The following is a 57,671-nucleotide window of genomic DNA, read 5'->3' as shown; positions in this document are numbered from 1 at the left end:
CCTGACCGGCGGTGCCGTGAGCGGCCTCACCGGTGGCCTGCTGGGAGGCCTCTCCTGAGCTGAGAACAAGAGGACCCCAGCCTCTTCGACCTTGACGTAGCAGGGTGGAGCGCCATTGGCGCTCCACCCTGTTTACGTTTTCCGGGGCTTTGTCAAGGTTCCATTCTTCTGTCCGTTGTTATCGGATCGTTACCTTGTCTACCGGTTTTTCCGATGCACCCCTTTTTCCTTCTATTCCCCATCCGGTAACGTCGTCGCGTCCCCGGGTCCCGGGCAGTTGTAGTCGACCAGCTGGAGCAGCTCTCATGAAGCACGCCGCCGTCAAGCCTTCGTCCGTCGCCAAGACCACGGCCTCCCGCGTCGTGGCGACGATCGCGCTCGCCACCGCGGCGACCGCCGTCGCCAGCCCGGCGATGGCGCACGACGGCGGTGGCCGCGACGGTCACCACGGCCACTCCGCGGACGACGGCCGTGGCTACGACGGGGGCCAGCACCGCGGCTACGACCGTGGCCACGGGCAGGACGCCGGAGCCCCGCGCTCGTACGAGCCCTCCACCTACTCGGAGCCGAACTACGACGTGCCGCAGTACGGCTCCCAGCGGGGCGACTGCGACCGCGGTGCCGAGACCACGAGCCAGACCGGGTCGCAGGACCAGGACGACTGGCAGGGCGGCTGGGACGAGCAGGACCGCGAGGAGGTGCGCGAGGCGATCCGGGAGCACCTGGAAGAGGCCGCGGAGGCCGCGCCGAAGCCCGTGGAGGCCGCACCGCGGCCCGCCGCCCCCGAGGCGGAGGCCGCACCCGTCGAGAAGGCGGAGCCGGTGGTGGCCAAGGCGGCCACCCCCGTGGCGGACGCCGCGCCCGACGTGTCCGCGAGCCTGGAGCCGGCGGCCGTCCAGGCCCCCGGACAGCAGTGGCAGGGCCGGCCGACGGCGGCGGACACCGCGGGGGCCCAGTTCACCGCCTACGTCCCGTCCGAGAGCACCGGCGGGCAGGAGGCGCCGACGCTCGCCGAGGTCACGCTGGACGCCCCGGCCCGGCTCTCCACCACGGGCGCGGAGGCGGCCGCGCTGACGGCCGCGGCCGGCGCCCTGGTGGTCGGTGGCGCGGGCTCGCTCCTGGTCGCGCGCCGCAGCCACGTGCGCGTCTGACCTGTTCTCTCGCCAGGGTTCTACCTCGCCAGGGTTCTACCTCGCCTGAGTTCTATCTCGGCGGCGTGGGGCGCCAGGTCGGGGCGTCGGTGCCCCACCGGTGTGCCGGGTGCGGGTAGTCGTCGTGCTCCGGGAGGGCCGGGCGCGCCGTGGTGACCCCGGCGTGGGTCACCGTCTCGCCGGCCGATGCCTTCACGGCGGCTGGGTGCAACGGATCTCGCCCCGGCAGGTCCAGCAGCCAGGCCGCGGTGCGTGCGAGCGACACCGAGACGTCGACGCCCGGTCCGTCGTCCGCGCCGGTGAGCGCGTCGACGATCCCCGCAGCGAGCAGGTAGCCGGAGGCGTGGTCGAGAGCCTGGGCGGGCAGCGCCCCCGGTACCCCGTCCCGGCCCTCCAGCAGGGCTATGCCGCACGCCGCCTGCACTATCGAGTCGAACCCCCGCCGGCCGGCCCACGGTCCGGTGTCGCCCCATGCGGAGACCCTGCCCGTCACGACGCCGCGCGGTGCCTCGAGCCCGAGCCCCTCGATCGCGCCCGGCCGATAGCCGGTGACCAGCACGTCGGCCGCGTCCAGCAGCTCCTGGGCGACACGGCGGTCGCTGCCGTCCCGGAGGTCCAGGACGGTGCTGCGCTTGCCCTGCCCCGAGTCGAGGTGCTGCCACTCGATCTCCGCGGGGGCCGGTGGGTCGACGCGCAGGACGTCGGCGCCGAGCAGGGCGAGCGTCCGCGTGGCGACGGGGCCCGCGACCACGCGGGTGAGGTCGAGCACCCGGACGCCGGCGAGGGGGTGCCGTGCCGGCCGGCGGGACCTCCGCCACGCGACGCCGTCGTGCACTTGTGGGTTCGGCCCGCTGCGCGGTCCGTACCAGGGGGGCCGGACGACGACGCGCATCCCGGCGCTGACGCCCGCCACTCCTGCTCGGTCCGCACGCGCGCCACGATCGCGCCGCCGCCCCGTTCCGAGCCCGCCACCGGCCCGGCCGCACGGTCCTCGAGCTCCTGCCCCGCGAGCTCGGTGAGCCGCTGGGCGAAGGCGGGGCGCCCGACGTCGTCGGGCAGGCCGACGAGGGCGGTCAGGCGCGACCGGTGGTGCGGATAGTTCGCGTGGGTGCGGACCCAGCCGTCCGAGGTGCGGAAGAAGCCGGAGAGCGGGGCGAACGCCTCCATGGGCCGCCCGTCGAGCGCGAAGACCCGGTCGGAGGCGAAGGCCGTGGCGACTCGTGCCGGATCGGGGTGGACAGGATCGGGGTGGGCGGCTCCGGGCGCGACCGGCCCGTCCGCCCGGCGTCCGGCCCGGGCGGACGCGCGCTGGACGGCTCGGACGGCGTCGAGCGCGAGATCGAGCACGGGCAGGTGCGCGGCGAGCCAGGGGTCCACCGCTCCATCATGAGCCGCGCCCGACCAGTTTCCGAAAACATCACCGGCCGGACAGAACTGGGAGCATGCGCGCGGATACACTCGCCGCATGGCCAAGAACCCCTCCTCCGACTTCGTGCTCCGGCCCTTCGAAGGTCTCCCCGGGGAGACCGACTGGGTGGCGATGCGTGAGATCGTCCCGTCAGCGACCGCGACGGCTCGCACCACCGCCGAGTACGGCTCGCGCGACGTCACGATCGTGACGCTGCTGCCGGGGGCGTGGACCGCTCTGCACCGTGCCGACGGCGCGATCCTGCTCGCCGTGCAGGGAATCCTGAGCACCGGCGACGTGAGCCGCGACCTCGCGGCGGCGCTCCTCGAGGCGCTGGAGCTGGAGCCGGGCACGGCGGTCGAGTCGGTCGAGCTGCCGGGTGAGGGCCCGCGCCTGCAGGACGTGCTCGACCTGAGCGTCCCGTTCGAGGTCACCGTGCACGAGACGTTCGACTTCTGGCTCGACCCGAGCGCCGAGATCACGCCGGAGCTCAAGGAGAGCCTGGAGGACGCCGCCGACGGCGCGATCCCCACCGTCAAGGTGTCCTCCGTCGAGTCGGCCTACTGGTGCAGCATGACGCGCGAGTTCCTGCGCTGGGCACGTCCCGAACCCGAGGACGACCTGATCGACGCGCTCTCCCGTCTGCACGCAAAGCGCGAGTCAGGGCTTGCGGGTGGGAATTTCGTGGGAGCGTTTCGGGCGTCGGGCCTGGTCGTACCCGTCTGGGAGCTGCCGAAGGGCACCGAGGCGGCCGATCTCGAGGGCCCCGCGACGGAGCTCGGCGAGAAGCTCGCGAAAGCACTTTCCATCAAGGAGCCACTTGATGCGAACGAGCGACGCGCCAGAGCAGGTATCGTCTCCCGGCAGGTCACCCTGCGTTAGTCCGGACCCCCTGGCCGGTCGTTCGCGAGCGGCCCGGAACGCGTCGGCAGTCACCGAGGATCGCCACGAGCGGTCCAGGTTTCGGCAACTAGCGGACCAAGGGAGTAGGATTCCAGGGGTAAACCTTTGCACTCACCAAGCAAAGGACTATCCGGTCACTCACCAAGGCAAATCGACGCTTCAGGCAGGACAGGTGTGAACGCTCTCCCGGTCGCGAAGACCACGCGTCCCGGCAATGCTCAGGCAGGCAAGAATGTCCAGCGGGTGGCGGCGGTCATCCCCGCCAAGGACGAGGCCGAGCGCATTGCCGCGACCGTGCGCTCTGCGCGCGCGATCCCTCATGTCGACCTCGTGCTCGTGGTCGACGACGGCTCCGAGGACGACACGCAGCACGTTGCGCGTGCCGCCGGTGCCGTCGTCGTGCGTCACTCGCACAATCGCGGCAAGGCCGCCGCGATGGAGACGGGTGCCGCGGTCGTCGCGATGCGCGACGCGGACGGTCGCCCGCCGCGCCTGCTCATGTTCATCGACGGCGACCTCGGCGACACCGCCGTGAACACGGCACCGCTCGTCCGTCCGGTCCGCGAGGGCGTGGCCGATCTCGCGATCGCCCTGCTGCCCAAGCAGGCCGGCGCGGGCGGACGCGGCATAGTCGTCGGCGCGGCCCGCCGGGCGATCGAGGCGATGACGGGCTGGAGCCCGTCGCAGCCGCTGTCCGGCATGCGCTGCCTCACCCGTGAGGCCTTCGAGGCGGCCACCCCGCTGGCGCGCGGCTGGGGTGTCGAGACGGGCATGACCATCGACCTGCTGCGCAAGGGGTACGTCGCCGTCGAGGTGCCCTGTGACCTCAAGCACCGCGCCTCGACGAACGACCTCAAGGGACAGATCCACCGGGCCGCGCAGTACCGCGACGTCCTGCTGGCCGTGAACGCGCGCAAGATGCGCGGCGCGGTGGACGCGGTGCGGCACGCGGGCTCGAACGTCCGCAGCTGATGCGCGGGCGCCCCCGCGCGTGCCCCGTACGCTGATCCCATGGGGTGGCAGGTCTGGCTAGGGATTGCCGCGATCAGCGTCGCCGTGCTGGCACTTGCCGTCGCCATCGGGGTCTGGACGCAGCAGGCACGGATGCGGCGCCGCGACCCGCACCGGGCGACGCCGCAGAGCGTGCAGGCCGCACCGCAGCTCGCGGTGATCGTGAACCCGTCCAAGCAGGGCGCGAGCGGCCTGGCACTCGAGGTCCGCGCCCACTGCAGGACCCACGGTCTCCCGGAACCGCTCTGGTACGAGACGACGGTGGAGGACCCGGGCAAGGGCCAGGCCCGGCAGGCGCTCGACGACGGCGCCGACATAGTCGTCGCCGCGGGCGGTGACGGGACGGTCCGGGCAGTCGCCGAGACCATGGTCGCCTCGGACAAGCCGATGGGCGTGCTGCCCGTGGGCACCGGCAACCTCCTGGCCCGGAACCTCGAGCTGCCGCTGACGAACGTGGACCACGCCCTCGACGTGATCGTGCACGGCCGCACGCGCCCCATCGACGTCGGCTGGCTGCGGGTGACCGAGTTCGCGGAGGCGCCGCGCAACGGGGACCATCCCAACCAGCCCGACCACGAGCCCGACACGGAGCGCGAGCACATCTTCCTGGTGATCGCCGGCCTGGGGTTCGACGCCGCGATGGTCGCCACCGCGGACGCGGACCTGAAGAAGCGGGTGGGCTGGGTCGCCTACTTCGTGGCCGGGCTCTCGCACCTGCAGGCCCGGCGGATGCGCGCCACCCTGCAGCTCGACGACAGCCCGCCGGTCGAGGCCCGCGCCCGGTCGATCATGGTCGGCAACTGCGGCCTGCTCCCCGGCGGCGTCACCCTGCTGCCGGACGCCGTGCTCGACGACGGGGTGCTCGACGTGGCTGCCGTCGACGTCCGTGGTGGGGTGTTCGGGTGGGCCCAGCTGACGTTCGAGATCGCCATGCAGGGCGTGGGGGTGCGCAACGACCTGCCGGAGAAGCTGGGCCGCATCGACCACACCAAGGCGCGCCGGGCGCGGATCCGGGTGCCGGCGGGCGAGGAGGCCCAGGTCGACGGCGACCCGCTCGGACGGGCGGTCGGGATCGACGTCCACGTCCAGCCGGGCGCCCTGCTGGTCCGGGCACCGTGACCGCTCGGGCCATCTACCCTGGGCGGGTGAATCCCAGTTCCACGCGAGCTCTGGCCGTGCCCGCAGTCCTGGTCATGCTCGTGGCGGTCCTGCTCGGCCTGCTGAGCCCGGCCACGGCCTCGGCCGCGTCGGGGACCGGCGTCCCTGGGACCGACGTCGCAGCGGAATCCGGGTCCGCCGCCGCCGCGGCCGGCACCCGGAAACCCGTCGCGCCGGTCGTGGTCGTCGGGGTGGCCGGCCTGCGCTGGACCGATGTGTCCCGCAGCACCACCCCGAACCTGTGGCACATGATCGGCGGCGGCTCGGTCGCCTCGATCAATGTCCGCACCGCGGACCCCGCGACGTGCCCGCTGGACGCGTGGCTCACCCTCTCCGCGGGCAGCCGCACGGTCTCGGCGGGCAGCGCGGAACGCGCGGAGGAGCCTCCCCGCGGGCAGGAGGACGGCCGGACGCCGGAGGCGCGCGGGGCGACGTCGTGCACCCCTGTACCGCAGGCCCGCGGCGGGGGCGGCGCCGAGCCGAGCGCCGCGACGGTCAACGGCTGGGACCGGCTTCCCGAGCAGGAGGAGGGCACCGACGAGGAGGAGGCCGCCGAGACCGCCGAGACGCCTGCGCCCGGCCTCCTCGGCGAGCTGCTCGCCGACGCGGACGCCTGCTCGACGGCGGTCGGACCGGGCGCCGCCGTGATGCTCGCCCGCGAGGACGGCCGGGTGAGCCGGTACGTCCCCTCGCTGGACGCGCTGTTCGCCGCGCCCTCGGATCCCGCCGCCGATACGGCGGAGCCGGGCACCGGGAACCCCGCCTGGAGCGACGTCCTCGCCGAGTGCCCGGTGACCGTCATCGACGCGGGCAGCCTGCCAGAGGGCCCCGAGCGGGCAGCCGCGCTCGACGAGCTGGACAACACGCTCAGCACGCTGCGGACCGGCCTGCCGACCGGTACGCGCGTGCTCGTGGCGGGTATCGCGGACACCCCGCTCACGCAGCAGGGGCTGCAGGTCGTCGTCGACTGGGTGGTCGACGTGCCCCGCGTGCGCTGGCTGACGTCGGACGCCTCGCGCAGCACCGGGTTCGTCCAGCTCACCGACCTGACGGCGACCGCGGCCGAGGCCGGCAACGCGCTCCCCGACCCCGAGGCGGAGCCCGCTCCGGGCCCGGCGGTCGAGGAGCCGGAGATCGACGGCATGCCCGTCGTGGTGGGGGAGCCGCGCCGCACCACCGTCGCCCGCACCGTGGAGAACCGGCAGTACATCAACGTGCTCGCGGACACGATCCCGGCGCAGGTGCCGGCGTTCGCGGGCGCGATAGTCCTGTTCCTGCTGATCGCCGTGCTGGTGCTGGTGCTGCCCCGCCGCACGGGACGGCCGCGCCGCGACCCCGGTCCCTACCGGCAGCGCCTCGCGCTCGGGGCCGTGCTGCTCGCCGTCTCCGCCCCGGCCGCCGCCGCGCTCGCGACCCTGACCCGCTGGTGGGTGTGGCCGGCGCCCGAGTTCGGCCTGGCCCTCTCGCTGACCGCGGCGACGGTCCTCGTGGCGCTCACGGTCCGCGGGGTGTCCCGCCTGCTCCCGCCCGCCCCGTGGCGGAACGCGGTCGCCGCGGCGGGGATCACCTGGCTGGTGCTCACCGTCGACGGCAGCACCGGCTTCACGCTGCTGCAGGGTTCGCTGCTCGGTTCGTCGCTCGCCACCGCCGACCGGTTCTACGGGTTCTCCGACGTGGCGTTCGTCGTCTACGCGGCGGCCGGCCTCGTGCTCGCCGCGGGCCTCGCGGCCTACGCCGTGCGCGGCCGCACGCGGCCGAGCGCCGAAGCGGTGCTGGGCGACGGCGTTCGTGGCCGCACCGGAGAACGGTCGTCCCGGCCGGCGTGGCGTGCGGTGGGCGCCGTGACCGTGGTCGCGCTCGTGACCGTCGGGGTCGACGCCGCCCCGTTCCTCGGCGACCGCCTGCGCGGGCTGCTCCTGTTCGTGCCGTTCGCGTTCGTCGCGCTGCTCGCCGTGCGGTCCGACCTGCTCACCCGGTTCCTCGACGCGCGCGGCTGGCTGCCCTCCGGCAGGCACACCGAGCCCGTGCGCGGCGTGCCGTCCGCGGTCCTCGGCCTGTCCGGCGCGCTGCTGCTCAGCCTGTTGTTCGCCGCGGCGGTGCTCCCGGTGCCCGGCGCCGACGCCGCGGGCGAGGAGTCCGGCTCGCTCAGCACCGCGGCGCCCGTCGTGCCGCCCGGCGGCAGCGTCGTCGTGATCGGCACGCAGGGCCTGCGCTGGACCGACGTCCAGCCGTCCCTGGACACCGGCCAGGCTCCCGCGCCCACCCTGTACGGCCTCCTGACCGACGGCGCGGACGCCGCGGGCCTCACCCTGCCCAACGGACGTGCGGCGCGCTGCCCGGACAGCGGCTGGCTCAGCCTCTCGGCGGGCCGGCTCGCCGAGGTCGCCGACGAGCGCGGCGCCGACAACCACTGGATCTGCGACGACGTCTCGGTGACCCCGGCGCAGGGCGACAGCCCGGCCGTCGTCGACCAGTGGGACCGGTTCCTGGAGCTGCAGCGCGGGTCCGGCTACGCCGCGCACCCCGGCACGCTCGGCGAGGCCCTGGCGGGCGAGTGCACGACGGCGGTCGGCACGGGTGCGGCGGTGGCGCTCGCCGAACGGGACGGCACCGTCGGCAGGTACTTCGACTTCGAGTCGGCGATGTCCGAGGGATCCGGTGCGTGGGACTGCCCGGTCACCTTCGTGGACGCCGGGTCCGCGCTGCTCGACGTCGAGCAGCGCGCGGAGCTGGAGCAGCAGCCGGACGGCCGCGAGCAGGTGGCGGCGCTCCGCGCCGGCCTCGTCTCCGACGTCGACCTCGCGGTGTGGCGCGTCCTCGACGCCGCTCCGGCGGACACGACGGTGCTGGTGATCGACGTCGCGACGGTGCCGGAGCACGCGCTGGAGCTCGGCCTGGCGATGATGCGCCCGTCCGCGTCGAACGAGGGCCTCCCGCGCTATCTGGCCAGCACGGCCACGCGTACGGAGGGCGTGGCGCGCCTGATGGACGTCCCGGCGGCGGTGCTCGGCGCCGTCGGTGTCGACCTGCCCGCCGACATCGACCCGACGCCGCTGCTGCGTGGGGGCGTGCGCCCCGCCTCGGCCTGGCTCACCGCCGACGAGCTGGCCGACATGACGGCCCGCGACCACGTGCGCCGCGACGCGTACATCTGGCTCGTGGACGTGCCGTTCTGGCTGGGCCTCGCGCTGGCCGGGGTGTGCTGGTGGGCGATGCGACGGCGTTCCGCTGCTCGGTCCGCGAAGGGGCTGCTGCGCGGGTCCGGCGCGGCCCCGGGCAGGGGGCAGCGTGCGGCCGAGGTCGCCGCGACCGCGCTGGCCGCCCTTCCGGCAGGTGGGTTCCTCGCCTCGCTGACGGGCTGGTGGCGGTTCGACCTGCCCGTGCTCGCGATAGTGGGCGCCACCGCGCTCGTGACGGCGGCAGTGGCCGGGCTCAGCCTGCTCGCCCCCCGCAGGCCGCTGTGGGCGGCCCCGGGGGTGGTCGCGGGCATCACCTTCCTCGCACTGACCGTGGACGCGCTGTTCGGCACGCCGCTGAACCGCGCGGCCCCGCTCGGCTCGGCCCCGACGTTCGGCGCGCGGTTCTACGGCTTCGGCAACCCCACGTTCTCCGTGTACGCCGTGGCGGCGATAGTGCTGGCGGCGGCGCTGGCCCAGCTGTTCGTCACCCGCGGACGGCGGGTCCTGGCCACCCTGGCCGTGACCGTCGTGGGAGTGATCGCGATGGCGGTCGACGTGTGGCCGACGCTCGGCGCGGACCTCGGCGGCGGGCTGGTGCTCGTCCCGGCGTTCGTGGTGATCGGCACCGCCGCCTCCGGGCTACGCCTCACCCTGTGGCGGTTCGTCTGGGTGGGCGCCGCGGGAGTCGGTGTGGTGGCGCTCGTCGGTCTGCTGGACTGGCTGCGGCCACCCGAGTCCCGTTCGCACCTCGGCAGGTTCGTGGGCCAGGTGCTCGACGGCGAGGCGGTCTCCACGGTGCTGCGCAAGGCTCTGTACGCGCTGGGCTCGGTCACCGGCGGGCCGGCGGTCTGGGTGACGGTGCTCGTGCTCGTGCTGGTCGGGCTCGCCCTGTACGGCCCGGCGGCATGGCGCAGACGGCTGACTCCCGCCTGGTTCGAGCACGCGCAGGAGCGCTGGGAGTTCCTGCGGCCCGCGCTCGTGGCGATGTGGGTGATGGCCGTGCTGGGCTCCCTGGTCAACGACTTCGGTCTCCGGATCGCGATGATCGCGCTCATCCCGGCCGTGCCGCTGCTCACGCTTGTCGCGCTGCGGACGAAATCGGCGGGACAGCCCCGATAGGCTCACCCCTGTGATCGATCTCCGACTTCTGCGCGACAACCCTGACGTAGTCCGCGCGAGCCAGGTGGCCCGCGGCGACGACCCCGACCTCGTGGACGTGGCGCTCGACGCCGACGCGCGCCGCCGCTCGTCCCTGTCGGAGTTCGAGAACCTGCGCGCCGAGCAGAAGTCCCTGGGCAAGCAGGTGGCCAAGGCGCAGGGCGACGAGAAGCAGGCCCTGCTGGCGCGCACCAAGCAGCTCGCCCAGGACGTCAAGCAGCACCAGGCGACGGCCACGGAGGCCGAGCAGGAGCTCGACCGCGTGCTGTACTCGATCGCCAACGTGATCGAGGGCGCGCCGGCCGGTGGCGAGGAGGACTACGTCGAGCTCAAGCAGGTGGGCCGGCGCCGCGACTTCGCGGCCGAGGGCTTCGAGCCCAAGGACCACCTGGAGCTGGGCGAGGGCCTGCGCGCGATCGACACCAAGCGCGGGGCCAAGGTGTCCGGTGCGCGGTTCTACTTCCTCACCGGCATCGGTGCGCGCCTGGAGCTGGCGCTGCTCAACATGGCGATGGACCAGGCGGTGCAGGAGGGCTTCACGCCCATGATCACGCCGACCCTCGTCAAGCCCGAGACCATGCAGGGCACGGGCTTCCTGGGCGCGCACGCCGACGAGATCTACCGCCTGGAGAAGGACGACCTGTACCTGGTCGGCACCTCGGAGGTGGCCCTCGCCGGCTACCACAGCGACGAGATCGTCGACCTGTCCGACGGGCCGATGCGGTACGCCGGCTGGAGCGCCTGCTACCGGCGCGAGGCGGGTTCTGCGGGCCGCGACACGCGCGGGATCATCCGCGTGCACCAGTTCCACAAGGTCGAGATGTTCAGCTACTGCGCCCCCGAGGACGCCGAGGCCGAGCACCAGCGCCTGCTGGGCTGGGAAGAGGCCATGATGGCCAAGGTCGAGCTGCCCTACCGCGTCATCGACACGGCGGCGGGCGACCTGGGCTCCTCGGCGGCCCGGAAGTTCGACTGCGAGGCGTGGCTGCCCACCCAGGAGCGCTGGCTGGAGCTCACCTCGACGTCCAACTGCACGACGTTCCAGGCCCGCCGCCTGGGCGTGCGCGAGCGCACCGAGGACGGCTCCACCCGGAACGTCGCGACGCTGAACGGCACGCTCGGCACCACGCGCTGGATAGTCGCCATCCTGGAGAACCACCAGCAGCCGGACGGCTCGGTCTACGTCCCGGAGGCCCTGCGTCCCTACCTGGGCGGCCTGGAGCTCCTGGAACCCACCAAGTAACCCACCGACCGACCAGAGAGGTCTTTCGTCTCTGGTCGGTTGGTGTTCACGTTCCGGTCGGTAGGCTGCGGGTGTGCCCAGCGACAGCGACCGAAAGCTCGTAGCCCTCGACATCGACGGCACGCTCGTCACCTATGACGAGGTGCTGTCCGACGCCGCGCGGGACGCCGTCGCGGCCGTGCGCGCGGCCGGGCACCACGTGGTGCTCGCCTCGGGACGGTCGCTCATCGCGATGACGCCCATCGCGGCGGAGCTGAAGATCGAGGAGTCCTGGATCGTCGCGTCGAACGGCGCCGTGACCGCGCGTCTCGACCCGTCCGCCGACATGGGCTACACCCTGGAACGGGTGGAGACGTTCGACCCGCAGCCGGTGCTCCGCATGCTCAAGGAGGAGCTCCCGCACGCCCGCTACGCGGTCGAGGACGTCGGCGTGGGCTTCCGGATGACCGAGCTCTTCCCCGACGGGGAGCTCAACGGTGAGCACCGCGTCGTCGACTTCGAGGAGCTCTGGGCCGGGCACGTCACCCGGGTGGTCGTGCGCAGTCCCGGAGAGACCAGTGCGGAGTTCCACGAGATCGCCGCGCGCCTCGGGTTCGACGACGTGACCTACGCCGTCGGCTGGTCCGCGTGGATGGACATCGCGCCCCAGGGGGTGACCAAGGCGTCCGCCCTGGAGCAGGTACGCAAGGAGCTCGGCGTGGCGGCCGAGAACACCGTCGCCGTCGGCGACGGGAGCAACGACATCGACATGCTGCGCTGGGCCGCTCGAGGCGTGGCCATGGGTCATGCGGCGGAAGCGGTCCGGGCAGCAGCGAACGAAGTGACGGCATCGATCGAGGACGACGGTGTTGTGAAAGTGCTCAGATCCCTACTTTGATGGTAAAAATAGCCAACTGCTCTTGCCACGGGTGAAAGGTATCCGTGCAAAGGTATGGATCACTGGCCGAAAGCCTGTACATTTGGGCGCGATCCGTCGATAGTGTGACGGCGCTCACGGTGCCATGGGGGTACGTGATGATCCTGGACGACCAGCCGGTGTCCATGCGAGTGCGCAACGACGCGCCTCACCTGGTCGCTCTCGACATCGACGGGACCCTGTTGGTCACCGGGCAGCGTGTTCCCGAGCCGACGGTTCTGGCCGTGCAGCTGGTGCGTGGCCGGAAGCATCACGTGGTCCTGGCGTCGGGCCGGTCGCTGACGGGGATCCTGCCCGTGGCCAAGCAGCTGGGGATCACCGACGGGTGGGTGGTCGCCTCCAACGGAGCCGTCACGGCACGCCTGTGCGGCACCTGCGCCGGTGGCTACATGCTCGAGGACGTCCTCACGTTCGACGTCGGACCGGTGGCGCAGATGGCGCTGAGCCGGTTCCCGGACGTGCAGATCGGCGTCGAGGAGATCGGCGTCGGCTACCGCGTCAACCGGACCTTCGAACCGCACGAGGTCAACGGCGCGCAGCGCGTGGTCCCGGTGGGCGAGCTGGGCGGGCTGCCCGCGTCACGCGCGATCCTGCGCGGCCCGGACGTGCTGGACCTGCTCGATCCGCTGCGCCGGCACGGCGTCACCGCCACGCAGGCCGGTCCGGACTGGATCGACGTGACACCTCGGCACCTGAGCAAGGCGACGTCGCTGGAGACCATCCGCGCCACGCTCGGCGTCCCGCAGCACAACACGTTCGCCGTCGGGGACGGCATCAACGACATCGAGATGCTGACCTGGGCCGCACGCGCCGTGGCGATGGGGCACGCGCCCGAAGCGGTGAAGGCGATCGCCCACGAGACGGTGGGCGACATCTCGCAGCACGGCGTGATCCAGGCCCTCAAGTCCCTGCTCTGACGCGCGTTCGGCGAAGTAGAGCGCCTGTCCGAGTCTCCCTGGTGACGCAGGGAGACTCGGACAGGCGCTCTACTTCGCCGAACGCGAGGTCAGTCGCGCGCGGTCAGGATCAGCGGGCCGTCCTCCGTGATCGCGATCGTGTGCTCCGAGTGCGCCCCGCGCGACCCGTCCTTCGACCGCAGCGTCCAGCCGTCCGGGTCGGTGAAGATCTCGTCGGTCGTCTCGAGGAACCACGGCTCGACGGCGATGACGAGGCCCGGCTTGAGCGGGAACCCCCGCCCGGCGCGTCCGTTGTTCGGCACGTGCGGGTCCCCGTGCATGGTGCGGCCCACGCCGTGCCCGCCGAAGTCGGTGTTGATCGAGTACCCGGCCGCGTGCGCGACCTCGGCGATCGCCGCGGAGATGTCGCCGATCTTCTTGCCCGGCTGCGCGGCGGCGATGCCAGCCTCCAGCGCGACCTCGGTGGTGCGGATCAGCTTCGAGTCGGCCTCGGCGCGGCCGGGGGCGGGCGTGCCCACGACGATCGACAGCGCGGAGTCGGAGACCCAGCCGTTCACGGACGCCGCGAAGTCGATGGACAGCAGGTCGCCGTCCTGGAGCCGGTAGTCGAACGGCAGGCCGTGCAGCACGGCGTCGTTCACGGAGGTGCAGATGGTCTTGCCGAACGGCATGGCGCCGAAGGACGGGTGGTAGTCGATGTAGCACGACTCCGCGCCCTGGTCGCGGATCATCTTGTGCGCGATCTCGTCCAGCTCGAGCAGGTTCACGCCCACTCCCGCGGCCTCGCGGACGGCGAGCAGCACGTCCGCGACGAAGCGTCCCGCCGGGCGCATCTCCTCGATCTCCCGCGGCGTCCTCAGCTCGATCATGTCCGTCCTTCCGTAGGTGCGCCAGGGATCTGGCGGCACAAGCCTACGTCCCGCCGGGAACGGCCGATCCGGCGAGCGGTTCGTCGCCTTGCGCGAAGGCGACCTCAGGTTTCACCCGCCTTGGGCCCAACGGGCGATTGCAACGGTTTCGTAATGCAAGGCGGTGCTGTATGGGCTTGCATTGGATCGTGAACCACGGTTGCGTGGAGGAAGGGCAACCTGGCAGTCTGCCTGGCCGTACCCGCACGTCAGAGGGTTCTCAGCCCACGAAGCAGTGGAGGAGCACGAGATGACCATCCGGATGGCTTCCAAGCGCCGAGCGGTCGCCCTAGCGGCGACCGGCGCGAGCCTGGCCCTGATCCTGTCGGCCTGTGCCGACACAGATGACGGTGGAGACGGTGGTGGCGGAGGCGAAGCGACGGCGGAGGCCATCGAGATCGACTGCGCCGCCTACGACGAGTTCGGCGACCTCGACGGCAAGACGGTCTCCGTCTACACCACGATCGTCGAGCCCGAGGCGGAGACCCAGACGGCGTCGTACGAGCCGTTCGAGGAGTGCACGGGCGTCACCATCGAGTACGAGGCGTCGCGCGAGATGGAGGCGCAGATCGCCACCCGCGTGCAGGCGGGCAACCCGCCGGACATCGCGATCCTGCCGCAGCCGGGTCTGCTCCAGACGCTGGTCAGGGACTACGACGCCGTCCTGCCGGCCCCCGAGCAGGTCGAGGCGAACGTCGACGAGGGCTGGGCCCCGGAGTGGAAGGAGTACGGCACCGTCGACGGCACGTTCTACGCCGCGCCGCTGGGCTCCAACGTGAAGTCGTTCGTCTGGTACTCGCCGTCCATGTTCGAGGAGGCCGGCTACGAGGTCCCCACGACCTGGGACGAGATGATGGACCTCACGGCCACTATCGCCGAGAACAACGAGGGCGCCACGCGCCCCTGGTGCGCCGGTGTCGAGTCCGGTGACGCCTCCGGCTGGCCGGGTACCGACTTCATCGAGGACGTCGTGCTCCGCTCGGCGGGCCCCGAGGTCTACGACCAGTGGTACACCCACGAGATCCCGTTCAACGACCCGCAGATCGTCGAGGCGTGGGACATCGCCGGGGACATCCTCAAGAACCCGGACTACGTGAACGGCGGCCTGGGCGGCGTCGACTCGATCGCGACGGCCACCTGGACGGACGCGGGCTACCCGATCCTGGACGGTAACTGCTGGATGCACCGCGCCGCGAACTTCTACGCGACGCAGTGGCCGGAGGGCACGGAGGTCGCGCCGGACGGCGACGTCTACGCGTTCTACCTCCCGGCGATCGAGGGCGACGAGAAGCCGACGCTGGTCGCCGGTGAGTTCATCGGCGCGTTCGCCGACCGTCCCGAGGTGCAGGCCTTCCAGACCTACCTGTCGAGCGCGGACTGGGCCAACGCCAAGGCTGCGGCCACGCCGGCCGGTGGCTGGGTGAGCGCCAACAACGGTCTCGACCCGGAGCTGCTGGCGACGGACTTCGACAAGCTGTCCGCCGAGATCCTGGCCGACCCGGCCACGGTCGCCCGGTTCGACGCGTCCGACCTGATGCCGTCCGCCGTCGGGACGGACTCGTTCTGGAACGGCATCATCGAGTGGTTCGCCAGCGACCAGAGCAGCGAGCAGGTCACCACCACCATCGAGAACTCCTGGCCGAGCAACTGACGTTCGGCCCTCGGGAATGACGCGCGGAGGCGTGGGACCCACAGTCCCACGCCTCCGCCGTCCTAGGCTGGGGGCCGGACCAGTCAAGGACGACCGGACCAGGACAGCGACAGGAGATAGCCATGGACTGGCTGCTGCATGCCGGGGACGACCCGGTGCACAAACTATTGCTGATGCTCATCGCAATCGTGCTGTTCGTCGCACTGATGGGCCTCATCCTCTTCGTGGTCGACCGGCCACGTAACCCGCCTCGCTGGTTCATCGCGGGCGGCTTCGTGGGCGCCGCACTGCTGCTGCTGACGCTGGGGCTGGTGTACCCGGCGATCCGTACCGTCATCAACTCGCTCATGAACCGCAACAGCACGACGTTCGTCGGGCTCGACAACTACGTACGCGCGTTCACCGAACCGCAGTTCCTCATCGTGCTGGGCAACACGGCGCTGTGGGTGCTGGTCGCTCCCCTCGTGGCCACGTTCGTCGGCCTCGCGTACGCCTACCTCGTCGACAAGAGCCGCTTCGAGGCCGTGGCCAAGGGGCTGGTGTTCCTCCCCATGGCCATCTCGATGGTGGGCGCCTCGATCATCTGGAAGTTCGTCTACGAGTTCAAGCCCGAGGGCGTGGAGCAGACCGGCCTGCTCAACCAGTTCATCGTCTGGCTGGGTGGCGAGCCGCAGCAGTTCCTGAGCAACCAGCCGCTGAACACGTTCCTGATCATGGTGGTGTTCATCTGGATCCAGGCGGGCTTCGCGATGACGCTGCTGTCGGCGTCGATCAAGGCGATCCCCGACGACATCATCGAGGCAGCACGGCTCGACGGCGTCTCCGGGTTCGGCATGTTCTGGCGCATCACGATCCCGAGCATCCGGCCCGCGCTGGTGGTGGTGCTCACCACGATCGCGATGACGACGCTCAAGACCTTCGACATCGTCCGGACGATGACGGCGGGCGACTTCAACACCTCGATCGTGGCCCTCGAGTTCTACAACCAGCGGTTCCGTCAGGGTGACGCCGGGTTGAGCGCCGCGCTGGCCGTGCTGCTGTTCGTCATCGTGATCCCGGTGATCGTCTACAACGTGCGCCAGCAGCGCCTTTCGGAGGATGTGCGATGAGCACCATAGAGGCAGCCACTCCGGCACCCGAGGTACCCCGGCCGCCGTCGACCATGAGCGACCGCGCACGGAAGGCGAAGAAGGCGCTGTCCAACCCGTGGGCGAGCACGCTCGCCGTGGTCATCGCCATCCTCTGGACGGTCCCGACGATCGGCCTGCTGGTCACCTCGTTCCGGCCGGAGCTGGACATCCGGCAGAGCGGCTGGTGGACGGTCTTCGGCGACGCGCTCGCCGGCGAGGGCGTGTTCTCGCTGCGCAACTACGAGACCGCGCTGTTCGACGGGTCCACCGACCTGGCGACCTACTTCGTCAACTCGTTCGTGGTGACGCTGCCCGCGGTGTTCATCCCGATCTGCATCGCGCTGCTGGCCGCCTACGGGTTCGCGTGGGTCGACTTCAAGGGGCGGGACTTCCTGTTCATCGCGGTGTTCGCGCTCCAGATCGTGCCGATCCAGATCACGCTGGTGCCGCTGCTGACGGCCTACGTGGACCTCGGCATCAACGGCACGTTCTGGACCATCTGGTTGTCGCACTCGGCGTTCGCCCTTCCGCTGGCGATCTTCCTGCTGCACAACTTCATGAAGGACATCCCGGCGTCCCTCGTCGAGGCGGCGCGCATGGACGGCGCCGGCCACGTGCAGGTCTTCTTCCGGGTGGTGCTCCCGCTGCTCACGCCGGCACTGGCGGCGTTCGCCATCTTCCAGTTCCTGTGGGTCTGGAACGACCTGCTGGTCGCCCTGATCATGGGCAACCTGAACACGTTCCCGCTCACCGTGCGCGTGGCCGAGCTCGCGGGCTCGCGTGGCGGTGACTGGCACGTCCTGTCGGCCGGTGCGTTCATCTCGATGATCGTGCCGCTGATCGTGTTCCTGTCGCTGCAGCGCTACTTCGTGCGCGGCCTGCTGGCAGGTTCGGTCAAGGGCTGACCCCGGGGTTCCGCGAAGTAGAGCGCCTGTCCGAAATTCCCTGGTGTCGCCAGGGGAGACCCGGACAGGCGCTCTACTTCGCGAATCTTTACTTCGCGGAACTGGTCTCGCGGGCCAGCAGGCTCTCCTTGATCGGGAGGCCGTAGCGGAACCCGCCGAGGGTGCCGTCGGTGCGCAGGATGCGGTGGCACGGCACGAAGAGGGCCGCCGCGTTCATCGCGCAGGCCCCGGCGGCCGCCCGCACCGCAGCGGGCCGACCCGCCCGGGCGGCGTACTCGGTGTAGGTCAGGCGTTCGCCCGCCTTCACCTCGCGCAGCACGTCCCACGCGTGCGTCCGGAACGGGCCGCTCGCCTGCCGCACGGGCACGCGGCCCGGTGCCCCGTGGTCGCCGTCGTAGTAGGCGCGGACGGAGTCCGCGGCCTCGGCGAGCACGCCGTCCGGCGACGACGGCCGGGCGAGCTGTCCTGGACCCGTGCCCAGCCGCAGGGTGGGGTGGACGAGGGCGAGCAGCGAGTCGACGTCGTCGGTCCAGCCGCCGGCGAGCACCGCCTCCTGAGCGGGGCCGGCTGCGGCGCCCGCCTCTCCGACGAGGATGCTGAACGGGCCGTCCGGCGTGGTCAGAGTGGTTGCGTACATGAGGTTCCTTCCGTGGGATGACATGTCAGGCGGAGCGCCAGAGGTGCATGGCGGCGTACGAGCGCCAGGGCGCCCACGCCGCGCCGCGCCGGGCGAGCTCCTTGAACTGGTGGGGCCGGGGCTCCTCCGCGGAGACCAGGCCGAGGTTGCGCGCCCCGGCGAGGAGCGCGACGTCGCCGTCCATGAGGACGTCCGGGTCGCCGAGCACCCGCAAGGCCACGTAGCCGGCCGTCCAGGGGCCGATACCGGGCCGGGCGACCAGGCGCCGGCGCAGGTCCTCGGGGTCGTCCCCGACGCTGAGGGCGAGCGTGCCATCCGCGAGGTCGCGGCCGGCGCCGACCACCGTCGCCAGGGTCCGGGCGGGCAGGCGGAGGTGCGCGGGGGCGCCGTCCGCCACCTGGGCGGGGCTAGGGAAGATGCGGGTGAGGCCCTCGAACGCGGAGGCGTACGGCGTGCCGACACCTCCCGCGAGGCGGGACAGGTGCGTGCGGGCCGCGGCGACACTGATCTGCTGGCCCACTATGGCGCGGACCAGCAGCTCGGCCGGGTCGAGGGTCCCGGGTACCCGGATGCCCGGGACCGCGGCGACGGACGGCGCGAGCACCGGGTCGGAGGCGAGCGCCAGGTCGACGGCGACCGGGTCGGCGTCGAGGTCCAGCAGGCGCCGCACGCGCGCGACGGCGACCGGTGCGTCGGCCAGGTCGGCGAGCTCGAGGTCCAGGTCTACCCGGCCGCTGCCGGGGCGCGGCACGCGCACCTCGAACGCACCGGGGCCGTGCGGCAGGGCGAAGGTCCTGGCGTACCGCAGGGCGCTGATGTCCGACGTCTCCACGCCCTCGATCGAGCGGACGGCGAGAAACTCCAGCACTCCCTGCGCGTCGAACGGTTCGCGGACGGGCAGGGTGAGCGAGATCCGTACGGGCTCGTCGGCGCTCTCCTGAGCTGAGTCCGCGAGGTCGGCACCGGGCACCGAGGTCGGCACAGGCCCGGACCGACCTCGGTGCGAGCTGCCGACCTCGGCGTCGGCCCGAGGGGAGCTGCTGACCTCGGCGCTACCCGGACGCGTGCGACCGGCGGTGCCCGCCGCGCCGCGCCCAGAGCGCCGGGCCCGCGCGCGCACCTCGGACGGCGTCGCGCCGAAGACCTCGGCGACCGTGTCGTTGAACTGCCGGATCGAGCCGAAGCCGGCGGCGAAGGCGACGTCGGCGAGCCGCAGGGACGTGCCGACCAGGAGCGCCCGCGCGGTCTGCGCGCGCTGGGCACGGGCCAGCGCCAGCGGCCCCGCCCCCAGCTCACCGACCAGGAGGCGGTGCAGCTGACGCTCGGAATACCCCAGCCGTGTCGCCAGTCCCGAGACTCCCTCGCGGTCCACGACGCCGTCGGCCACGAGGCGCATCGCGCGGCCCGTGAGGTCCCTGCGCAGGTCCCAGGCGGGTGTGCCGGGGGCGGCCTCCGGGAGGCAGCGCTTGCAGGCGCGGAACCCGGCCTCGTGCGCGGCGGCCGACGTCAGGTAGAACGCGACGTTCTCCGCCTTCGGCGTGCGCGCCGGGCAGGACGGCCGGCAGTAGATGCCCGTGGTGCGGACCGCCGTGTAGAACTGCCCGTCGAAGCGGGAGTCGCGCGCGGCGATGGCTCGGTAACGCTCGGTGAACGCTGGATCACGGAGCTCGACGTCGGTCATAGCCACCATCCTGCGTTGCGTCCGGACCTCCCGGCTAGCGGGTTTCGGACACCGCGGTGCTCGCACCCGAGCCCGCGCGGCCGTTGCCCCGGTCGACTCACCCTGTGGATAGATGGCGCGCTTGCGGACAACTCCGACAGGATGTCCGGCATGCCTCCGACCTGGGCCGGCGACGTCGTCGCCCGCCTCACCGACACCACGCGGTGTCCCTCCTGCGGGGAACACCTCGCATCCGTCGTCTGTGCTGCCTGCGGGCTGAACGTCTCGGGGAGGCAGGCGCAGGAGGTGTGGCGGCTGTCCGTCGCCGCGGCGGACAGCCTCCAGGACCGGGAGGCGGTGCTCGACGCGATGCGGCGGGCGCAGGGCATCACGACGGGCGGCGAGGTCGGCACTGACGCGCGGGCCGCGGACGGCGCGGCGCGTCAGGCGAACGTTGCCGGCACCGCTCCCGTCCCCGCGCCGACGGCGCCGACCGGGCCGTCAGCGATCCCGCCGTCGATGTTCGCACCCCCGGAGTCCGCGCCGCCGGCGCCCCGCGCGCCGGTGTCCGCCAAACCGCTGCCCGTGCCGCCCGCGCCGCCCGCACCGCCGGTGCAGTCCGTGCCGCCGGTGCACCAGGCGGAGGCAGCGCCTCCGGCGGCGACCAGCCCGCTACAGCCTGCAGCGACGCCCGTCGCCGCCGGCCGGGATGCGGCTCCGGCGCCGCGCCCGTCCGGCCCGGGCATCTCGCTGCAGCCGATCCTCGCCGGCGCGGGAGCGGCACTGCTCGCGGTCTCCGCGGTCGTCTTCGTGTTCTTCACGTTCGGCGACAACCTGCTGCTGCGGGCGGTCGTGACGGGGATCGTCACGGCCACCGCGGTCACGGTCGGCGCCCTGCTCCGCCGGGCCGGGCTGCGCACGACCAGTGAGGCGGTCGCCGCGCTCGCGGTGGTGCTCGCGTGGGTGGACGTCGAGCTGGGCATGCAGGCGGGCCTGCTCGGACAGGTCGATCCGGCGCTGGCCCGGGCCGCGGTGCTCGCGGTGCTGGCCCCTGGCTTCGTCGCGCTCGGCGCATGGCTGCGGGTGCGGTCGTGGGTGTCGGCCGGACTGGTCTCGGCTCCGGTGGTTCCGGTGCTGGTCGCCGTGGGACTGCCCTTCTCCCTGTGGTCGATGTGGTGGTGGGCGCTCGCGCTGCTGCTGGTCGGTGTCGTGGCGTGGGCGGCGATGCGCGTGGCGCCGCTGGCCGGCGAGCGGTCCGGCTCCCGGCTGGTCGCCGAGACGTGGGTGCTGCGGGTCGTCCGGGCGGCCGGTCCGCCGCTCGCCCTGCTGGCCGCCCTCGGGGCCCAGCTGGTGACGCCGGATGCCGTGACAGGTACGACGGCGATCCTGTGGTCCGGCGTCGTGCTGTTCTCCGTGGTGCTCGGTGCCTGGCTGCGGGTGCGCTCCTGGGCGTCGGTAGGTCTGCTGTCGGCGCCGCTCGTCCCGGTGCTGGTCCTGCTCGTCTTCCCCGGTCCGGAGGCGTCCGCGTGGGGTTGGGTGCTCGCGTTCGTCCTCGTCGCGGTGCTCGCCTGGTCGGCGATGCGGCAGCTCCCGAAGTTCGGCCGGCGGATCGGCGGTGCCGTCACGTTCGAGCTCGAGGAGGGCGTGCTGCGCATCCTCCGAGGTGCCGGTCCGCCGCTCGCCCTGCTTGCCGCGCGCGGGGCCGAGGCGTTGCCGCCGCTCACGGGGCCGGGCTCGACGGCCGTCCTGTGGTCCGCCGTGGTCGTCCTCTCCGCGGTGCTCGGGTACTGGCTGCGCGTCCGTTCCTGGACGACCACCGCACTGGTCGCCGCGCCGCTGGTGCCGGTGCTCGTGGCGCTGAGCCTGCCCGCCTCCGTGTGGTCGACGTGGTGGTGGGTGCTCGCCCTGGTGCTGGTCGGGCTCGTCGGCTGGGCGGCCGGCCGGGCGCTGCCGAGGCTCACGGCGCGCCATGGTGCGACCTTCGCCATCGAGGCGACGACGCTCCGGGTGATGCGCGCGGCGGCCTTCCCGCTCGCGCTGGCGGCGTCCTTCGCCGTGGAAGCCCTGCCGTCCCTGACGAGGCTGGGCGCGACCACCGTGTTGTGGTCCGGTGTGGTGCTGCTGGCGGTCGTGCTGGGCTACCGGCTCCGCGTCCGGTCCTGGCTGTCGACGGCGGTCCTCGCCGCGCCGGTGGTACCCGTGCTCGTGGTGCTGAGCCTGCCCGGTGATGCGGGGTCGGCGTGGTCGGTCTGGTGGTGGGTGCTCGCCCTGGTGCTGGTCGCCGTGGTCGCGTGGACGGCGATGCGCCTGCTTCCGGCGCTCGCCCGGCGCCTCGACGCCCGTGGCGGGTCGCTGTTCGCCGTGGAGACCGGGGTCCTGCGGGTGGTGCGCGCCGGCGGGCTGCCCGCCGCTCTCGTCGCGTCCCTCCTGGCAGTGTTCACGGTGCCGGTGGCGCCCCTGACAAGGCTCGGAACCACCGCGATCCTGTGGTCCGCGGTGGTCCTCACCGGAGCGGTGCTCGGCCATGCGCTCCGGGTCCGGGCATGGACGTCCGTCGGGGTCCTCGCGGCACCGGTCATCCCGCTGCTGCTGCTCGGCGCCGTCGACCCGGCCGACGGCTCGTGGCTGCCCGCGGTGGCCTTCCTCGCCGCCGTACTCATCACGCTCCTCGGGCGTGCCGCCCGCCGCGTCTCCGGGCCACGCATCGGGTCCCCGCTGCGGGCCGAGATCGTCGTGCTCGACGTCGGCGCGCTCGTGGCACTGCCGTTCGCCGTCCTGCTGTCGTTCTCCGTCGACCAGCCGGAGGCGCTGCCGGGCCTCGGCGGCACCGCGCTGCTCGTGGCCCTGGCGGCGGTGACCGTCGCGGTCATGCGGCGCGTCACCCACCACCGGCACTGGACGGTCCTCGGCGGGGTGCTCGCGGTCGCCGCGGGTGGCCTGCTGGGCGGGGTCGGCCAGTGGTCGGGAGCGGGCTGGGTCCCGTTCGGGGCGGCCTGCGTGTGGACGGCGCTCGCGCTCCTGACGGCACCGCGTCTGCTGAGGACGGCCGGTCTCGGCTCCGTCCGCGGGGCGCTGGCCCCGGCCACCCGGGACGACCTGCTGCTGAGCGGCTGGATCGTCACGGCGGCCGCTGCGGTTCCGGCCGTGGGGCTGGTCCTGGTCCGCGTGACGGACGCCTGGGTAGCGGCCTGGTCGGTGCGGGACACCAGCTGGTCGCTGCCCACCGGCGCACTGGTCCCCCCTGCATCGGCTGACCCGATCACCAGGGACGTCGAGACCCTCATGAGCCTGAACCTCCCGTGGGCCCACCTGGGGACCATCGCGCTCGCGGTCGTCACGCTGCTGGCCGCCAGGCTCGCGCCGCGTGGGCGGCGGGTCGAGGCAGTGGTCGCTCCGGTGGCCGTGCTGCTGGCCGCGTTCGGCCTCGCGCTCGACCCCCGGCTCGCCATCGCCTTCTCGCTCGGCGCCGTGGCGGTGCTCGCGTTCGCGCTCGTCGCGGCGACGGCCGACCGGTCGGCGGCCTGGCGCACGCTGCGCCCGGCCGTCGTCACGGTGCAGGGGGCGGTCCGGGCGCTGGTCCGCGCGTCGGGGCGGCTGCGTTCGATCGGCGGGACCGGCGTCACCGGCGCCGACCTGCGTCTCGCCCGGGCCACCGCACTCACCGGCGCGTTCGTCGCGACCGGCATGCTGCTCGCCTTCTCCTGGGCGTCGCGCCCGACGGCGGCCGCCGGCGCGCTCGTCGTCTGCGCGCTGCTGCTCTCCCTGCGCGCCGTGCTGCGGCCGACGACGCACCCGTGGCTGGTCGGTGCCGGATACGCGTACCCGCTGGCCGTGCTGGGCGTGGTGCTGAGCTGGCTCGAGCTGTCCACCGTCGCGGCGATCTGCACGGTCTCGGCGGTCGCCTCGCTGGTGACCATCGCGGTGACGCTCGGCGGACGCACCTCGCGCAACGAGTGGTACGTCGTGCTCGGCGTCACCGCCGGGCCGTTCGCGGCGGGCGTCGTCACGGTGGTGCTCGAACGCACCTGGTGGTCGGCCGGCGCGGCGGCGGCGATGCTGGCGCTCGAGTTCGTGCTGCTGCTCACCGCCCGTGTCGGGCTGGCGCACGTCGTGCGGGCCGGAGCCGCCTTCCTGCTGCTCCCCACGGCGTCCGTCATGGTCACCAGCGTCGGGGCGATGCTCCTGGAGGTCTCCGGGTCCCCGTACGTCCTGCCTGCCATCGCGCTGTTCGTGTCGGCGGTAGCGGGCGGGGCGGCTCGTATCGCGGAACGGATAGCCACCCGGGTGCCCGACGGCGGGCCGCTGCTCGCGGCCGCGGTACGCCGGAGCCTGGAGCGGTCGGTCCTTCTCACGGGCGCCATCACGATCTTCCTCGCCTATGCGCGGCCGGCGGCAGGGTCGGACGTCGCGGTCGCCGTGCTGCTGCTGCTCATGGCGGGCGCCGTGCTCGTGGCCCGTGAGCCGGGGCGGCGGCACGTCTGGCCGCTGGCCGGTGCGCTGGGGCTCGCCGCGCTCTGGACGGCGTTGGCCGGCGGCGAGGTGCGGCTGGTCGAGGCCTACACCCTCCCGCCGGCACTGGGTGCCGTGGCGGTCGGTGCGTTCGTCGCCTGGCGTACGGGGCGTTCCGAGCCTGGCGCCGAGCCCGATGCCGCGGGCACGGCGGCCGGCGCCGACGCCGTGGCCGGCACAGCGCCGGCCACTGCCGCGACGCATGCCTGGCGGCTCGCCGCCGTCGGAGCTGGGCTCGCCGTGGTGCCGAGCCTCGTGGTGCACCTGACCCGCACCGAGCCCGCCGACTGGCGGCCGTTCGCCCTGATGGGCGGCGCCGTGCTCGCCCTGGCGACGGCGTACGTCCTGGGCCTGCGGCCCGTACGCGAGCGGCTCGCCTTCCTGCGCGACTCGTGGACGCGTCCGGTGCGGCGCGGGCTGGTGGCCGTGGGCGCCCTGGCCGCGCTGAGCGGAGTGATCGAGTCGCTCCACGTCGCGGGCGAGCCGGTGTACTGGATCGGGTCCGCCGGGGGACCGCTGCTCGGTCTGCCACCGCTGACCTGGTACGACGGTTCCCCGTTCGGCACGCCGGTCGGGGCCGGCTGGGTGTTCGCCGCCGGTCTCGGGTGGGCGCTCCTGGCGGGCGCGCTCCTGGTCGCGGCGGCTGTCCTGGCTCGCCGGTCGGCACGCGACCGGACGGCGTCGTGGCTCGACCGCTGGGGCATGGCGCCGGGCCTGGTGCTCGGGACGCTCGGCGCGGTGGTGAACACCCGCCCGGTATGGGGCTCGATAGTGTCGCTGCTGGTGGTGGAGCTCGGGCTCCTCGCACTGCTCGTGCTGGTCACTCGGCGGGCGGGCCGACCGGGTGTCGGCGCTCCACCGTGGCTGGTCTGGCTGTGCGCCGTTGCGGTCGCGATCGCCGCCTGGGCGCCGCGCGAGCTGCGCGTCGAGGCGTTCTCGGTGATGCTGGGCGCCGGCCTGATCTGGTCGGGCGCGACGGCGCTGCGTCGCTGGGTGGCGGCGGGCGAACCGAGGGACATGTCGGTCAGCCTCATGAGCTGGCCGCTCGGTCACGGCGGTTCCTGGCGCACCATCGGCCTCGGCATCGCGGCCCTCGTCGGCCCGTCCGTGCTGTCCACCGCCACCGACCCGCTGACGATCCGGGCGTCCTGGGTGGTGCTGGCCGCCCTGGCCTCGGTCCTCGTCGGGTCGCGTCTGCGCCTGTCGGCACCGTTCTGGCTCGGCGTGTGGACGCTGGCCGTCGAGGTGGTCATCGTGTTCGCGAAGCTCGGCGTCGGCGTCTCACCGCTGCCGTGGATCCTCACCCTCGTCCCCGCCGCCGTCGTGCTGCTCATCATCGCGACGCTCGACGAGCGCAGGACGGCGGCCTCCGGAGGCACCGCGGCCTATCTGCGCGACTTGCGCTGACGCCGCCAGGTGTGGCCCCGCCGCCGTGCGCGGCGGCGGGGTCAGCGAGGCTCGGGCACCGCGGCGCCGGCCGTGAGTCGTGCCTCGAGGCGGTCGCAGACGTCCGGCCACTCCTCCGAGAGGATCGAGAAGTACAGCGTGTCGCCCACCGACCCGTCGGGCGCGATGCGGTGCGCGCGCAGCCTGCCCTCCTCCCGGGCGCCGAGCTTCAGGATCGCGGCCCGTGACCGGTCGTTCCGCGCGTCGCAGCGCAGGGCGACGCGGCGCAGCCCCAGCTCGTCGAAGGCGTGCCGCAGCAGCATCAGCTTGCACGCCGGGTTCGTCACCCCGGCCCACCAGACCCGGCCGTAGAACGTGGAGCCGATCTCGACCCGACGCTGCCCGGGGCTGAGCTCGTAGAACCGCGTCGAACCACGCACCTCGCCGTCGGGCCCGAGCACGGCGAAGGCGAGGTGGTCCTGCGCCGCGAGGGCGGCGTCGACGTACGCCTCCATCGCCGGGGTGGTGTCCGGGAGGGCGCTGGTCATACCTGCCCAGAGCTGCGCGTCGACGAGGCCGGCCAGGGCCGGGGCGTGGTCGTGGGACAGCGGTTCGAGGCGGACGCCGTACGCGGCGAGACGGAGATCGTGCTGCATGCGGTCATCCCACCACGAGCTCAGACCACCACGAGCTCAGACCGTCGCGTCGAGCCAGTCCAGGACGGTGGCCAGGTACTTCTCGCGGGCCGGCTTCGGAGACAGGACCAGGTCGTGGGCGCCGCCCTCGATGACGGCGACGTCCACCGTGGCCCCCAGCTTCGGGGCGCGAGCGTGCATGTGCGCGACGTCGAGGACCGCGTCGGTGCTGAGCAGCACGGCCGCCTCGCCGCCGTCGGGCCCGGTCGCGCCGCTGGTGCACACGAGCACCGGGCAGCGCACCGCCAGCCCCCGGCCGACCTGGCGGTGACCGCGCCGGATCGCGGCGCTCCAGCCCGCGTGGGCGGGAAACCCGCCGTGCGGCTTCCAGCGCAGGTCGTAGTCCCACTCGCCGTTCGTGGCCTGGTGCAGGGCCCGGCCGTAGTCCTCGCTCGGCTTCTTGTTCACGACGGTCCGGGGCGCGATCCGCCCGAGCACGTACACGGCCTGGGTGAGCAGCGTCCGGTCCGACCAGGTTCCCCGCAGGTCGAACCACGGGCTGTTCAGCACGAGGGCCGTCACCCGGTCGGGGCGCACGTCCGCGTACAGCGAGACGATCAGCCCGCCCGTCGAGTGCCCCAGGAGCACCAGCCCGGCGTGCCCGTCGGCGGCGATGACGTCCGCCGCCGCGTCCAGGTCCTGCTCGTAGAGCCGCAGGTCGTTCACCATGTTGGGGGCACCGCCCGCCGTCGTCCACGCGTCGATGGAGCGCCCGTGGGCGCGCAGGTCGATCGCGTAGAACGGGTAGCCCCGCCCGGCGACCGCCTCCGCGAGATTGCGCTGGAAGAAGTAGTCGGTGTAGCCGTGTACATACAGCACGGGCGCTCGCCCGACGCCCGGCCCGCCGTCCTCGGGCGTGTAGCGGACCAGCGTCGCCTCGGCGCCACCCGGCAGCCGTAGCGTGCGTGCCTCGAAGCCCTCGCCCAGCACGTCCTCTGTCCAGTCGTTCCCGCTGTCGTCCATGTCGCTCCTGTGCGTCATGCCTGCCTGGCCGGCTCACCGTGTGGTCCGCCGTGTGTGCTGCCGTCGGCTGACGATATAGGCAACCGAGCGGCGAGGGCCCGTTCCCGGCGCAGCGCGGGGAGGAAGCAGACCGCGCCGAGGGTACTGAACACGCCGCCGATCACCATGGCGGCCTGGACGGACAGGACTCCCGCCGCCCAGCCGAGCGCGGGGGCGCCCAGGGAGTAGGCCGCGAACGACACCATCGACGCCATTGAGAGCACCGTCGAACGGTTCCGGGACTCGGCCTCGCGGTGCAGCAGCGCCTGGTAGGCGGGCCCGTTCGCCCCGTGCAACCCGTAGGTCACGAGGTAGGCGGCGACCAGGCCGACCGGGCCGAGCGCAAGTCCCATCCAGACCGCCCCGAGCCCGTTGAGGACCCGCGCGATGATCGCCGTCCGCGTGACCCCGATGCGGGGCGTGGCGAGTCCGCTGAGCGCCGCCCCGCCGGCGAACACCGCCCATCCGGCCGCCGCGGCGGGGCCCGCCACCGCGGCGCCGGCGGCCGTTCCGCCGAGCAGCTCGGCCAGGCGGATGGGCTGGAACGTCTCGTACACCACCATCCCGACGCTCCAGAACACCTCGACCAGCAGCAGCCAGCGCAGCACCCGGTTGTCGCGCGCCAGTCGCAGGCCGTCGCGGATCACGCCGGGCGCCTGGCGCGCGGACGCCAGCACCCGGCCGGCCACACCAGCGGTCCGGCCGCCCGACGGCGTGACGGTGCGGGGCACCTCGCGGACCAGGATCGTGACGGCGACCAGGTGGACCGCCGAGAGCACCGCGTACACCGCATAGGGGAAGGCGAGCGCTGACCAGGCCTCGAACGGGTGCCACCAGACGAGCACGCCCGAGAGGAGGGCGCCTGCGGCGATCGAGGCACCCAGCACGGTGCTGTGCGCGGCCAGCGGCCGGTCGACGTCGGCCCCGGGCTCGGTGGCGTGCACCGTGTCGACGAACCACGCCTCCAGCGGACCGGAGTCGAGCGCCCGGAAGACGCCGGTGGCCGCCGCGGCCAGCGCGAACGCCCAGAACGTCTCCGCGGTGAGGAACAGGACGGCCGAGACGACCTGCAGCACCGCCGCCGCGATGAGCATCGGCCGGCGGCCGAGGGAGTCGGCGAGGCCGCTGGTCGGCAGCTCCAGCAGGAACACCGTGAACCCGGTGAGGGACAGCGCCGTGAGCGCCTCGGGCACGGAGAGGCCGCGTTCGAGGGGCAGCAGGGTGGTCACCGTGACGATCAGCCCGACGGGGAACCACCGGGTGAGGGTCAGCAGCAGGAACACCTGCCGCGCCCGGGCCGGCGTCAGCGGCGTCATGACGGCTCCGTCTCGTCGTCTTCGGTGGCGTCCCGCGCGCCGTCGGGAAGCTCGTCCGGATCCAGGGGGTAGGCCGCCTGCCAGAAGGTCACCCGGCGCGCGCCGGGGGCGGGCTCGGCTTCGCGGTACCGCTCGAAGACCGCGTCCAGCTCCCGCCGCAGCTTCCGGAGCTGTTCCGGGTTCACCGTGACCCACGTGTCGCCCATACCCGCCGCGTCCTGCCACTCGCCGGGCCACGCCTCGGCGACGTCGAGCCAGTGGCCGAAGTCGTTGCTGAACAGACGCAGGTAGTCCCGTTCCAGCCAGCCGAGCGCGGTGGCGGCGTCCTCGTCCTGGGCGAGCTCTGTGCGCTCCCAGCTGTGGGAGCTCGTGGCGGCACGCCAGAGGCGCTGCTTGCCCGCGCCCTCGCCCGTGTCCGCGACCAGGCCCACCGACTCGAGCTTGCGCAGGTGATAGCTGGTGGCGCCCGAGTTGGTGCTCAGCGTCGTCGCGAGCGTGGTCGCCGTCGCCGGACCGCCGCGCCGCAGGGTGCCGAGCAGGCGGGAGCGGAGCGGGTGGGCGAGCACCTTGACGGCCTCGGGGGTGAGGCGGAAGTCGTCCTGGTAAGCGGGCATGCGTGCACAATACCCATGCACAAACTCTGTGCACAAGACTCGTGCACAAAAATTGTGCACGGGCACGCCGAAGAGTCAGAAGCTCAGGTCACCGGGGTGACCTGAGCTTCTGACAAGTGTCGAGGGTGGTCAGAGCAGCATGACGACGGCGGTGACCACGCCCGCGATGACCACCAGGACGCGGAACACCATCGGCGGCATCTTGCGGCCGATGCGGGCACCGACGTACCCGCCCACCACGGAACCGGCGGCGAGCAGGCCGATCGCGAGCCAGTCGACGTCGGCGACGAACACGAAGATGAGGGTCGCCACGACGTTCGCAGCCAGCAGTGACACGGTCCGCAGTGCGTTCACGACGTGCACCGGCAGATCGGTGCCGAGACCGAGCACCGCGGCCATCATGACCCCGGCCCCCGCCCCGAAGTAGCCGCCGTACGCGCCCGTCAGCACCGAGAAGACGACGGTCGCCGGGGACATGTGGTGGCGCAGCCGGGTCGGCTCGTCCCGGGTGCGGCGCAGCCACCTGCTGATCCACGGCTGCGCGCCGACCAGCAGGCAGGAGATCAGGATCAGCCAGGGCACCACTGCCTCGAACACGCCCGGCGGGAGCGCGAGCAGCAGGACGGCCCCGCCCACCGAGCCGACCGCGCACGTCACGAGGACGGCGAGCGTGACGGCGGGATGCGCGCGCAGCTCCTGGCGGTAGCCGAACGAGCCGCTCACCCCCGCGGCCACCAGGCCCGCCGTGTTCGACGCGTTCGCGACGACGGGCGGGAGCCCGACGGCGAGCAGCACCGGGAAGCTCAGCAGCGAGGCCACGCCGACCGTCGAGGAGAGGATTCCCGCGCCGAGCCCGGCGCCGAGGACGGCGAGCTGTTCCCAGCCGGTCATCGGTCCCGGCTCTCGTCCCGCAGCAGGGCCACGTCGCTCACCATCTCGACGTGCGCGTGCATGGCGGCTGAGGCGGCCTCCGGGTCCTGGCCCCGGATGGCGTCCGCGATGGCCCGGTGCCCGTTGAGGGAGTTGCGCGGCCGGCCCGGCTGCGAGAGCGACTCGATGCGGCTCTCCCGGATCAGGCTCGCGATCTCCCGCATGGTCTGGGCGAGGAGGTCGGAGTGCGCGGCGGCGGTCACCGCCGCGTGGAAGTGCTCGTCGGCCTCGACGCCGCGGTCGCCGTGCGTGATGGCGTCCTCCATCATGTCCAGCGCCGCGTCGATCGCCACGAGGTCGTCCTCCGTGCGGCGCTGCGCGGCCAGCGCGGCGATCTTGGTCTCCAGCGCGTCCCGGATGTCGATGATCTCGGGCATCCGGTCGGCGTGCGCGCGGATGGCCTCGACGATGCGGCTCTCGGTGTGCTTGCCCGTCAGCACCGTCCCGTCCCCGTGCCGCACCACGACGACGCCGACCACCTCCATCGCGACCAGCGCCTGGCTGAGGGTCGCGCGGCTGACGCCGAGGCGCGCCGCGAGCTCCCGCTCGGGCGGCAGCCGGTCGCCGGCCTGCAGGCCGTTCTGTCGGATCCAGGCGGTGATCTGCTCCGCGACCTGCTCGTAGAGGCGGGTGCGGGCCAGCGGTGTCGGCAGTTCGGCGGAAGCCTTGGGGGTCACCAGCCGAGAATACTTGACAGAAGTCGCATTGGACTATTGGCTAGGCCACTGATCCATCGTGTCTCGTCGGTCAAAGGTGTCCGCCGCGATGGGAAGAGGAGTTGTCATGGGTCCTGAGTGGATCGCGATCATCGCGCTCGTCGCGTTGTTCGTCGCCGGGACGGTGCTGCCGATCAACATGGGCGCGCTGGCCTACGTCGCCGCCTGGTTCGTCGGCGTCTTCGCGCTGAACATGGACGAGAAGGAGGTGCTGGGCGGCATCAGCGCCGACCTCGTGCTCACCCTGATCGGCGTCACCTATCTGTTCTCCATCGCCAAGAACAACGGCACCGTCGACCTCATCGTCTCCAAGGCCGTCCAGGCGGTCGGGGGCCGGGTGGCGCTCATCCCGTGGGTCATGTTCGCCGTGACCGCCCTGCTCACGGCCATGGGCGCGGCCAGTCCCGCGGCCTGCGCCATCATCGGCCCGGTGGCCCTCGGCTTCGCCCGTCGCTACAAGATCAACCCGCTGATGATGGGCATGTTCGTGGTCCACGGCGCCCAGGGCGGCGGATTCTCGCCGATCAGCATCTACGGCACGATCACCAACTCGGTGATGACCGACGTCGGCTACGAGGGCACCGAGATCGCCGTCTTCGTCGCGTCGCTCGCCATCAACACGGCGATGGCCGTGATCCTGTTCCTCGCGCTCGGCGGCCGCCAGCTCATGCGCGAGCGGGTCGACCCGGCCGAGGCCGCGGGCCACATCGCCGACGACCTGCACGCCGGCGGCAAGTCCGTGACCGTCAGCGGCCAGGGCGCCGGCGTCTCGACCACGACCCAGGCGCTGGGCGTGCGCCGTGACCACGTGCTGACGCTCATCGCCTTCGCCGCGGTCGCCACGACCGCCCTCGCGTTCGACCAGAACATCGGCTTCGTCTCGATCACCGCCGCCGTCGTCCTCGCGATGCTGTCCCCGCAGCAGCACAAGGACGCCGTCAAGCAGATCGCCTGGCCCACCGTGCTGCTGGTGGCGGGCGTGAGCACCTACGCGACGATCCTCAACGAGGCCGGGTCGCCCGAGTACATCGGCACCTGGGCCGCGGGCCTGGGCATCGCCGCGATCGGCGCGCTCGTCCTCTGCTACGTCGGCGGCATCGTCTCGGCCTTCGCGTCGTCGACGGCGCTCCTGCCGGTCATCATCCCGATCGCCGTGCCCCTCATCGCGGCCGGCGGCGTGAGCCCGTGGGCGATGGCGGCGGCCCTCGCGGTCTCCTCGACCATCGTCGATGTCAGCCCCTTCTCCACGAACGGAGCCCTGATGCTCGCCAACCGTCCGGACACGATCTCGGAGCAGGCGTACTACAAGCAGATCCTCAACTACGCCATCATCGTCACCCTCGCGGGGCCGCTGCTCGTCTGGGCCATCCTCGTGCTGCCGGGCTGGTGAGCACCATGACCGGACCGCTGGACGACGTCGTCGTCGTCGACCTCTCCCGGGCCCTCGCCGGGCCGCACGCCACGATGATGCTCGGCGACCTGGGCGCCCGCGTCGTCAAGGTCGAGGTCCCCGAGCGGGGCGACGACACGCGCGGCTGGGGCCCGCCGTTCGTCGGCGAGGAGGGCGCGCGCGAGTCGACGTACTTCCTGTCCGCGAACCGCAACAAGGAGTCGATAGCGCTCGACCTCAAGGCCGACGAGGGCCGGGCCACCCTCCTCGCGCTCGTCGACCGGGCGGACGTGCTCGTGGAGAACTTCCGGCCCGGCGTGCTGGACCGGCTCGGGATCGGCGTCGACACGCTGCTCGAGCGCAACCCGCGCCTGGTGGTGCTCTCGATCACCGGCTTCGGGCACGATGGCCCCGAGGGCGGCCGCGCCGGGTACGACCAGATCGCGCAGGGCGAGGCCGGCCTGATGTCGCTGACGGGCTCGGGCCCGGACGACCCGCAGCGCGTCGGCGTCCCGATCGGTGACCTGCTCGCCGGGATCTACGGTGCGTACGGCGTGCTCGCTGCGCTGCACGAGCGGCACACCACCGGCGTCGGACAGGTGGTCCGGACGTCCCTGCTCGCGGCGGTCACGGGCGTGCACGCGTTCCAGGGCACGCGGTGGACCGTCGCCGGCGAGGTGGGGCACGCGCAGGGCAACCACCACCCTTCCATAGCGCCGTACGGCCTGTTCCGCTGCCGTGACGGCGCCGTCCAGATCGCGGTCGGGTCCGAGGTGCTGTGGCAGAAGTTCTGCCTGGCCTTCGGGCTCGACGCCGACGCCGAGGGCATGCGGAGCAACCCCGAGCGGGTCGCCCGCCGCGACGAGGTGATCGAGCTGGTCGAGACGGTGTTCGCCGACCTCGAGGCGGACCGGCTGCTGACCCGCCTGGCCGACGCCGGGATCCCGGCGGGCCGGGTGCGTACCCTCGACGAGGTGTACGCATGGGAGCAGACGGCGAGCCAGGGCCTGCTCGTCGACGTCGAGCACACGAGCCTCGGCACGGTGACGCTGCCCGGCCCGCCGCTGCGGTTCTTCGACCCCGACGGCGCCGAGGTGACCCGGCGGGACCACCAGGCGCCGCCGGTGCTCGACGAGCACGCCGCCGGGATCCGGGCCTGGCTCGACACGCCCGGGCCTGGGTCCGAGGCGGGCCGGTGACCCGCCGCTGGACGGCGCGCGAGCTGCTCGACCTGGTCCTCGACCCGGGCAGCTTCGAGTCCTGGGACGAGCCCGTCGACACGTCGGGGCACGCTGCCGAGTATCGCGCCGTCCTGGCGGCGGCCGCCGAGAAGGCGGGCACCGACGAGTCGGTCCTCACCGGCCGGGGCCAGGTCCGGGGGCGGCCGGTGGTCGTGGTGGTCAACGAGTTCCGGTTCCTGGGCGGTTCCATCGGCCGGGCCGCGGCCCAGCGGATCACCGCCGCGATCCGGCGCGCGACGGCGGAGCGGCTGCCCCTCCTGGCGACGACGGCGTCGGGCGGCACCCGGATGCAGGAGGGCACCCCCGCTTTCCTCCGGATGGTCGAGATCTCCCGCGCCGTCATGGACCACCGCGACGCCGGACTGCCGTACCTCGTGTACCTGCGGCACCCCACGACCGGCGGCGTCTACGCGTCATGGGGTTCGCTCGCGCACCTCACGGTCGCCGAGCCCGGTGCGCTCATCGGGTTCCTCGGGCCGCGTGTGGTCGAGGCCCTGACGGGCACGGCACTGCCTGACGGTGTCCAGTCCGCCGAGAACCTCGCCGCCAAGGGAGTGCTCGACGGCGTCGTCGCCCCCGAGAACCTGCCCGCGCTCGTGGAGCGGACGCTCGCGGTGCTGGTGGACCCGCCGTCGGCGCCGTCCCTGCCACGCCGTTCCGGGGAGCCTGCGGCGGACAGGTCCGCCTGGGACTCCGTGCTCCGGACCCGGGCCGACGACCGTGTAGGTGTGCGGGACCTGCTGCGCTACGGGGCCTCGGGGACCGTGCGGCTCTCCGGCACGGAGGAGGGCGAGCGCGACGAGTCGATGCTGGTGGCGCTGACCCGGCTGGACGGCCGGCCGTGCCTGGTCGTCGGCCAGGACCGGACCCGGCAGGCCGAGAGCACCCCGATGGGGCCCGCCGCGCTGCGCGTGGCGCGGCGCGCGATGGGGCTGGCCGAGGAGCTGCGGCTGCCGCTCGTCGCGGTGATCGACACCCCGGGCGCCGAGCTCTCGCAGGCCGCCGAGGAGGGGGCGCTCGCCGGCGAGATCGCGCGCTGCATGGCGGCGCTCACCCGGATGACGGTGCCGACGCTGTCGGTGATCCTCGGCCAGGGCTGCGGCGGCGGGGCGCTCGCGCTGCTGCCCGCGCAGGTGGTGATCGCCGCGGAGCACGCCTGGCTGTCGCCGCTGCCGCCCGAGGGGGCGAGCGTCATCGTGCACGGGGACACCACGCACGCGGAGCAGATGGCGGAGGCTCAGCACATCCGGGCCGTCGACCTGCTCACCGAGGGCGCCGTGCAGCGCGTGGTCCCGGAGCGGGAGGCGGACACCGCCCGCGACGTAGCGGTAGCGGTCGCCGCGGAGTGCGCAGCGGTGCTGCGGGAGCTGGACACCGACTCGGTGATCGGCAATCCGTCACGTGATCGGCAGTCCGAGTTGCCGATTACCTGACGGACTACCGATCACCCAGGCATCGGCCTCGCTGCTCAGTGCCGTGGCTTCTGGAGGGCCTTGCGGATCTGCTGGACCAAGGCGAAGACGAGGAGCGCGGCGAACGCGATCGACGCGACGTCGTCGGGCATGACCACCGACAGGCTCGCGCCGCCGAACGAGAAGCCCGATGCCACGAGGCCGATGAGCGCGGCCATCTTCAGGTGGACCAGCCGGTTGCGGGCATTGACCCAGGTGCCGGAGATCGCGGTCGGGATCATCGCGACCAGCGACGTGCCCTTGGCCAGCGCGGGTGCGAAGTCGAACAGTGCGGACAGGCCGGGGACGGCGAGCTGACCGCCGCCGATGCCGAGCAGGCCGGACGCGACGCCCATGACCAGGCCGAGCCCGATCATTCCCGCCCCGTCGAGCACGCTGGGCAGCCCCTCGGCGGTGTCGACGGACGGCGGTTCCCCGAACGCGTCCATCACGGACCGCACGATCCCCGCGACCAGCACCCCGACGAAGAGCCAGCGCAGCAGGGTTTCCGGCACGCGGGCGAGCAGCCGCGCGCCGACGACGGCGCCGATCACCGCGCCCACGACGAGCAGTCCGGCGGCGATCAGGTCGACGGCGTCGTGGGTCAGGTACGGGATGGACCCGACGATCGCCGCGGGCAGGATCGCCGCGAGCGAGTAGGCGCTGGCCCGGCGCTGCGTGAGGCCGCCGAGCGACGTCAGGAGCGGCACCATGACGATGCCGCCACCCAGACCGAACAGCCCGGAGAAGGTGCCGCCGACGACCCCGACGAGGACGGCGCGGGGAGGTGTCAGGGACTCGTCAGTCTGTTCGCTCACCCCGCGATGATCTCAGGTGTGCCGCGATGGTCCGTGCGCAGTCCATCGAGCTGGTGTGCGTGGTGTCGACCTCTAGGTCGTAGGTGACCCCCTCGTGGACGACGTCTGCCTGCTTCGCGGCCATGCCCGCGACGCGGTCGCCGCGGGCGGCCTCGCGCGCCTCCGCGACCGCCGCGTCGCAGCGCACGCCGACCCACAGGGTCGGGACGTCGCCCAGGGCATCGAGCCAGCGCCGCTGGGACGCGGCGCGCCCGAGGAACACGTCGTCGACCACGATGTGCGCCCCGGCGCGTGCCATGGCGACCAGCCCGGCGATCCAGGCGTCCTGCAGCGCCATGAACTCCTGCCCGACGTCGACGCCGCCGTCGTCCGCGAAACCGATCCCGTCGCCCCCGGTGGTCAGGCGGGCGGGCATCGCGTCGACGAGGGTGTCGATGCTGAGGGACAGCCAGGCATCGGGCAGGACGGTCTGCAGGCCGCGCGCTAGGCCGGACTTCCCGGAGCTCGAACCGCCGTTGAGGACGATCACCTGGGTGTTCATGCCGCAACGGTACGAGTGTGGGTGGCGCACGCTACAGTGAATTCCAGGGTTGAGCGGAGTAGACTCAACTTTGAACGCGGTCCTGCCGCGCAAGACTTCAGCACCATCCTGGGAGGCCTCATGGACACCAAGTTCACGACCATGTCGCAGCAGGCGATCGGCGACGCGATCCAGTCGGCGTCGGCTGCCGGCAACCCGCAGCTCGAGCCGGTCCACCTGCTGGCGTCGCTGCTCCAGCAGGAGCGCGGCGTCGCCGTCGGCCTGCTCGATGCGGTCGGGGCCAGTGCCCAGACCATCGGTCAGCGCGTGCGCGCGGCTCTGGTGGCGCTGCCCCAGGCCAGTGGCACGACCACCGCCCAGCCGAGCGCGAGCAGGGCCATGGCCACCGTCCTGGACCTGGCGTCCAAGGAAGCACAGGGGCTGGGTGACGAGTACGTCTCCACCGAGCACCTGCTCATCGCCGTCGCGGCAGGGCAGTCGCCCGCGGCCCAGATCCTGTCCGACGCCGGAGCCACTGCCGACGCCCTGCGCGCCGCGCTGCCCGCCGTCCGTGGGGCCGGCCGGGTCACGAGCCCCAATCCCGAGGGCACGTACAAGGCGCTCGAGCAGTACGGCACCGACCTGACGCAGCGCGCCCGCGACGGCAAGCTCGACCCGGTGATCGGCCGGGACTCGGAGATCCGTCGCGTGATCCAGGTGCTGAGCCGCCGCACCAAGAACAACCCGGTACTCATCGGTGAGCCGGGCGTCGGCAAGACGGCGGTCGTCGAAGGGCTGGCCCAGCGGGTCGTGGCCGGTGACGTGCCCGAGTCCCTCAAGGGCAAGCGCCTCGTCGCGCTCGACCTGGCCTCGATGGTGGCCGGGGCGAAGTACCGCGGCGAGTTCGAGGAGCGCCTCAAGGCGGTTCTGGAGGAGATCACGGCGTCCGACGGCGAGGTGGTCACCTTCATCGACGAGCTGCACACCGTGGTCGGCGCGGGCGCCGGAGGCGAGGGCGCGATGGACGCGGGCAACATGCTCAAGCCGATGCTCGCCCGCGGTGAGCTGCGCATGGTGGGCGCCACCACGCTCGACGAGTACCGCGAGCACATCGAGAAGGACCCGGCCCTGGAGCGGCGGTTCCAGCAGGTCTTCGTGGGTGAGCCCTCGGTGGAGGACACCGTGGCGATCCTGCGCGGGCTCAAGGAGCGCTACGAGGCGCACCACAAGGTGACGATCGCGGACTCCGCCCTCGTGGCCGCCGCATCGCTCTCCGACCGCTACATCTCCGGTCGGCAGCTGCCCGACAAGGCGATCGACCTGGTCGACGAGGCCGCGTCGCGGCTGCGCATGGAGCTCGACTCCTCCCCGGTGGAGGTCGACGAGCTGCAGCGTGCCGTCACGCGCCTCGAGATGGAGGAGGTGGTGCTGTCCGAGTCGGAGGACGCGGCCTCCAAGGAGCGCCTGCAGCGACTCCGCGCCGACCTGGCGGACCGTCGTGAGGCCCTCGCCGCGCTCACCGCGCGCTGGGAGTCGGAGAAGGCGGGCCACAACCGCGTCGGTGACCTGCGTGCCCGGCTCGACGAGCTGCGCACCGACGCGGAACGCAAGCTCCGTGAAGGTGACCTGGAGGGCGCCGCACGTATCCAGTACGGCGAGATCCCCGTGGTCGAGAGGGAGCTCGTCGCGGCCGAGGAGGCGGAGGCGACGAGCCAGGTCTCGACCACCGATGCGTCGCTGGCACCCGTCGAGGCCCCGATGATCGCCGACAAGGTGGGCGCCGACGAGATCGCCGAGGTGGTCGCGGCGTGGACCGGCATCCCCGCCGGGCGGCTGCTGCAGGGCGAGTCCGAGAAGCTCCTGCACATGGAGGACGTCCTCGGGAAGCGCCTCATCGGCCAGAAGGCTGCTGTGGCCGCGGTGTCCGACGCGGTGCGGCGGACCAGGGCGGGTGTCTCCGACCCCGACCGGCCGACCGGTTCCTTCCTGTTCCTCGGGCCCACGGGTGTCGGCAAGACCGAGCTCGCCAAGGCGTTGGCGGACTTCCTGTTCGACGACGAGCGCGCGATGGTGCGGATCGACATGTCCGAGTACGGCGAGAAGCACTCCGTGGCCCGGCTCGTCGGCGCGCCTCCGGGCTACGTCGGGTACGAGGAGGGCGGTCAGCTGACCGAGGCGGTCCGGCGGCGGCCCTATTCGGTGGTGCTGCTGGACGAGGTGGAGAAGGCGCACCCCGAGGTCTTCGACGTCCTGCTCCAGGTGCTCGACGACGGCCGGCTCACCGACGGCCAGGGTCGCACCGTCGACTTCCGCAACACGATCCTGGTGCTGACCTCGAACCTCGGCTCGCAGTTCCTCGTGGAACCGATGCTGTCGGACGAGGAGCGGCGCGAGTCCGTGATGACTGCCGTGCGTGCCTCGTTCAAGCCGGAGTTCCTCAACCGCCTGGACGACGTGGTGATCTTCGACGCGCTGACGCTGGCCGAGCTCGGCAGCATCGTGGAGCTGCAGGTAGGGGCCTTCGCGAAGCGGCTGGAGGACCGCAGGATCACGCTCGACGTGACCGAGGCGGCACGCGAGTGGCTCGCGCTGGAGGGGTTCGACCCGGCGTACGGCGCCCGGCCGTTGCGCCGCCTCGTGCAGCGAGAGATCGGCGACCGCTTGGCACGGCTGCTGCTCGCGGGCGAGGTGTCCGACGGCGACACGGTGGTCGTGGACCGCGCGGACGGCGAGGGCCTGACTCTCGACCGCAGGGTGCTGACTGCCTGACAGGACACCGTCTGACAGAACCAAGGGACCCCGTGTACGCCGATCTGCGTACATCGGACTACGACTATTTGTCGATGTGCGGGCAGCGCCCGCCTGCCATCCTGGTGCCAGGAGGAACGGCCGCGCGGTCTGTGCGGGCGGGCGGTGGGCGAGCGGTGTCCGAGCAGCGCCTTGTGTTGATGTTGTGAAGGTGGGTGCCCGCTCGCCCAGAACTTGGGTACTCGGACGTCCCTCTCTGCGCGGGGGTGAAAGACGTGCGCGGATCGCGACACATAGTCCCGCACGGTCAGGGCACGCGGGGGCGAGTCGGCGGGGGCCACGGGAGAGGGCAGACGGTCAGGGAGGCCTGGTGCTGCGGTTCCACTTCACTTCGGATGATCTAGCCCGGGTTCGGATCGCTCCGGGCCCGGACCCTATGTGGGAGGTGCTGCTCAGCGCACATGTGGTGAACCAGCCTTCGGGCACCGTGCTGTTCGGACGCTGGCGGCAGCGGGCACTTTCCGGCCTGCCGCCGGCAGCTCGCATGCTGTTGCGGCTGGCGCCGCCGCGGGGCTACTCGCCGGACTTCCTCACGCCGGTCACCGGCTCCGACAGCTTCGAGAGCGGGCTGGACGCGATGCTGTCCACTCCCAAGGTCCGGCTGCGCAACGACATCGAGCTGCTGGCGGGCGCGCACAGGCCGCACCTCTGGATGCGTGATCTCGCCGCCGGCTCCGCACCCGCCATGCGCGGGCTCGGCGTCGCCGTGCGCTCCTACTACGAGCATGCGGTGGGCCCCTACTGGAGCGGGATCCGGGCCGCCGTGGACGTCGACCGGGCCGCGCGCACCCGCGCCTGGGTGGAGGGCGGGACCGAGAACGCACTGCGGACGCTGCACCCGTCCGTGCGTTGGGAGCATCCGGTCCTGTCGGTGTCGACAGCAGCCGAACGGGACATCTACCTGGCCGGTCGTGGGCTGTTGATCGTTCCCTCGTACTTCTGCGTCCGGGCCCCGATCACGCTCGCGGACGCCGACCTGCCGCCGGTGCTGCTCTACCCGATCGTGCACGAGCCTGCCGGGCCGGACCGCGGCTTCGAGGTCCGGTCCGACAGCGGACGGCAGCTCACCGCGCTTCTCGGCCGGACCCGGGCGGCGGTGCTCCGAGTGCTCGGCACCGGGGCGACGACCAGCGAGATCGCGAATCGGCTCGCGATCTCCCCGGCGTCGGCGTCGGAGCATGCGACGGTGCTGCGCAATGCCGGCCTGATCGCCAGCGGGCGGGAGCGCAACACCGTGATCCACGCGCTGACCCCGCTGGGCCAGACCCTGCTCGACGGCTGCGCCGGACAGGGCCCGGCGGCGATACAGCCCGCTACTGCAGGAGATCCTGTGTGATCGGCTCGGCGGTGGTGGCGAGGCACAGGCCGACCCGGTCGCCGTCGCTCCACGACTCCTCGCTGGGGCCCCAGACCACATAGCGCACGGAGTTCGCGAGCTGGCTGGTCCGGGCGACCGGACCGAGCTGCTTGGTGCCGCACACGAGGGCCACGCGCTTGTCCACCTCGTCACGGCCCGGCCAGACGGCGGCGTCGGCGAAGTCCGTGCGACCCACGACCTGCGCGGTGTGCGAGGCGGTGCACGGAACGGCGAGCACCTCGGAGACCTCGCCGTCCTCGGGGACGGTCTCCACGCACGAACCGAGCACCAGCTGCAGCGGATGCACCTCACGCGGCTCCGCGATCATCGCCTCGATCGGCTCCCACTGCTGCTTGCTGACCATGTTCACGACGAGGACGATCACCGTCACCAGGGCGACGACTGCGACGGCGGCCCCACCGATCATCGCGAACCGGCGTCGCTTGGCGGCTTCGTCAGCCGCGGTCGGCGGCCGCCAGCCGGCATAGGAGGCCTCCGGCGCATACCCCTGTACGGCGGGGAACGGGTGTGCGGAACCGCCGCGCGGGGAGGGGAACGGCGACGGCGGCTGCTGCTGGCCGGCACCCTGGTCCTGGCGCGGGGCGCCTGGCTGGTGCTGCGGCGGAGCCGCGGGTGTCGGGAACGGGCTCGGCGGCGTGACGGCCGGCGGGATGCGCGTCGCGGGCGGTGCGAAGAGCTCCTCGGTCGGAGCGTCGTCCGCGGCAGCGGGCCGCTCGTCGGCGGGCGTCTCCGTCTCGCTGAGGGCCTCCTCCGGGTCCACGGCCGGCGCGTCGGCAGCGGCCTGGTCCGTGGTCTTCCGCTCCTCGGGTGCCCCGGCCTCCCCGGCGACGGTCCGCGGCCCGATCTCCTTCTTGTGCGCCGCGGCGATCGCGGCGAAGGAGAGCGCCTTGAAGTCGAAGGTCTCGTCCACGGTCGGCGCAGCCGCGCTGTCGGACGGCGTCCCGGGCTCGGCCTTGTCCGTACCGGCGGCCTTCGACGTGGTCGGCTTGTCGTCGTCCGCGGCGGGCGAGTCAGCGACAGCGGGCGAGTCGGCTGAGTCGGGAGCGCTCGCCGAGGCGGGCGCATCCGGCGCATCGGCCGAGTCGTCTGCGGCAGCATCCTCGCCAGACACGTCGGTGTCGACGCTCGTGCCGGTGTCGGTGTCAGCAGCGAGGCCGGTGCCTACGGCGGCACCAGCAGCGCTGTCACCCTCGGCATCGGCCGACTCCTCCGTCCGGGCAGCGGCCGCAGGATCCACGCTCTTGGAGGACGACGGCGTCGGCTCGACGGGGGGAGCCGCCGGTACCCGCTTCGGCAGGGCGTCGGCGGGCACGACGCTGATCTCCTCGGTGCGCGCCGCAGGCTTCGAACCGGTACCCGCCGCAGGCTTGACGTCCGCGACGGGCTCCTCCGGTGCGGCAGGCTCGGCCGCGTCGGCCGCGTCTCCGGCAGGCTCGACACTTCCGGCGGGCTCAGCGTCCGCAACGGGTTCACGATCCGCAACCTTCGCCGCAGGCTCGACATCCCCGACAGGTTCCACGTCCGCGACAGGCGCGGCCTCCGCGGCCGGCTCGACGTCGTCCGGTGTGCTCTCCGCACCGACCGGCGACTCCGCGTCCGGCGCGGCGACCGCCGTCGGCCCGTCGGTGGACTCCTCTGCGGTCTCAGCGCTCGCCGCGCTGGCCTCGGCACGCTCGGCATCCCCCGACTCGGCCGCTGCCACCCCGTCCTGGGCCCCGTCGCCCGCGGGCTCGCCGTTCGCGGTGGACGCACCAGCGGCGTCGGGACCGTCGTCGTCCGCCTGCTCGGGCGCCGCGTCGTCGTCCCCGGAACGGCTGTCGACGACCGTGCCGTTGCCCGCCGGATCCCGCTCCGCCTCGTCCGCGGAAGCCGTCCCGACAGGATCCGTGGCAGGCACCTTGGCGACTTCGGTGGCGGCCGGGAGGTGGTCGGGCGTCGACGTCATGCAGGTTAACTTACCGACATTCGACGAGGTCCTTGTCACCAGGACGATGCGCGCCTGGGGTGCACCCTCTTTATGGACAATTTCACCCGCTGATTTCCCCATCACCGGTGGAACCTCGGCGCCCCCTGCGCCGTGCGCGGGAGGGTCAGTCGGCCAGGTCGACGATCACCGGGACGTGGTCGGAGGCGCCCTTGCCCTTGCGCTCGTCCCGGTCGATGACGGCGCCCGACGCGCGGCCGGCGAGGGCGGGCGACGCCCAGCAGAAGTCGATCCGCAGCCCCTTGTTCCGCGGGAAGGCGAGCTGCTGATAGTCCCAGTAGGTGTACGCGTGCTCCTCGGGGATGAACTGCCGCGTCAGCTCCGTGTACCCGGCCTTGCCGAATGCCTCGAACGCCGCCCGCTCGGGCGGGGACACGTGGGTCTTCCCGGCGAAGTCCGCCACGTCGTACACGTCGGTGTCGAGCGGGATGACGTTCCAGTCGCCCATGAGCGCCACGGCGTCGCCGGCGTCGGCCCAGGCCTGCGCGGAGGTGTGCAGGGCCTCCAGCCACGCCAGCTTGTAGGTGTAGTGCGGGTCGCCGAGCGCGCGGCCGTGGGGCACGTACAGGCTCCACACGCGGACGCCGCCGCAGGTCGCCCCGATCGCTCGCGCCTCAAGGGGCGGGACGACGTCGAGCAGCGGGTCCGGGCCGTCCTCGATGATCGCCTTGGCGAAGCCCGGCTGCTCCGGGAACTGGGTGGCGACGTCGGTCAGGCCTACCCGCGACACGATCGCCACGCCGTTCCACTGCGACAGCCCGAAGTGCGCGACCTCGTAACCGGCGGCCTCGAACGCCGCGGTCGGGAACTGGTCGTCCCGGCACTTGGTCTCCTGGATGGCCAGGACGTCGGCCTGGGACCGGTCGAGGAAGGCGAGCACGCGGTCGACGCGCGTGCGGATGGAGTTGACGTTCCAGGTGACGAGGCGCACGGTCCCACCCTATGTTCACCCCACTACGCTGGTGACGTGCAGATCCTCACCAGGCGCCGCGCCGTCGGCTTCGTCGTCGCCCTGACCACCGCGACCCTGGTCGCGGCCTGCTCGGCCGGCTCCGGCGAGGGCACCGGGGGAGCACGCACGGACGTCGTCGTCGGCCTGACCGGGGAACCCACCAACCTCGACTTCACGACGACGTCGGGCTCGGCGATCCCGCAGCTGCTGATGAACAACGTGTACGAGGGCCTGGTGACGATCGACCAGGAGGGCGAGGTGCAGCCGCAGCTCGCCGAGTCGTGGGAGGTCAACGGGGACCGCACCGTCTACACGTTCACGCTGCACGAGGGCGTGCGGTTCTCCGACGGCTCGCCCTTCACCGCGGACGACGTCGTCTCCTCGATCGAGCGGGTCCAGGACGACTGGACGCTGAGCCTCAGGTCCAAGATGGACGTCGTGCGGAAGGCGGAGGCGACGAGCGACACCGAGGTCGCCGTCACCCTGAAGCACCCGAGCAACTCCTGGCTGTTCGACATGGGCACGTCGGTGGGCGCCATGTTCCCGGACGACCTGTCCGCCGACCTGGCGACGGAGACGGTCGGTACCGGCCCCTACACGGTCGAGGAGGTCGCCACCGGCGACCACATCACGCTCGCCGCGCGCGACGACTACTGGGGCGAGGCGCCGGCGATCCAGGACGTCATCGTCCGCTACTTCGCGGACGCGAACGCCCAGGCCAACGCCGTCCGCGCCGGTGACATCGACATGGCGTACAACATGCAGGCCCCTGACCTGCTGGCCGGCCTCGAGCGGGACGAGGACCTGCAGGTCATCGACGGCACGTCGACGGGCGAGGTCCTGCTCGCGCTGAACAACACCGAACCGCCCTTCGACGACCTGCGGGTACGCCGCGCGGTCATGTACGCGATCGACCGCAAGGCGGTGCTCGACACCGCGTGGGCGGGACACGGCGAGCTCATCGGCTCGATGGTGCCGCCCACCGACCCGTACTACCAGGACCTGACCGACGCCTACCCGTACGACCCGGAGCGCGCCAAGGAGCTCCTGGCCGAAGCCGGTGCCGAGGACCTGAGCATCACGTTCGACGTCCCGACCCGCCCCTACGCGGAGGCGGTCGCCCAGGTCGTGGTGTCACAGCTCAAGGACGTCGGCATCGACGCGAAGATCGTCCCCGCGGAGTTCCCCGCGGTCTGGCTGGACAAGGTGTTCACCGAGCACGACTACCAGATGTCCGTGATCCTCCACACCGAGGCCCGGGACATGCTGACGATCTTCGGCGACCCGGACTACTACATCGGCTACGACAACCCGCGGGTCACCGAGGTCGCGGAAGAGGCCGACCGGAGCAGCCCGGACCAGTACGTCGCGGGCATGCAGGAGGTCGCCCGGATGATCGTCGACGACGCCGCGAGCGACCCGCTGTTCCTCTTCCCCAACACCGTGGTGGCCGACGCCGGACTGGCGGGCATCGCCGCGAACGCGACCACCGAGTCGATGGACCTGACCGGCCTGCGCTGGTCCGACAGCTGACCCGGCCGACGCCGGACACCGCACGTGGCCAGACAACTCGCCTCGCACGTCACCCAGCTCCTCGCCACGCTCCTGGTGGCGACGGCAGCGATCTTCGTGCTGCTCCGGGTGCTGCCCGGTGACCCCGCCGTCGTCGCCCTCGGGATCGAGGCGTCCCCCGAGGCGCTCGCGGCCTGGCGGGCCGAGCACGGCACCGACGGGCCGCTCGTGTCCCAGTACCTGGAGTGGATGGGCGGCCTGCTCACGGGGAACCTCGGCACGAGCTACGTGACGTCGCAGGACCTCACGCCCCTGGTCGCGGACCGGGTGCAGGTGACGGGCATCCTCGTGCTGCTCGGCATGCTGATCGCCCTGGTGGTGGCGGTGCCGGTGGGCACGCTGGCCGCCGTCTGGCACCGGAACGCGGGCGGCGTGACGCTGTCCGCCGTGAGCCAGGTGGGCGTGGCGGTGCCGAACTTCCTGGTGGGCGTGCTGCTCGTGGCGCTGTTCGCGGTGCGGCTCGGCTGGCTGCCGTCGGGCGGGTGGACGGCGCCCGTGGACGGGTTCGGGGACTTCTGGCGGCACGTGCTGCTGCCCGCCGTCGCGCTGGGCTCCGTGCAGGCCGCGATCATCACGCGGTACGTACGCAGCGCCGTGCTGGAGATCATGCGCGAGGACTTCCTGCGGACCGCCCGTGCCAAGGGGCTCACCTTCACCGGCGCGCTGGTGCGGCACGGGCTGCGGAACGCCGGCGTGCCGATCGTGACCGTGGTGGGTGTGCAGATCGCGTCGATGCTGATCGGCGCCGTCGTGATTGAGCGGGTGTTCGCCGTACCCGGGCTCGGGAGCCTGCTGCTGGACTCGGTGGGCAACCGCGACCTGCTCGCCGTGCAGTCGATAGTGGCGGTGCTGGTCGTGCTGGTGGTGCTGCTGAACTTCCTGGTCGACCTCGCCTACACCCTGCTGGACCCCCGGCTCAGGAGGGCGACATGACCGGTCCGGCCCGCCGCGCACGCGTGCACCCCCAGCTCGTGATCGGCGCGGTGCTGGTCGGGCTGGTCGTCGTCACGGCCCTCGTCTCGCTCGTCTGGACGCCGTACGACCCTGAGCACGCGGGCGCCGAACGCCTCCTGCCACCCGGGGCCGAGCACTGGCTCGGTACCGACCGGTTCGGCCGCGACGTGCTCTCGCAGGTCATGGCCGGCGCGCAGATCACCCTGCTGGTCGGCCTGGTGGCGGTGGGCATAGCGGCGGTGGTCGGTGTGCCCCTCGGCGTGCTCGCGGGGATGCGCGGCGGACGGCTCGGCGCCCTCCTGATGCGGGGCAGCGACATCCTCCTCGCCTTCCCCGGGCTGCTGCTCGCGATAGTCCTCGGCGCCGTCTACGGCGCGGGCACGGTGACGGCGATGGTCGCGCTCGGCATCGGCTCGATCCCCGCCTTCGCCCGCGTCGCCCGCGGCGGGACGCTGCAGGTCGTGCGGTCCGACTACGTGCTCGCCGCCCGGGCCGCGAACCGTGGCGAGCTCGCGATCGCCGCACGGCACGTGCTGCCCAACATCGGCGGCATGGTGCTGGTGCAGTGCTCCGTGAACTTCGCGATCGCCGTCCTCGCCGAGGCCGGACTGTCCTTCCTCGGCCTGGGCACACCCCCGCCGACGCCGTCGTGGGGCCGCATGCTGCAGGAGTCGCAGCAGTTCCTCGGCGTCGCCGACCACCTCGCCATCGTGCCCGGCGTCGCGATAGCGGTGGCGGTGCTCGGGTTCAACCTGCTGGGCGACGGCCTGCGCGACGTCTTCGACCCCCGCCTCTCCGCCGTCGACCCCGGAACGTCGGTCGAGCCTGTCCGTCCGGCGGTCGAGCCCGGAACGCCGGTCGAGCCCGTCCGTCCGGTGGTCGAGCCTGTCGAGACCCACCAACCCACCGCCCTCGACATCCGCGACCTCACGGTCCGCACCAGCAGCGGCCGCCAGCTCCTGTCCGACGTCTCCCTCCGGATCGCCCCCGGCGAGCGCGTCGGCCTGATCGGCGAGTCGGGCTCGGGCAAGACGATGACGGCGCTCGCGGCCCTCGGCCTGCTGCCCGACGGCGTCGTGGCCACCGGCCAGGTGCGGCTCGCCGACGTGTCCGGGAACCTCCTGGACCGGGGCGAGCGAGCCATGGCCCGGCTGCGCGGCGAGGCGATGTCGATGGTCTTCCAGGAGCCGATGACAGCGCTGAACCCGTTGATGCGCGTGGGCCGCCAGGTCGCGGAGGCGATGACCCTGCACGGCACGACGGGCCGGACGGCGGCGCGGCGCGCCGCCGAGCTCCTGGCCGAGGTGGGCCTGCCGAGCGGCGCCGCCCGGCGCTACCCGCACGAGCTGTCCGGCGGGCAGCGCCAGCGGGTGGGGCTGGCGATGGCGCTGGCCAACGACCCGGCCGTGCTCGTGGCGGACGAGCCGACGACGGCCCTCGACGTCACCGTGCAGCGCCAGGTGCTGGACCTGATGGTGCGGCTCGTCGAGGACCGGGGTGCGGGGCTGCTGTTCATCACCCACGACCTGGCGGTGGTGTCCCAGGTGTGCGAGCGGGTGGTGGTGCTGCTCGAGGGTGTCGTGGTCGAGGAAGGCCCCGTCGCCGAGGTGTTCGCGCACCCCCGGCACGAGTACACGAAGCGGCTGCTGGCGGCGTCGACCCTGGAGCCGCGGCTGCCGGCCGCGCCTCGGGAGGTTCGGGAACCGCTGATCCAGGTCGCGGACCTGACCCGCACCTACCCGAGCCGCGGCGAGGTGGTGCACGCGCTGCGGGGCGTCTCGCTGGAGGTCCAGGAAGGGCAGCGGTTCGGGATAGTGGGCGAGTCCGGGTCGGGCAAGTCGACCCTGCTGCGGATCGTGGCGGGGCTGGACCGGCCGACGTCGGGGCACGTGACGAGCGCCGGGGTGCGGATCGGCGCGGACGGGGTCTCGACAGGCTCGACCAGCGGCGCAGGCTCGACCAGCGGTGCAGGCTCGACCAGCGGCGCGGGTGCGGCGGCCGGGCTCGGCGACCTGCGCTCGGCCCTGCAGGTCGTGTTCCAGGACCCGTACAGCTCGCTCGACCCCCGCATGACGGTGGGCGACATCGTGGCGGAGCCGCTCCTCAACCCCGCGAACGTCCGGGCCGGCGGCCCGCGGACGGCGACTGCCCGCCGGGACACGGTGCGGGAGATGCTGGACGCCGTCGGCCTGCCGCTCGACGCGACCGAGCGGTACCCGCACCAGTTCTCGGGCGGGCAGCGGCAGCGCATCGCCATCGCACGGGCTCTCGTGTGCAGGCCGCGCATCCTCGTGGCGGACGAGCCGGTCAGCGCGCTCGACGTCTCCGTCCGGCGGCAGGTGCTGGACCTGCTCGGGCGGCTCGCGGACGAACAGGCCCTGACGCTGCTGCTCGTGTCGCACGACCTGGGCGTGGTGCGGCACGTCTGCGACCACGTCGCGGTGATGCGCGACGGCCTGATCGTGGAGCAGGGCCCCACCGCCGACGTCTACGACACCCCGCAGCACGAGTACACGCGGCGCCTCCGCGACGCGACGCCGCTCCTCCTCCGCTGACCTGTCAGAAACCACCGGACCTGTCAGACCCACAGGTCACCCGAGTGACCTGTGGGTCTGACACGTCGGTGGTTTCTGACAGCTGGGCAGCCCCAACTGCTTGAGCTCTTCGTTCGTCTGCCCTCGTGCGGGCGGCACATGCCGCCCATTCCTCACGAAGGAGACAGTAGATGCGCGTCAGAGCAGGTGCAGCGGCGATGCTCGCCGCGGTCCTGGTGGGCGGGGGAACGGTGGCCTCGGCCGCTGGGCCCGGCGATCCGCCCGCCGCCACGACGTCCAGCACGACGTTCGGCACGGCCGCTGCCCAGTCCGGTGGCCCAGCAACCCCGACCTCGACCGTCACGCTGATCACGGGTGACCGGGTCACGGTCACGCAGTCGGACGGCCACCCCCGGATCCTCGGGATCGAGCCCGGCGAAGGACGCGACGGGGTCGGCTTCCTCCAGCAGATCGAGAACGACCGCCTGTACGTCATCCCGACGGACGTCGCCGGCCTGGTCCCCGACCGCCTCGACCGAGCCCTGTTCGACGTCGCAGGCCTCGCCGACGCCGGGTACGCCGAATCTCGCAAGAGCACCGTCCCCGTCATCGTGCAGGCGACCGCCGCCTCGGGTGGGAAGGCGACGAAGGGCGCGCGAGCGGCGTCGGCCGAGCCGGACTGGGCGAGCCTGGGCATCGAGCCCGAGCGGAGACTGGAGTCCGTCGACGCAGTCTCCGCGGACCTTGACCGTGCCGCGGCGTCCGACCTGCTGGCTGCCCTCCAGAGGCCGGCGACGAGGGCCCGGACGGCAACCGCCGCGCCGTCCGACCTCAAGGTCTGGCTCGACGCCCCGGTCGAGGCGCTCGACGTCGACTCGTCGCCGCAGATCGGCGCGCCCGCAGCCTGGGAGGCGGGATACACGGGTGAGGGCGTCACCGTCGCGGTCCTCGACACCGGCGTGGACACCACCCATCCCGACCTGGACGACGTGCTGGTGGGGTCGCGGGACTTCACCGGCATGGGTAGCACCACCGACCATCACGGGCACGGCACGCACGTCGCCTCCATCGCGCTCGGCTCGGGCGACGCGTCCGACGGCGTGAACCGCGGCGTCGCCCCCGGCGCGGACCTGCTGGTCGGCAAGGTCCTGGGCGAGGACGGCGGCGCGACCTCCTGGGTGATCGAGGGGATGGAGTGGGCGGCGTCGGAGGGCGCCGACGTCGTGAACATGAGCCTCGGCGAGCGCGGCAACTACAGCGACGGCACCGATCCGGGCTCCTTGGCCGTGAACGCACTGAGCGCGCAGTACGGCACCCTCTTCGTCATCTCGGCGGGCAACGAGGGGGGAGAACGGCAACGGGACGGTGGCCGCCCCCCGGGGCGGCCGACGCCGCTCTGACCGTTGGCGCGGTGAACGACGCCGACGAGGTCACCTGGTTCTCCAGCCGTGGCCCACGCGGCGGAGACAACGCCCTCAAGCCCGACGTGACGGCCCCCGGCGACGAGATAGTCGCGGCCCGCGGGGCCGGGACTGCGATGGGCACGGTGGTGGACGACCTCCACGTCGCCGCCTCCGGCACCTCGATGGCTGCCCCGCACGTCGCGGGCGCCGCTGCGGTGCTCAAGCAGGCCCGGCCGGAGCTCACCGGCCAGGAGCTCAAGGCGGTCCTCATGGGTTCCGCCCAGCACACCTCCGGGACGGTGTGGGACGAGGGCGCCGGGCGCATCTACCTGCCGGACGCTCTGAACCAGCAGATAGCGGCCACGCCGGCGTCGCTCTCGCTCGGCACCTTCCTGTTCCCGCAGACGGGCTCGGAGACCCGAACCCTCACCTACGAGAACCCGACGGACGCGGAGGTCACGCTCGACCTCGCGGTCGACGTGACCGGCCCGGACGGCGAACCGTTGCCGGCCGGTGCGGCCGCTCTCTCGGCGGCGTCGGTGACCGTGCCCGCACAGGGCAGCGCCACCGTGGACGTCACCGTGGCCCGCGCCACCGGTGACTTCGGGCGCTTCTCCGGAGCGGTGGTCGCCACCGCACCCGACGGCAGCGACCTCCGCACGACCCTCGGCTGGGCCAAGGAGTCCGAGCACTACGAGCTGACCGTCGAGGGCATCGGGCGGGACGGCGAGCGGCATGACGGCGGATCCCTCGTGCACGTGACGAACGTCGACGACGGGACCCGGTACAGCGAGTTCGTCGAGCTCGAGGACGGTACGTGGACCGGACGTGTCCCGGCCGGCACCTACTCGGTGAACGGCAAGCTGTGGGACGAGGACGCCGAGGGAGCGGTCACCGAGCTCACGGACGTCCTGGAACCGCAGATCGAGGTCACGGGGGAGACGACGGTGGTCCTCGACGCGACCGCGGGCGAGCCGGTCACGGTGACCACCGAGCGGCCGGCGGACCGGGAACGGGTCTTCCTCGACGTCCACCGGGTGGACGAGCCCCAGGAGTGGTTCAGCGGGTTCGGCGCTACCGTTTCCGGCGACGCCGACGTGTACGCGACGCCGACCGAGCCGGTCACCGAGGGCAGCTTCGGGCTCACCGCGGCGTTCAACCTGGCGGCGCCCACCAGCACCCCGGACGAGGCGCCCGAGTACACGTACGACCTCGCGTACCACCAGGACGAGGTAGTGGAGACGCTCGCGTTCGCTGCGACGCCCGAGAACACGACGGCGGTCGCCGTGGGCTACGCCGACCTCGGTCCCGGCGTCGACATGTCGAGCTCGCGGTGGGGCGTCCTGGTCGGCCAGGAGTGGATCCACCTGCGTGGATACTCCCGCCCGGTCGCTCCGGGTACCAGCCGCACCGAATATGTCACCGCGAACGACGTGACCTGGAGCAACACCGCGGTGCTCAGTGCGGGCGACGGCTCGGACGAGGTGTACATCAACGGCATCGACCAGGTCTATGCGCCGGGCGAAGCGGCGGACACGCTGGGCGGGGCGGTGATGACCACCAAGTTCTCGGAGTACAACCACCTCGGTACCTGGGGTGACCTGCTCCGCATGGGCCTCGATGCGTTCGTCGACTCGGACGGGCATCACATCAACTCGCTCGACAAGCCCGGAAAGCTCCGGGTGTGGCGGGACGGCACCGAGATCGAGGACGAGGAGGAGATCTTCTTCGGCGTCCCCATCCCCCCGGAGGGCGCCGACTACCGGGTGGTCCTCGACGCCGAACAGGCCGCGCCCTGGTGGAACCGGTCCACCAGGGAGAGCACGGAGTGGGCCTTCCACGCCGAACCCGGCGAGCCCGGCCCCGACGGCGAACCCCCGTTCGTCAGGCTGCCCGTGCTCGACGTCGCCTACGACGTCGCAGGCATGGACCTCGCCAACAAGGCGCCGCGGCGGACCACCGCCACGGTGACCGTGGGCCACCAGCCCGGCAGCACGGGCGGCACCGTCACCGGCGCCCGCCTCTCTTGGTCGCCCGACGACGGCGCCACCTGGCGCAAGGCCACGCTGCACAGGACCGGTGCTGGTGTCTACACCGCTGATCTCCGGGTGCCGAAGGGCACGGAGCACGTCTCGCTCCGCGTCGAGGCGAAGGACAAGGCGGGCACCACCGTCAAGCAGACGGTGATCCGGGCCTACGGGGTCCGCTGACACCTGACCCCCGGCAGGCGTGCCGCACGACCCCGGCGTCGTGCGGCATGCCTGCCGCCGTGGCCGCTCCCGTGACCCGTTGATGCGCTGAGCAGGCACGACGCCGAATCTTTCGCCCAACCATCTGCGCCCCTCGCGCGTTATCCCCCGTGAGGTGGCATTCATGCCGCCGGCTTCTCACGAAGGAGACAGCAGATGCGTGCCAGAAGAGGCGCGACAGCGGCGGCGTTCGCCGTAGCGATCGCGATGGGGGCGGGGGTGCCGGCGTGGACGCTCGGCGCCGTCGCGGCGGGAACGGACGGTGACGGCGCCGCCGTCGGGCCGGCGGCACTGACGGGACCGGGCACCCCGACGACCGCGTCCGTCACCCTGATCACCGGCGACCGGGTGACGCTCACCCGGCGTGCCGACGGGCGCAGCTCGGCGGCCGTCACGCCGGGCGCGGGACGCGAGGGCATGGCGTTCCAGCGGATCACGGAGGGCGACCGGCTGTACGTGATCCCCGCCGACGTCGCGGGCCTCGTGCCCGACCGGATGGACCGCGCGCTGTTCAACGTCTCGGGCCTGGTCGCGGCCGGGTACGACGACGCGCACCGGGACACCGTCCCGGTCATCGTGCAGGACGCCGCCGTGGCGCGCGAAGCAGTCGCGGGGCGCGACGCGTCCCTCGCGGGGGACCCGGAGTCGGGCGAGCGCAAGGCACAGGACCGGCCGCAGCCCGACTGGGCGGCTCTCGGCGTGGAGCCGGAGCGGACGCTCGAGTCGGCCGGGGCGATCTCGGCGGACCTGGACCGCGCGGCCGCGGCCGACCTGCTCGCCGGGCTGCGGCGCGACACGTCGGCGGCCCGCGCGGCCGCACCCGAGGTCAAGGTGTGGCTGGACGCACCCGTCCACGCGCTCGACGAGGACTCGATGCCCCAGATCGGCGCCCCCGCGGCCTGGGAGGCGGGCTACACCGGCGAGGGCGTGACGATGGCGGTGCTCGACTCGGGCCTCGACCGCACCCACCCGGACCTGGACGACGTGGTGGTCGGGTCCAAGGACTTCACCGGCTCCGGGAACACCGACGACCTCTACGGTCACGGCACGCACGTCGCGTCGATCGCGCTGGGCTCCGGAGACGCGTCCAACGGCACGAACCGCGGCGTCGCGCCGGGGGCCGACCTGCTCGTCGGCAAGGTGCTCGACGAGTTCGGCGGCGGCGAGATGTCGTCGGTCGTCGACGGCATGGAATGGGCCGCCGGCGAGGGCGCCGACGTCGTGAACATGAGCCTCGGCGAGTTCGAGAACTACACGGACGGCACCGACCCGACCTCGGTGGCCCTCGACACGCTGAGCGCCCGGCACGGGACCCTCTTCGTCGTCGCGGCGGGCAACGACGGCGAGTACGGGACGGTGGCCACCCCCGGGGCGGCGAGCTCCGCCCTGACGGTGGGCGCCGTGGACGACGCCGACGACGTCGCCACCTTCTCCAGCCGCGGCCCGCGAGCGCTCGACCAGGCGATCAAGCCGGACGTCACCGCGCCGGGGGTCGAGATCGTCGCGGCACGTGCCGTCGGCACGAAGCCGGAGTCGGGGACGGGCGAGTACGTCGCCTGGAGCGGCACCTCGATGGCCGCTCCGCACGTGGCGGGCGCGGCGGCGGTCCTCAAGCAGGCCCGCCCCGACCTGTCGGCGCAGCAGCTCAAGGCAGTGCTCATGGGCTCCGCCCAGCACACGAGCGGCGGCGTGTTCGACGAGGGCGCCGGGCGCATCTTCCTGCCCGCCGCGCTGGAGCTGCCGGTCATGGCGTCTCCCGCCTCGCTGTCGTTCGGCGGGCTGGAGTTTCCTCAGAAGGGCAGGGTGACGCGGACGCTCACCTACCAGAACGGCACGGACGCCGCGGTCACGCTCGACCTCGCGGTCACGGCGTCCCGCCAGGACGGCAAGCCTCTGCCGGCCCGGGCCGTGCGGCTCAGCGCGACCACGCTGACCGTCCCGGCGCAGGGCACCGCCACGGTCGACGTCCGGGTGGACACGACGGTCGGCGCCGTCGAGCGCCGCTACTCGGGCGCCGTCACCGCCACCGGACCGGACGGCCGGCAGATCCGTACCCCGCTCGGCTACTACAAGGAGCCCGACCTCGCCGATCTCAACATCGACGCGGTCGGGCGTGACGGCAAGCCGCACGCCGGCTCGTCCACCGTCCGGATCGTGAACGTCGACGACCCCGCCCTGTTCAGCGAGCACCTGGAGATCGGCGCGGAGGGCGTCGACCTGCGGGTCCCGCCGGGCAAGTACTCGGTCACGGGCTTCCTGTGGACGGCGGACGAGGAGTTCGTGGTGTCCGAGGCCACTGCCGTGCTGTACCCCGAGATCGAGGTGGCCGACGACACGGCGCTGGTCCTCGACGCGCGGAAGGCACGGGAGCTGACGGCGACCACCGAGCGGCCCGCGGACCTCACCTGGCTCGCGCTGGACGACAACCGGACCGCGGCCGACGGCGAACCCTACGGTTTCGGGATGGTGGTCACCGCCGGAGCGAAGGTCTACGCGACGCCCACCACGGCTGCGGTCACCACCGGCAAGCACGACCTGCAGACGCACTTCGTCCTGACCGGACCGTCGAGCGCGAGCCGTGCGCCGTCGTACACCTACGACCTCCTGTACGCACAGGAGGTGGTGGACACGTTCAAGTTCCGGGCGACGGAGCGGAACACCGCTGCGATCACCACCGGTTACGCGGCGCTCGGCGCGGACCACCGGAGCGCGAGCGCGCGGGTCGGCTTCGCGGCCGGTCATCTCTGGGGCTCGGCGGTGTCCAGCCCGGTCACGACACCTGGCCGGCGCACGGAGTACGTGAGCGCGAACGGCGTCGCATGGGGCCACGAGGTCTACGCGGGCGCGGAGGACGCCGACCAGGGTTACTTCAAGAGCGAGCCCCGGGAGTACGCGCCGCGGGAGAAGGCGCGGACGACCGTTGGCGGCGCAGTGCTGAGCACCCGGCTCGGCGAGGGCTCGATCACCGCCGCGGGGCGCACGCTCGATCTCGGCCTCGTCCGGTGGAGCGACGCGAGCAGGCATCCGTTCGAGCCGTTCGGCGGGGACACCACGCGGCTCCGCGTCTGGCGGGACGGCGCTGCCGTCGCCGACAACACGTACCCGTCGGCGGAGGCGCGCATCCCTGCCGGGGGTGCCGACTACCGTGTGGTGCTCGGCGCGGCGCAGGAAGGGTCCTGGTGGGACAGGTCCACGCAGGTGCGCACGGAGTGGAACTTCCATGCCGAGCCGGGCGGGTCCGCGGCCGAGCCCGTACAGCTGCCGGCCCTCGACGTCGCCTATGCGGTCAAGGGCATGGACCTGAGGAACGAGGCACCGCGTCGGACCACCGCCACGGTGACCGTCGGCCACCAGGCAGGCAGCACCGGTAGCCCCGTCACCGGGGCGAGCCTGTGGTGGTCGGCCGACGACGGCGCCACCTGGCACAAGGTCACGCTGCGCCGGACCGCCGAGGGCGTCTACACCGCGGGCCTCGACGTGCCGGCCGGCACCGAGCACGTCTCGGTCCGCGTCAGCGCGAAGGACAAGGCGGGCGGCACCGTCCAGCAGACGGTGATCCGGGCGTACGGCGTCCGCTGACACCGGCCTATATGTCAGACCCACAGGTCACTTCGGTGACCTGTGGGTCTGACAGGTAGCTGTGCCGTGTAGCCTCTGCGCGACATGAGCGAGCAGACGACCAGCGGCGACGGCGATCTCCCGGGGCTCGACGCCGCCGCCCGCCAGGTGATCGGGCGGACCGGGAAGGCGCCGATCCGCGTGATCTTCGTGCCCGGGCTCGGCGACCGGCTGCCGCCCCTGGTGCACCTCCAGCGCGAGGCGCTGCGCACCTGGCGCGCGCTCGGCGTGCGCACCACCATGTTCCGCGTCCGCTGGTCCTCGGACGCCTCGTTCCAGGACCGGCTCGACCGCCTTGACGAGATGATCGAGCGCTACGAGCAGCGCGGCGAGCGCGTGGCGCTCATGGGTGCGTCCGCCGGCGCGGGTGCGGTTCTCGCGGCCTATGCCCGACGGCGTTCGGTGGTCGCCGTCATCATCATCGCCGGCAAGTTCCTCGAACCCGAGGACATCATCAAGCCGGTCCTCCTGCGCAACGCGCCCTTCGCGCAGTCGCTGTCGACGGTGCCGAAGCTCCTGGAGGACCTGGGCCCGGACGACCGGGCGAAGATCCTCAGCCTGCGGTCGGCCAGGGACGGCGTGGTCGACGACGAGGACACGCTGCTGGAGGGCGCCGTCAACGAGACGATGCGCGTCGTCGGCCACGTGATCGCCATCGGTTACGCGTTGATGTTCCGGGCGCGCCGGGTCGTCCGGTTCCTCCGCGAGGCCATGACGGACTGACGCGTCACGGTCCGTGCCGTCCCCGCGGGCCGAGTGCTAATGTGTCTCACATCGTGAGCATCTTTACCTGTTCCTGCTGTCGCCGCTGAGCGGTTGCCGACGAGGCGACCCCCTGGCGCGATCCCTCGCGCCGCCGACAGCAGTCCGCGCTCACACCGCATCCACCTGCACGTGCCGACTCCGGCGTCCGCCTCCGCGGGCAGCCAGGAGGTCCGGGCGGAGCCATCGACGGATGCGTGGACCGCCGCCGTCGGCGCACCCACGCACCCTTCGAAAGGACCCTCCCATGCCCGGCATCCCCGTACTGGACCTCTCGCTGCTCGACGGCGACCCCGACGACCAGGCGCGCTTCCGCGACGAGCTGCGGCGCGCCACCCACGAGGTCGGCTTCTTCTCCCTGGTCGGACACGGCGTCCCGCGGGAGCTGATCGACCGCGCCTACGCCACGGCCGAGCAGTTCTTCGCGCTGCCCGAGGCGGAGAAGCGCGCGATCGAGAACGTCAACAGCCCGCACTTCCGCGGCTGGACCCGCATGGGCGGCGAGCGCACCCTCGGCCGCGTCGACCAGCGCGAGCAGATCGACATCGGCGCCGAGCGTCCCGCGGTCCCGGCCGGACCAGGGAAGCCCGACTACTGGGCCCTGGAGGGCCCGAACCTGTGGCCCGAGTCCCTGCCCGCGCTGCGCGAGGTCGCCGAGGAGTGGCTGAGCCGGCTCGACGGCGTCGCCACGCGGCTGCTGCGGGCGTGGGCGGAGGCGCTCGGGGCGCCGTCCGACACGTTCGACGCCGTGTTCGAGCGCCCCTCGCCCGCCCTGAAGATCGCCCGCTACCCGGGGGTCGAGGCGGAGGCGCCCGCGCAGGGCGTCGGCGCGCACAAGGACCTGGGCGTGCTCACCCTCCTCTCCGTCGAGGACGGCAAGGCAGGCCTGCAGGTGGAGAAGGACGGCGAGTGGCTCGACGTCGTCCCGCCCGCC

Annotated in this window: 40 protein-coding genes (2 of these 40 only partly in view); 26 read left to right on the top strand and 14 right to left on the bottom strand. The window is 72.7% G+C overall.

Annotated features, from left to right (window positions below; genetic code table 11):
• Positions 1-58: the final stretch of a hypothetical protein gene (locus ACNYC2_RS26960; protein WP_419704693.1), read on the top strand. 1,325 nt of this gene lie to the left of the window's left edge; only the last 58 of its 1,383 coding nucleotides appear in the window; the start codon falls outside the window, past its left edge; its stop codon occupies positions 56-58.
• A 247-nt stretch (positions 59-305) separates the two neighbouring features.
• Positions 306-1,151, top strand: a complete 846-nt coding sequence (locus tag ACNYC2_RS26955) for a hypothetical protein (RefSeq protein WP_419704692.1) — start codon at positions 306-308, stop codon at positions 1,149-1,151.
• Positions 1,152-1,203: 52 nt separating this feature from the next.
• Here the strand turns inward: ACNYC2_RS26955 and ACNYC2_RS26950 are convergent, their stop codons facing one another.
• Positions 1,204-2,064 (bottom strand): CoA transferase, encoded by an 861-nt coding sequence (locus tag ACNYC2_RS26950; protein WP_419704691.1) that lies wholly within the window; start codon positions 2,062-2,064, stop codon positions 1,204-1,206.
• Between the two features lie 552 nt (positions 2,065-2,616).
• Here ACNYC2_RS26950 and ACNYC2_RS26945 point away from each other — a divergent pair.
• The 7 genes from ACNYC2_RS26945 to ACNYC2_RS26915 all read left to right on the top strand — a co-directional run bounded on the left by ACNYC2_RS26945 (position 2,617) and on the right by ACNYC2_RS26915 (position 13,044).
• The gene (locus tag ACNYC2_RS26945) at positions 2,617-3,441 is read left to right on the top strand and encodes a DUF5926 family protein (protein ID WP_419704690.1); all 825 of its coding nucleotides are present in this window, start codon (positions 2,617-2,619) and stop codon (positions 3,439-3,441) included.
• Between the two features lie 195 nt (positions 3,442-3,636).
• Entirely contained in the window at positions 3,637-4,434 is a 798-nt protein-coding gene (locus ACNYC2_RS26940) for a glycosyltransferase family 2 protein (RefSeq protein ID WP_377136406.1), read from the top strand.
• Positions 4,435-4,473: 39 nt separating this feature from the next.
• The gene (locus ACNYC2_RS26935; RefSeq protein WP_419704689.1) at positions 4,474-5,592 is read left to right on the top strand and encodes a diacylglycerol/lipid kinase family protein; all 1,119 of its coding nucleotides are present in this window, start codon (positions 4,474-4,476) and stop codon (positions 5,590-5,592) included.
• 26 nt (positions 5,593-5,618) lie between these two features.
• The gene (locus tag ACNYC2_RS26930) at positions 5,619-9,929 is read left to right on the top strand and encodes a hypothetical protein (protein WP_419704688.1); all 4,311 of its coding nucleotides are present in this window, start codon (positions 5,619-5,621) and stop codon (positions 9,927-9,929) included.
• Positions 9,930-9,939: 10 nt separating this feature from the next.
• Positions 9,940-11,211, top strand: a complete 1,272-nt coding sequence (serS, locus tag ACNYC2_RS26925; RefSeq protein ID WP_419704687.1) for a serine--tRNA ligase — start codon at positions 9,940-9,942, stop codon at positions 11,209-11,211.
• Between the two features lie 73 nt (positions 11,212-11,284).
• On the top strand, positions 11,285-12,088 hold the full coding sequence (locus ACNYC2_RS26920) for an HAD family hydrolase (RefSeq protein WP_419704686.1): 804 nt from the start codon (positions 11,285-11,287) through the stop codon (positions 12,086-12,088).
• A gap of 137 nt (positions 12,089-12,225) precedes the next feature.
• Complete coding sequence (locus ACNYC2_RS26915) at positions 12,226-13,044, top strand: HAD family hydrolase (protein ID WP_419704685.1); 819 nt, start codon at positions 12,226-12,228, stop codon at positions 13,042-13,044.
• Between the two features lie 89 nt (positions 13,045-13,133).
• Here ACNYC2_RS26915 and map read toward each other — a convergent pair whose 3' ends face one another.
• Positions 13,134-13,913 carry a type I methionyl aminopeptidase gene (gene map, locus ACNYC2_RS26910; protein ID WP_419704684.1) on the bottom strand — a complete coding sequence of 260 codons (780 nt, stop codon included), beginning with the start codon at positions 13,911-13,913 and terminating at the stop codon, positions 13,134-13,136.
• A 289-nt stretch (positions 13,914-14,202) separates the two neighbouring features.
• On the opposite strand from map, the gene ACNYC2_RS26905 reads away from it, so the two are divergent.
• From ACNYC2_RS26905 to ACNYC2_RS26895, 3 genes are all read left to right on the top strand, one after another.
• Positions 14,203-15,603, top strand: coding sequence for an ABC transporter substrate-binding protein (locus tag ACNYC2_RS26905; protein WP_419704683.1), 1,401 nt, complete (start codon positions 14,203-14,205; stop codon positions 15,601-15,603).
• A gap of 122 nt (positions 15,604-15,725) precedes the next feature.
• Entirely contained in the window at positions 15,726-16,712 is a 987-nt protein-coding gene (locus ACNYC2_RS26900; protein ID WP_419704682.1) for a carbohydrate ABC transporter permease, read from the top strand.
• A complete protein-coding gene (locus ACNYC2_RS26895; RefSeq protein WP_419704681.1) occupies positions 16,709-17,638 on the top strand; it encodes a carbohydrate ABC transporter permease in 930 nt (309 codons plus the stop codon). The genes ACNYC2_RS26900 and ACNYC2_RS26895 overlap by 4 nt, the downstream gene beginning before the upstream one ends.
• 88 nt (positions 17,639-17,726) lie before the next feature.
• Here ACNYC2_RS26895 and ACNYC2_RS26890 read toward each other — a convergent pair whose 3' ends face one another.
• Positions 17,727-18,275 (bottom strand): methylated-DNA--[protein]-cysteine S-methyltransferase, encoded by a 549-nt coding sequence (locus ACNYC2_RS26890; protein WP_419704680.1) that lies wholly within the window; start codon positions 18,273-18,275, stop codon positions 17,727-17,729.
• A gap of 25 nt (positions 18,276-18,300) precedes the next feature.
• Complete coding sequence (locus ACNYC2_RS26885; RefSeq protein ID WP_419704679.1) at positions 18,301-19,956, bottom strand: AlkA N-terminal domain-containing protein; 1,656 nt, start codon at positions 19,954-19,956, stop codon at positions 18,301-18,303.
• Positions 19,957-20,106: 150 nt separating this feature from the next.
• Here ACNYC2_RS26885 and ACNYC2_RS26880 point away from each other — a divergent pair, with 150 nt between their 5' ends.
• Complete coding sequence (locus tag ACNYC2_RS26880; protein ID WP_419704678.1) at positions 20,107-25,851, top strand: SCO7613 C-terminal domain-containing membrane protein; 5,745 nt, start codon at positions 20,107-20,109, stop codon at positions 25,849-25,851.
• A 41-nt stretch (positions 25,852-25,892) separates the two neighbouring features.
• Here ACNYC2_RS26880 and ACNYC2_RS26875 read toward each other — a convergent pair whose 3' ends face one another.
• From ACNYC2_RS26875 to ACNYC2_RS26850, 6 genes are all read right to left on the bottom strand, one after another.
• Positions 25,893-26,486, bottom strand: a complete 594-nt coding sequence (locus ACNYC2_RS26875; protein ID WP_419704677.1) for a GNAT family N-acetyltransferase — start codon at positions 26,484-26,486, stop codon at positions 25,893-25,895.
• Between the two features lie 36 nt (positions 26,487-26,522).
• Entirely contained in the window at positions 26,523-27,488 is a 966-nt protein-coding gene (locus ACNYC2_RS26870) for an alpha/beta hydrolase (protein ID WP_419704676.1), read from the bottom strand.
• A 14-nt stretch (positions 27,489-27,502) separates the two neighbouring features.
• Complete coding sequence (locus tag ACNYC2_RS26865; RefSeq protein ID WP_419704675.1) at positions 27,503-28,843, bottom strand: MFS transporter; 1,341 nt, start codon at positions 28,841-28,843, stop codon at positions 27,503-27,505.
• Positions 28,840-29,457: a winged helix-turn-helix domain-containing protein gene (locus ACNYC2_RS26860; protein ID WP_419704674.1), complete on the bottom strand. Its 618-nt coding sequence runs from the start codon at positions 29,455-29,457 to the stop codon at positions 28,840-28,842. Before ACNYC2_RS26860 ends, ACNYC2_RS26865 begins: the two co-directional genes overlap by 4 nt.
• Positions 29,458-29,586: 129 nt before the next feature.
• Positions 29,587-30,348, bottom strand: coding sequence for a sulfite exporter TauE/SafE family protein (locus ACNYC2_RS26855; RefSeq protein WP_419704673.1), 762 nt, complete (start codon positions 30,346-30,348; stop codon positions 29,587-29,589).
• On the bottom strand, positions 30,345-31,067 hold the full coding sequence (locus tag ACNYC2_RS26850; protein WP_419707911.1) for a FadR/GntR family transcriptional regulator: 723 nt from the start codon (positions 31,065-31,067) through the stop codon (positions 30,345-30,347). Before ACNYC2_RS26850 ends, ACNYC2_RS26855 begins: the two co-directional genes overlap by 4 nt.
• 103 nt (positions 31,068-31,170) lie before the next feature.
• Here ACNYC2_RS26850 and ACNYC2_RS26845 point away from each other — a divergent pair, with 103 nt between their 5' ends.
• The 3 genes from ACNYC2_RS26845 to ACNYC2_RS26835 are packed head-to-tail and all read left to right on the top strand — an operon-like array spanning position 31,171 to position 35,167.
• The gene (locus ACNYC2_RS26845) at positions 31,171-32,493 is read left to right on the top strand and encodes an SLC13 family permease (protein ID WP_419704672.1); all 1,323 of its coding nucleotides are present in this window, start codon (positions 31,171-31,173) and stop codon (positions 32,491-32,493) included.
• Between the two features lie 5 nt (positions 32,494-32,498).
• Positions 32,499-33,692: a CaiB/BaiF CoA transferase family protein gene (locus tag ACNYC2_RS26840; RefSeq protein ID WP_419704671.1), complete on the top strand. Its 1,194-nt coding sequence runs from the start codon at positions 32,499-32,501 to the stop codon at positions 33,690-33,692.
• A complete protein-coding gene (locus ACNYC2_RS26835; protein WP_419704670.1) occupies positions 33,689-35,167 on the top strand; it encodes a carboxyl transferase domain-containing protein in 1,479 nt (492 codons plus the stop codon). The genes ACNYC2_RS26840 and ACNYC2_RS26835 overlap by 4 nt, the downstream gene beginning before the upstream one ends.
• A 35-nt stretch (positions 35,168-35,202) precedes the next feature.
• Here ACNYC2_RS26835 and ACNYC2_RS26830 read toward each other — a convergent pair whose 3' ends face one another.
• Positions 35,203-36,003 (bottom strand): sulfite exporter TauE/SafE family protein, encoded by an 801-nt coding sequence (locus ACNYC2_RS26830; RefSeq protein WP_419704669.1) that lies wholly within the window; start codon positions 36,001-36,003, stop codon positions 35,203-35,205.
• Entirely contained in the window at positions 35,987-36,544 is a 558-nt protein-coding gene (cpt, locus tag ACNYC2_RS26825; RefSeq protein ID WP_419704668.1) for a chloramphenicol phosphotransferase CPT, read from the bottom strand. The genes ACNYC2_RS26830 and cpt overlap by 17 nt, the downstream gene beginning before the upstream one ends.
• Before the next feature lie 120 nt (positions 36,545-36,664).
• Here cpt and clpB point away from each other — a divergent pair, with 120 nt between their 5' ends.
• Positions 36,665-39,292, top strand: a complete 2,628-nt coding sequence (gene clpB, locus ACNYC2_RS26820) for an ATP-dependent chaperone ClpB (protein WP_419704667.1) — start codon at positions 36,665-36,667, stop codon at positions 39,290-39,292.
• 445 nt (positions 39,293-39,737) lie between these two features.
• Positions 39,738-40,667, top strand: coding sequence for an ArsR/SmtB family transcription factor (locus ACNYC2_RS26815; protein ID WP_419704666.1), 930 nt, complete (start codon positions 39,738-39,740; stop codon positions 40,665-40,667).
• Here the strand turns inward: ACNYC2_RS26815 and ACNYC2_RS26810 are convergent.
• Together ACNYC2_RS26810 and ACNYC2_RS26805 are read right to left on the bottom strand one after the other, a co-directional pair.
• Positions 40,645-42,654 (bottom strand): septum formation family protein, encoded by a 2,010-nt coding sequence (locus ACNYC2_RS26810; protein WP_419704665.1) that lies wholly within the window; start codon positions 42,652-42,654, stop codon positions 40,645-40,647. The two genes, ACNYC2_RS26815 and ACNYC2_RS26810, sit on opposite strands and share 23 nt — an antisense overlap.
• A 145-nt stretch (positions 42,655-42,799) precedes the next feature.
• Positions 42,800-43,624: an exodeoxyribonuclease III gene (locus ACNYC2_RS26805; RefSeq protein ID WP_419704664.1), complete on the bottom strand. Its 825-nt coding sequence runs from the start codon at positions 43,622-43,624 to the stop codon at positions 42,800-42,802.
• Positions 43,625-43,660: 36 nt separating this feature from the next.
• Between ACNYC2_RS26805 and ACNYC2_RS26800 the strand changes: the two genes are divergently transcribed.
• From ACNYC2_RS26800 to ACNYC2_RS26765, 8 genes are all read left to right on the top strand, one after another.
• Complete coding sequence (locus ACNYC2_RS26800) at positions 43,661-45,178, top strand: ABC transporter substrate-binding protein (protein ID WP_419704663.1); 1,518 nt, start codon at positions 43,661-43,663, stop codon at positions 45,176-45,178.
• A 24-nt stretch (positions 45,179-45,202) separates the two neighbouring features.
• The gene (locus ACNYC2_RS26795) at positions 45,203-46,150 is read left to right on the top strand and encodes an ABC transporter permease (protein WP_419704662.1); all 948 of its coding nucleotides are present in this window, start codon (positions 45,203-45,205) and stop codon (positions 46,148-46,150) included.
• Positions 46,147-48,726 (top strand): dipeptide ABC transporter ATP-binding protein, encoded by a 2,580-nt coding sequence (locus ACNYC2_RS26790; protein WP_419704661.1) that lies wholly within the window; start codon positions 46,147-46,149, stop codon positions 48,724-48,726. Before ACNYC2_RS26795 ends, ACNYC2_RS26790 begins: the two co-directional genes overlap by 4 nt.
• 170 nt (positions 48,727-48,896) lie before the next feature.
• Entirely contained in the window at positions 48,897-50,105 is a 1,209-nt protein-coding gene (locus ACNYC2_RS26785) for a S8 family serine peptidase (protein WP_419704660.1), read from the top strand.
• Positions 50,106-50,116: 11 nt separating this feature from the next.
• Positions 50,117-52,318, top strand: a complete 2,202-nt coding sequence (locus ACNYC2_RS26780; RefSeq protein WP_419704659.1) for a S8 family serine peptidase — start codon at positions 50,117-50,119, stop codon at positions 52,316-52,318.
• A 195-nt stretch (positions 52,319-52,513) separates the two neighbouring features.
• Complete coding sequence (locus tag ACNYC2_RS26775; protein WP_419704658.1) at positions 52,514-55,936, top strand: S8 family serine peptidase; 3,423 nt, start codon at positions 52,514-52,516, stop codon at positions 55,934-55,936.
• An 84-nt stretch (positions 55,937-56,020) separates the two neighbouring features.
• On the top strand, positions 56,021-56,698 hold the full coding sequence (locus ACNYC2_RS26770; RefSeq protein WP_419704657.1) for a hypothetical protein: 678 nt from the start codon (positions 56,021-56,023) through the stop codon (positions 56,696-56,698).
• A 286-nt stretch (positions 56,699-56,984) separates the two neighbouring features.
• Positions 56,985-57,671 carry the 5' portion of an isopenicillin N synthase family dioxygenase gene (locus ACNYC2_RS26765; RefSeq protein ID WP_419704656.1) on the top strand. 318 nt of this gene lie beyond the right edge of the window, so the window shows 687 of its 1,005 coding nt (coding positions 1-687); its start codon is at positions 56,985-56,987; its stop codon lies beyond the right edge, outside the window.

The sequence above is a fragment of the Promicromonospora sp. NFX87 genome (assembly GCF_048564965.1).
In the GTDB taxonomy this organism is placed as follows: domain Bacteria; phylum Actinomycetota; class Actinomycetes; order Actinomycetales; family Cellulomonadaceae; genus Promicromonospora.
The sequence above is the reverse complement of the archived record's forward strand: the minus strand, read 5'-3'. Positions and strand labels throughout refer to the sequence as shown.

Coding starts and splice junctions, on each gene's coding strand:
- ACNYC2_RS26955 (WP_419704692.1), top strand. CDS start 306: ATGAAGCACGCCGCCGTCAAGCCTTCGTCCGTCGCCAAGACCACGGCC.
- ACNYC2_RS26945 (WP_419704690.1), top strand. CDS start 2,617: ATGGCCAAGAACCCCTCCTCCGACTTCGTGCTCCGGCCCTTCGAAGGT.
- ACNYC2_RS26935 (WP_419704689.1), top strand. CDS start 4,474: ATGGGGTGGCAGGTCTGGCTAGGGATTGCCGCGATCAGCGTCGCCGTG.
- ACNYC2_RS26915 (WP_419704685.1), top strand. CDS start 12,226: ATGATCCTGGACGACCAGCCGGTGTCCATGCGAGTGCGCAACGACGCG.
- map (WP_419704684.1), bottom strand. CDS start 13,913: ATGATCGAGCTGAGGACGCCGCGGGAGATCGAGGAGATGCGCCCGGCG.
- ACNYC2_RS26905 (WP_419704683.1), top strand. CDS start 14,203: ATGACCATCCGGATGGCTTCCAAGCGCCGAGCGGTCGCCCTAGCGGCG.
- ACNYC2_RS26900 (WP_419704682.1), top strand. CDS start 15,726: ATGGACTGGCTGCTGCATGCCGGGGACGACCCGGTGCACAAACTATTG.
- ACNYC2_RS26895 (WP_419704681.1), top strand. CDS start 16,709: ATGAGCACCATAGAGGCAGCCACTCCGGCACCCGAGGTACCCCGGCCG.
- ACNYC2_RS26890 (WP_419704680.1), bottom strand. CDS start 18,275: ATGTACGCAACCACTCTGACCACGCCGGACGGCCCGTTCAGCATCCTC.
- ACNYC2_RS26885 (WP_419704679.1), bottom strand. CDS start 19,956: ATGACCGACGTCGAGCTCCGTGATCCAGCGTTCACCGAGCGTTACCGA.
- ACNYC2_RS26880 (WP_419704678.1), top strand. CDS start 20,107: ATGCCTCCGACCTGGGCCGGCGACGTCGTCGCCCGCCTCACCGACACC.
- ACNYC2_RS26875 (WP_419704677.1), bottom strand. CDS start 26,486: ATGCAGCACGATCTCCGTCTCGCCGCGTACGGCGTCCGCCTCGAACCG.
- ACNYC2_RS26870 (WP_419704676.1), bottom strand. CDS start 27,488: ATGGACGACAGCGGGAACGACTGGACAGAGGACGTGCTGGGCGAGGGC.
- ACNYC2_RS26865 (WP_419704675.1), bottom strand. CDS start 28,843: ATGACGCCGCTGACGCCGGCCCGGGCGCGGCAGGTGTTCCTGCTGCTG.
- ACNYC2_RS26860 (WP_419704674.1), bottom strand. CDS start 29,457: ATGCCCGCTTACCAGGACGACTTCCGCCTCACCCCCGAGGCCGTCAAG.
- ACNYC2_RS26855 (WP_419704673.1), bottom strand. CDS start 30,348: ATGACCGGCTGGGAACAGCTCGCCGTCCTCGGCGCCGGGCTCGGCGCG.
- ACNYC2_RS26845 (WP_419704672.1), top strand. CDS start 31,171: ATGGGTCCTGAGTGGATCGCGATCATCGCGCTCGTCGCGTTGTTCGTC.
- ACNYC2_RS26840 (WP_419704671.1), top strand. CDS start 32,499: ATGACCGGACCGCTGGACGACGTCGTCGTCGTCGACCTCTCCCGGGCC.
- cpt (WP_419704668.1), bottom strand. CDS start 36,544: ATGAACACCCAGGTGATCGTCCTCAACGGCGGTTCGAGCTCCGGGAAG.
- clpB (WP_419704667.1), top strand. CDS start 36,665: ATGGACACCAAGTTCACGACCATGTCGCAGCAGGCGATCGGCGACGCG.
- ACNYC2_RS26810 (WP_419704665.1), bottom strand. CDS start 42,654: ATGACGTCGACGCCCGACCACCTCCCGGCCGCCACCGAAGTCGCCAAG.
- ACNYC2_RS26790 (WP_419704661.1), top strand. CDS start 46,147: ATGACCGGTCCGGCCCGCCGCGCACGCGTGCACCCCCAGCTCGTGATC.
- ACNYC2_RS26785 (WP_419704660.1), top strand. CDS start 48,897: ATGCGCGTCAGAGCAGGTGCAGCGGCGATGCTCGCCGCGGTCCTGGTG.
- ACNYC2_RS26775 (WP_419704658.1), top strand. CDS start 52,514: ATGCGTGCCAGAAGAGGCGCGACAGCGGCGGCGTTCGCCGTAGCGATC.
- ACNYC2_RS26770 (WP_419704657.1), top strand. CDS start 56,021: ATGAGCGAGCAGACGACCAGCGGCGACGGCGATCTCCCGGGGCTCGAC.